The following is a 56,895-nucleotide window of genomic DNA, read 5'->3' as shown; positions in this document are numbered from 1 at the left end:
CGGGTTGCCGCAAAGGCCGCCCTGCCCTAACTAGAGCGGATCATGAAATTCCTCGATGAAGCCAAGGTCTATATTCGCTCGGGCGACGGCGGCAACGGCTGCGTCGCGTTCCGGCGCGAGAAGTTCATCGAGTTCGGCGGCCCCTCCGGCGGCAATGGCGGCCGCGGCGGCGACGTCATCATCGAGTCCGTCGACGGGCTGAACACGCTGATCGACTACCGCTACCAGCAGCACTTCAAGGCGCAGAAGGGCACCAATGGCATGGGCAAGGACCGCCATGGCGCCAACGGCAAGTCGATCGTGCTGAAAGTGCCTGTTGGCACCCAGGTGTTCGACGAGGACCGCGAGACCCTGCTGCACGACTTCACCGAGCTCGGCGAAAAATTCGTGCTGGCGACCGGCGGCAATGGCGGCTTCGGCAATGCGCATTTCAAATCCTCGACCAATCGCGCGCCGCGCAATGCCAATCCCGGCGCGCCGGGCGAAGAGCGCTGGATCTGGCTGCGGCTGAAGCTGATCGCCGATGCCGGCCTGGTCGGCCTGCCCAACGCCGGCAAATCGACCTTCCTCTCGGTGGTCAGCGCGGCGCGGCCGAAGATCGCCGACTATCCCTTCACCACGCTGCATCCGCAGCTCGGCGTCGTGAACTACGGCGGCCGTGAATTCGTGCTCGCCGACATCCCCGGCCTGATCGAAGGCGCGCATGAAGGCGCCGGCCTCGGCGATCGTTTCTTGGGCCATGTCGAGCGCTGCCGCGTGCTGCTGCATCTGATTGATGCAACCTGCGAGCATGCCGGCAAGGCCTACAAGACCGTGCGCACCGAGCTCGAGGCCTATGCAGGCCAGCTCGCCGACAAGATCGAGATCGTCGCGCTCAACAAGATCGACGCGGTTGCGCCCGACGAGTTGAAGAAGCAGAAGGACCGCCTCAAGCGGGCGGCGAAGAAGACGCCGCTGCTGCTGTCAGGCGCGACCGGCGAAGGCGTACAGGATGCGCTGCGTGCGCTGGTTGATGTGATCGGCGAGGCGCCGGTGTCCAACAAGGCCAAGGGCGGCCAGGCGGAGCCGTGGGCGACGCCGCTGCCGCAGGGTTGAGCGGCAACCAGACTTCCCATGCCACCAAGTGGCGCCTCTTGCTTCCACCTTCCTGCCAGACCGAACCCATGAAACGCCCCGCGCTCAAGAACTTTCGCCGCATCGTCGTCAAGGTCGGCTCGTCGCTGCTGGTCGATTCGCAGGCCGGCGAATTGCGCGCATCGTGGCTCGCCGCCTTGGTCGAGGACATCGCAAAGCTCCACAAGCGCGGCTGCGAGGTCATGGTGGTGTCGTCGGGCTCGATCGCGCTCGGCCGCAGCCGCCTGAAGCTGCCGCGCGGCCCGCTGAAGCTCGAGGAGAGCCAGGCTGCAGCTGCGGTCGGCCAGATCGCGCTGGCGCGGATCTGGTCGGAGGTGCTCGGCCATCACGGCATCGGCGCCGGGCAGATCCTGGTGACCTTGCAGGACACCGAGGAGCGCCGCCGCTATCTCAACGCGCGCTCGACCATCGCCAAGCTTTTGGAATGGGGCGCGGTGCCCGTGATCAACGAGAACGACACCGTCGCCACCACAGAGATCCGCTACGGCGACAATGATCGCCTCGCCGCCCGCGTCGCCACCATGGCGAGCGCGGATCTGCTGATCCTGCTGTCCGATATCGACGGCCTCTACACCGCTCCGCCCGCGGTCGATCCCGACGCCAAGCTGATTCCGGTGGTCGAGAGCATCACCTCGGAGATCGAGGGCATGGCGGGCTCGGCCGGCTCCGAACTGTCGCGCGGCGGCATGACCACCAAGATCGAGGCCGCCAAGATCGCGACCACCGCCGGCACCCACATGCTGATCGCCTCCGGCAAGATCGAGCATCCCCTTCAGGCGATCGCCGACGGCGGCCGCTGTACATGGTTCCTGACCCCGGCCAATCCGGTCACCGCACGCAAGCGCTGGATCGCCGGCTCGCTCGAGCCGAAGGGCACGCTGACCATCGATGCCGGCGCGGTCGCGGCATTGCGCGCCGGCAAGAGCCTGCTGCCGGCCGGCGTCGTCAGGGTCGACGGCCAGTTCGCCCGCGGCGATGCCGTGGTGGTCCGCGGACCGGACACCCATGAGATCGGCCGCGGCCTCGTCGCCTACGACGCCGAGAATGCCGAGAAGATCAAGGGCCGCTCCTCGCCCGACGTGATGACCATTCTGGGCATCAGCGGCCGCTCCGAGATGATCCACCGCGACGACCTCGTGATCGGCCCGGCCGGGGCGATCCCGGCCAAGTAGGCCCAACTGGGCCATTGGCCGAGCGGGGCGGGCCGCCGCCCACCTGCCATGCCGGTTCCGCGCCTCGCCACCCCCCAATTGCCATGCTAGAACATGGCCTTATTCCAAAGCTGGGACTTCCATGAGCGCCCCCCTGAAGGCGATCGACGGCAACGCCGATCTCACCGCCCTGATGACCGACCTCGCCGCCAAGGCGCGCGCCGCCGCGCGCGTGCTGGCGCTGGCGCCGCCGGAGCAGAAGAACCGGGCGCTCACCGCGATCGAACGCGCCATCCGCGCCAATGCGCCGGCGATTCTCGCCGCCAATGCCGAGGATGTCGCCGAGGCGCGCGCGGGCGGCATGAGCTCGGCCTTCATCGACCGCCTGACCCTGACACAGGCGCGCGTCGACGGCATGGCCGACGGCGTTGCGACCGTGCGCGAGATCGTCGATCCGGTCGGCGCCGTCACCGAAAGCTGGCAGCGCCCGAACGGCATGAGCATCGAGCGCGTGCGCGTGCCGCTCGGCGTGATCGGCGTGATCTTCGAAAGCCGCCCCAACGTCGCCGCCGACGCCGGCGTGCTGTGCCTGAAGTCGGGCAACGCCGTGATCCTGCGCGGCGGCTCCGACAGCTTCCGCTCCTGCCGCGCGATCCATCAATGCCTGGTGCAGGGCCTGCGCGAAGCCGGCCTGCCCGAGGCTGCGATCACCCTGGTGCCGACCCGCGACCGCGCGGCCGTCGGCCTGATGCTGACCGGACTGAACGGCGGCATCGACGTGATCGTGCCGCGCGGCGGCAAGAGCCTGGTTGGGCGCGTCGAGGCCGAGGCGCGCGTTCCGGTGTTCGCGCATCTCGAGGGCGTCAACCACATCTATGTCGATGCCAGCGCGAAGCTCGACATGGCCAAGGCGGTCGTGCTGAACGCCAAGATGCGCCGTCCCGGCGTCTGCGGCGCCGTCGAGACCCTGCTGATCGATCGCAACGCGGCCGCGACCAAGCTGAAACCGCTGGTCGAGCTGCTGATCGACGCCGGCTGCGAGGTGCGCGGCGACGACACCGTGCAAGGCGTCGACGCCAGGGTGAAGCCCGCGTCCGACGAAGATTGGGACACCGAATATGAGGACGCGATCATCTCGGCAAGGATCGTCGACGGTCTCGACGAAGCGATTGCGCATATCCAGAATCACGGCTCGCATCACACCGATGCGATCGTGACCGAGGATGCCGCTGCCGCGCAGCGATTCCTCAACGAGGTCGATTCGGCGATCGTGCTGCACAACGCCTCGACCCAGTTCGCCGATGGCGGCGAGTTCGGCTTCGGCGCGGAGATCGGCATTGCCACCGGCAAATTCCACGCCCGCGGCCCTGTCGGCGCCGAGCAGCTGACGAGCTTCAAGTACCGCGTCCACGGCACCGGGCAGACACGGCCGTGATCATTGTCGCACGCACACGGTAGATCCTTGCAGCAAGCTTCCACCGTGCCGTTGTCCGCAGCCCAGGCGCTTCCGTTCTACACCAACGGCATGCGCATCGGGCTGCTTGGCGGCTCGTTCAATCCGCCGCACGCCGCGCATCGCGCGATCAGCCTGTTCGCGCTCAAGCGCTTGCAGTTGGATCGCGTGTGGTGGCTGCTGACGCCGGGCAATCCGCTGAAGAACCATGACGGCCTGCATGCGCTCAACGAGCGCGCCGCCGCGGCGCGCCGCGTTGCCGACGATCCGCGCATCGACATCAGCTGTCTCGAAGCTGTCATTGGCACGCGCTACACTGTGGACACGATCATCCACTTGCGCCGCCGCGTCTCCGGCGTGCACTTCGTCTGGATCATGGGCGCTGACAATCTCGCGCAATTTCATCGCTGGAAAGATTGGCGGCGCATCGCGTCCGATGTGCCGATTGCCGTGATCGACCGACCGCCCCAGAGCTTCCGCGCCCTTGCCGCACCAGCGGCGCAGGCGCTATCGCGCTATCGTATGCCCGAAAATCAGGCGACCCGGCTGGCCGACCAACAGGCGCCGGCCTGGGTTTTCCTGACAGGAATGAAATCCAATCTGTCTTCGACCGGACTCCGGAACCCGGACGGGAGCTGGAGAACGGCGTGAAGCGCAAAAGGGTTACTGGAATATTGAAACCATTAACCCCACATGCGTAGTATGGTGCGTGGGGCCGAGGATTCGGCACCCGCGATACAGTGAAAGGAATGGTCCCTGGCCACATCTGTATTGTCAAAGTCTGTTTTACCCAAGGTTCCAAAGACTGCGCGTAAAACATCGACGAAAACCGCGGCCTTGCAGGCGCAACCGGACGCCGACAAACCGGATGCCAACAAGACGCTGAGCCTGATCCTCTCCCGCCTCGAGGACATGAAGGCGGAAGAGACGGTCACCATCGACCTTCGGGGCAAATCCGCATACTCCGACTACATGATCGTCACCACCGGCCGGGTGAACCGGCACGTTGGCGCGATCGCGGAGAATGTGACGAAGAGCCTCAAGGAAAACGGGGTCAAGAACATCCATGTCGAGGGCTTGCCCAATTGCGACTGGGTGCTGATCGATTCCGGCGACGTGATCGTGCACGTGTTCAGGCCTGAGGTGCGCGAGTTCTACAACCTCGAACGGTTGTGGACTCAGAACCCGGCGGTCGCGGCGGTCTAAGGGGTATCGAAGCCGGTGCGAATCGGCTGCAGCGCAGCTAGGCTGCGTTGATGCGCCTCGTCGTCATCTGCATCGGCCGTCTGAAACAGGGCCCTGAACGGGAGCTTGCGGAGCGCTACCGCGAGCGCTTCGAGGATATCGGCCGCAAGCTCGGCTTTCGCGGCCTCGAGATTCATGAAATTGCGGAGAGCCGCGCGCGCGACACCGCTGCGCGCATCGCGGAAGAAGCTGCGGCGATCGCGGCGCTGCTGCCTGACAAGCACGTGCTGGTCGCCCTCGACGAACGCGGCAAGAGCATCGACAGCGCAAGCTTTGCCCAGCAGCTCGGCCGCTGGCGCGACGAGGGGTTGGCGCAGACTGTCTTCGTGATCGGCGGTGCGGACGGACTTTCGCCCGAATTGCAGCGCAAGGCTTCGTTGCGTATTGCATTCGGCTCCGCGACCTGGCCGCATCAAATGGTCCGCGTCATGCTTCTGGAACAGATTTATCGGGCCGCGACCATTCTGGCCGGCCATCCCTATCATCGCGCATGACGTGATGAGGGACAGACAAAAGCGCTGAACAGCTCGGATGCAGCACAAGCGGGACCAGCATTCTGTTTTCGAAAGCGCGCGCCGCCATTGGCTGACCGCATCCCTGCCGTTGTCGATCGCCATGTTGGCCGCTGCTCCGCTGGCTCCGGCGCATGCGCAGGCAGCACCACCGGCACAACAATCCGCACCGCCGGCACAGCAGGCCGCGACGGCGGAGACCTCGCCCGACGCCATCAAGCAACGCGAGCAGGAGCTGGAGGCCGCGCGCGAGCAGCAGCGCAAGGCGACCGAGTTGCAGGAGAAGCTGAAGGCCGACATCGCCGCGATCGGTCAGGACCGCAGCAAGCTCAACCAGCAGCTGATCGACATTGCTGGTCAGGTGCGCGGCGTCGAGACGCGGATCGCCGACGCCGAAGCCCGCCTGCAACCGCTCGACGGCCGCGAGCGCGAAATCCGCGGCTCGCTGGATTCACGCCGCTCCGAGGTGATCGAGGTGCTGGCGGCACTGCAGCGCGCCGGGCGGCGGACCCCGCCGGCGCTGCTGGTCCGGCCCGAGGACGCGCTGCAATCGCTGCGCACCGCGATGCTGCTCGGCGCCGTGGTGCCGGAATTGCGTGTCCGCGCCGAGAAGCTTGCCGCCGACCTCGGCGAACTGGTCGCGCTGCGCAAGACCATCTCGACCGAGCGCGACGCGCTGGCGGCCGACCGCGACAAGCTCAGGGAAGACCAGACCCGCCTGGCGGCGCTGGTCGACGAACGGCAGCGGCAGCAGAGCGCGGCCGAAAAGGACATGGAGACCGAAGGCGCCCGCGCCATCGCGCTGTCGAAGCAGGCCGACAATCTGCAGAGCCTGATCGCCAAGATGGAGCAGGATCTGAAGAGCGCGGCCAAGGCGGCCGCCACGGCCAGCCTCCAGGGGGCGCCGGCGACCGTTAATGGTAAACCCAATCTCGGGGCGCTCAAGGACCCGGCGCGCATGAGCCCGGCGGTCGCCTTCGCCTCGGCCAAAGGCCTGTTCGCCTATCCGGTGAATGGCACCAAGATTCGCGAATTTGGCGGTTCCGACGGCGCGGGGGGCGTACAAAAAGGCATTTCTTTGGCAGCCAAACCGGGCGCGCAGGTCACAACCCCGTGTGACGGCTGGGTTGTTTACGCGGGTCCTTTCCGCAGCTATGGACAACTCTTGATCCTCAATGCCGGGGGCGGGTATCATGTCCTGATCGCCGGGATGGAGCGTATTTCGGTAAACATCGGCCAGTTTGTACTTACGGGGGAGCCGGTTGCGACCATGGGGTCGACGTCCCAGGTTGCATCCATTCTCGCGACCAATGCGAGCCAGCCAGTGCTCTATGTCGAGTTCCGGAAAGACGGCACTCCAATCGATCCAGGTCCATGGTGGGCCACAAATGAAGGCGAAAAGGTTCGCGGATGATGCGCAAGACTTCGGTAATTCTCCTTAGCGCCGCCACCGGCGCGGCCCTGACGCTTTTCGTCACGCAGCCCCGCGCTGTGCTGATGGGATCGAGCGCGCGGGCCGCGACGTCGGACACCTACCGCCAGCTCAATCTGTTCGGCGATGTCTTTGAACGTGTGCGCAGCGACTATGTCGAGAAGCCGGATGATTCGAAGCTGGTCGAATCCGCGATCTCCGGCATGCTGTCCGGCCTCGATCCGCATTCGAGCTACATGGACGCCAAGAGCTTCCGCGACATGCAGGTGCAGACCCGCGGCGAGTTCGGCGGCCTCGGCATCGAAGTCACGATGGAAGACGGACTGATCAAGGTCGTCTCGCCGATCGACGACACCCCGGCCTCGAAGGCCGGCATCATGGCCAACGACATCATCACCACGCTCGACGACGAGGCGGTGCAGGGCCTGACGCTGAACCAGGCCGTCGAGAAGATGCGCGGTCCGGTCAACACCAAGATCAAGCTCAAGATCATCCGCAAGGGCCAGGACAATCCGATCGACGTCACGCTGGTGCGCGACAACATCCGCGTCCGCTCGGTGCGCGCGCGCGTCGAGGCCGACGACATCGCCTATATCCGCATCACCACCTTCAACGAGCAGACGACCGAAGGCCTGAAGAAGGAGGTTGCCAATCTGCAGGGCCAGATCGGCGACAAGCTGAAGGGCTACATCATCGACCTCAGAAACAATCCCGGCGGCTTGCTGGAAGAAGCGGTCACGGTGTCCGATTCGTTCCTCGAGCGCGGCGAGATCGTCTCGACCCGCGGCCGCAATGCCGAGGAAACCCAGCGCCGCGCGGCGCATCCGGGCGACCTGACCAAGGGCAAGCCGGTCATCGTGCTGATCAACGGCGGCTCGGCCTCGGCCTCGGAAATCGTCGCCGGCGCGTTGCAGGACCACAAGCGGGCGACGCTGGTCGGCACCCGCTCGTTCGGCAAGGGCTCGGTGCAGACCATCATCCCGCTCGGTTCGGGCAACGGCGCGCTGCGCCTGACCACCGCGCGCTACTACACGCCATCGGGCAAATCGATCCAGGCCAAGGGCATCGTGCCCGACATCGAGGTGCTGCAGGACGTGCCGGAAGAGCTGAAGGCGCGCACCGACACCAAGGGCGAAGCCTCGCTGCGCGGCCATCTGAAGAACGACGGCGACGAGAAGACCGGTTCGCAGTCCTACGTCCCACCGGACGCCAAGGACGACAAGGCGCTGAAGATGGCCGACGATCTGCTGCATGGCATCAAGTCGACCGCGAACACCACGCCGGCGCCCGCCGCCCCGTCCGGTGACAAGGCGCCCGGCGACAAGGCCGCCGCTGACAAGCCGGCCAACAAGTCCTCGAACTGATCCGATCCCAATCGATCTGGCGAAAAGGGCGGCCCTCGGGCCGCCCTTTCTGCTTTCGGCATCCACCACCGTCCGTGCTTTGCCGGGGAGGCCGGCGCGCGGGAATGCACCGCATCGTGCTATCGTTCGCACTGTTGATTCGGGGAGGGTCATGGCAGAGGCGGCCGACGAACTGAGCACGCCGCTTGGGCAGAAGACCGTGGGCAGGACGCGCCGTTTCCGCCTGCCATTCACGGCGATGCAGGCGCTCGCCGTGCTGCTGGGACTCGTGCTGGTCGGTTTCGTTGGCGTTGCGCTGTTCAACGACAACCCGCTCGGCGGCGAGCCGATGGCCCGCATCACCCTCCGTAATCCTCCACCCGCGGCCGCCGACGACAAGCACGCCCCGGCCGAGCCGGCCGTCAAATCCGCCGCCAAGGCACCGGCCGTGGCCGGCGACGCCAAGAATGACGCCAGGACGGTCACCATCATCGACGGCTCCAGCGGCAAGCGTCAGGACGTCGTGATCGGCGCCGGCGATCCGGCCGAAAAGTCGATGGAAGGCGATGCGGCCCCGCTCGCGATGACCGGAATCGACCCGCGCCTGCTGGAAAAGTCGCGCTATGGCATGATCCCGGTGGTCGCCGACGGCCTGAAGCCGTTCACCGTCTATGCGGCCGAGGCCGACCGCGCCAAGGCGGCCCGCATGCCGGTGGTCGCCATCGTGGTCGCCGGGCTCGGCGTCGGCGCCGCCAAGACCGCTGATGCCATCATGAAGCTGCCGCCGGCCGTGACGCTGGCCTTCACGCCCTACGGCGCCGACCCCGGCAAGCTCGCTGAACGCGCCCGCTCGCAGCGCCATGAGATCCTGCTGCAGATCCCGATGGAGCCGTTCGACTATCCCGACAATGATCCGGGCCCACAGACCCTGCTGACCACGCTGAGCGGCGAACAGAATCTCGACCGGCTCTATTGGCATCTCAGCCGCCTGCAGGGCTATGCCGGGATCGCCAATTTCATGGGGGCCCGGTTCGTTGCGACCGATCCCGTGATGCAGCCGATCCTGCGCGAAGCGGCCAAGCGCGGCCTGAGCTGGTTCGACGACGGTTCCACCCCGCGCAGCGTGGCGCAAAACCTCTCCGCCGGCCAGTCGCTGCCGTTCGCCAAGGCCGATTTCGCCATCGACGCCGTTCCGACGTCGGCAGAAATCGACCGCGCGCTGGTCAAGCTGGAAACCATCGCCAAGGAACGCGGCTTGGCCGTGGGCGTCGCCTCGGCGCTGCCGGTCTCCATCGAGCGGCTCGGCGCCTGGCTGAAAACACTGGACTCCAAGGGCATCATGCTTGTGCCATTGACAACGGCGATGCTGAAATCAAAATCGAGCTAGAGATCAATCTGTTGGTGCCGCCTTCGACCTTGCCGGGGGGCCGGGTCTGGCGGCGCCGGGAACTGTGCGAGGTAGCGGCAGCATGGCACGTTATGAGGACCTGCCCTATCGAACCTGCGTCGGCATCATGCTGCTGAATACGGCCGGGCTGGTCTTCATCGGACGCCGCGCCGGCGGCATCGAGCATGTCGACGACGCGCATGTCTGGCAGATGCCGCAAGGCGGCGTCGATCCCGGCGAGGATACGTTTCAGGCCGCGCGACGCGAACTCTATGAGGAGACCAGCGTCAAGTCGGTGGAGAAGCTCGGCGAGGTCTCGGACTGGCTGATCTACGACATCCCGCGCACCGTCGCGGGCCGTGCCTGGAAGGGCCGCTATCGCGGCCAGCGGCAGAAGTGGTTCGCGTTGCGCTTCACCGGCGACGAAAACGAGATCAACGTTGCCAACCCCGGCGGCGGCCACAAGGCCGAGTTCATCACCTGGCGCTGGGAGCCGATGAAGAATTTGCCGGAGCTGATTGTGCCGTTCAAGCGCCCGGTCTATGAGCGCGTCGTGAAGGAATTCGCCGGCCTGGCGGCGAAGTAGGTGGCCGGGCGATCGGCCCAATCAACGCGCGACGCAGCTATCGAGATGTCATCGGATAAGCCTTATCGCCCCAATGTGGGTATCGCGCTGTTCAACGCGGCTGGACGCGTGCTGATCGGCCACCGGATCAAGGACGATGGTCCGGAGATCGTGCTGCCCGGCCTCGAATGGCAGATGCCGCAGGGTGGCATCGACGCGGGCGAGGATCCGCGCCAGGCCGTGATGCGCGAATTGTGGGAAGAGACCGGGGCGGTCAGCGCCGACTATCTCGGCGAGACCGACTGGATGACCTACGAATTCCCTGCCTATGACGGGCCGGCATCGCATCGGCTCGCCAAATTCCGCGGCCAGCGGCAGAAATGGTTTGCGTTGCGTTTCACCGGACGCGACGAGGAGATCGATCCCCTGACGCCGCGCAACGGCCAGCCTGCGGAATTCGATCAATGGCGCTGGGAGCGCCTCGACCGCGTCGCCGACCTCGTGGTGCCGTTCCGCCGCGACGTCTACCGCGCGGTCGCGATCCGGTTCGCTGAATTCGCCGGCTGAACTGAGCATGGTCGGGAAAAGCGTGTAGCGGTTTTCCCCCGCGACAGACGCAAGGCGTTTGCGCGGAGACCATGCTCGAATCAGAGAGCCAGGGCGGGGTGACGATTCGAAGAAACGTCATCCCGATCTGGCGGCGGTGCGCGCCGCGCATCACCCGGCGTCATGCCGTAGGTTGCGCGGAAGGTGCGATAGAACGTCGCGATGCTGTCGAAGCCGCACGCGAATGCGATCTCGTCGATGCCGCGTTCCTGCATGACGTAGAGCAGCCGCCTCGCCTCCTGCAGCCTCGCCGCCGTCAGCGTTCGCGCCAATGACAGGCCGGTCGGCTCGAACAGCGCATGCAATTGCCGCAGCGAAATGCCGAGCTCGGTGGCGACCGCAGCCGGCGTGAGCGAGGCGCGATGCAGGTCGCGCAGCAGGATTTCGCGCGCGGCATGGAGGTAGCCGGCATGTAGCGCGGCACGGATTTCATCCTGTCGCGGCCGCAGGCGCCCGCGTGCGAGCAGCGCCAGGCGAACCATGTGCGTGACTTCGTCGGCGAACTGCCCGGTTCGCGCAGGATCGCGGGTCATGGCGCGGAACATGGCGCCGACCAGCCGGGTCAGGCTCGCATCGCGCGCCAGCGCGACGGGCGGCGCATCCTCAACTCGCGCACCGAGCACGAGCTCTTCGGAGACCGGGATCTTGAGGCTGAAGAAATGAAACCCATCGGTCCGTTCGGGCGTCGAGAAATACGGCAGATTGGAGTGGCCGAACACCAGATCGCCGTTGTGCACGAAGTGAACCCGATCGCGGCCGATGTTCAGATGGCCGGGGCCGCGCACCTGCCACGCCAGTTGTAGGCTGTTGCTCGGGACGCGCGCGATGTCGGTTGAGGTCCGGCTGACCCGATAGGAGGACGCCGACATTTCCGCCAGCACGGCGCCGCCCACCGGCGTCGCGGAAAAGTGCCCGCGGAAATCAGGCCGCTTGTCGCGCTCGAGCTCGATCGTGACCCCGAACAGGCTCTTGCCGCGTACATCGCACCAGTGCTCGAAACGGTCCTGCGGGCGGAGCCCATCGGTGGAGAAGGTCAGCACGGAATCCTGTCCATTACGTCCAAAGTGGAAGCGCGCCCCGATCGAGTCGGTTCGTCGTTTTGCGGCAGCTTGTCATGTGCGCGCACTCCCAGCTGTAAGCTGCTTCACATTTTCCGGTTCGGCTCACCGCTTTGCATTTTCGGGACCATTTCAGTTCGGGCCGACCGCTGGGAAGTTCGGCGAGCACCGCATCGCCTGCGGTGTTGAAGATGCGGCCGCCGCCCTTTGCAATGAAGTCGTCGGTGACCCGTCGATAGGGAGCCGCCGCAGCGTCCCTTCCTCATCTTCGGCAACCAATCGACTATAGCCTGCAATATCGGCCGCGAAGATCGCCGCGATCTTGCGCTTCATGAGTGCCAGCCCCGGAACCCGAATATGCCGGGGAGAATGCTGCCAGGCGCGTCCACGCGCAATAAGCATTGATCGCCGGCCGGGGTGCAGCGAGCGTTGCTTGGCTCAAGTCCTGACGGACGATGACTTGAAAAGTGAGCGATTTCACAAGGGGGCCGGCTCACCCGGCGCAATGGCGCGATCGCTGGTCGGCAACCGCGCCTCAGTGCATAGCCGTCGCGTTGAGCTCGTGCTGGATGCCCTTGAAGTGGTCGAGTCGCTCGATTGCATTGTCGAGCTCGGAGCCCTCGTGCTCGGAGAGCTTTTCCTGCATCTCGGCGATGGTCTCGGCAAACTTCGCGCGATCGAGATCTGCCAGCGCCGTCGCGACGTCGGCGAGCACGGTGAGGCCCTTGTCCGACACCTCGGCGAGACCGCCGAGCACGATGACCTTCTCCTTCTTGCCGGCGGCCGTGATCGTCAGGATACCCGGACGCACGGTGGCGACGACGGGAGCGTGGCCGGCGAGCACGCCGAAATCACCCTCCACGCCGGGAACGTCAACCTGATCAACCTCGCCGGAGAAGGCGAGCTTTTCGGGAGAGACGAGATCGAAGTGGAAGGTGGCCATGGTCTTTCCGTTCTTTGCGCTGTCACCCGCGGGCTCGACCCGCGGGTCCATCAGTCAAACTACTTCTCGTGCGATGGATCGCCGGATCAAATCCGGCGATGACGACATCTCGAAGCTTAGGCCGCCTCGGCGGCGAGCTTCTTGCCCTTCTCGACGGCTTCTTCGATGGTGCCGACCATGTAGAACGCCGCTTCCGGCAGGTGGTCGTACTTGCCCTGGCAGAGATCGCGGAAGCCCTTGATGGTGTCGGCGAGGTCGACGAACTTGCCCGGCGAGCCGGTGAAGATTTCGGCGACGTGGAACGGCTGCGACAGGAAGCGCTCGACCTTGCGGGCGCGGGCGACCGTCAGCTTGTCCTCTTCCGACAGTTCGTCCATGCCGAGAATGGCGATGATGTCCTGCAGCGACTTGTAGCGCTGGAGGATCTGCTGGACGAGACGCGCGGTGTTGTAGTGCTCTTCACCGACCACCAGCGCCGACAGCATGCGCGAGGTCGAGTCGAGCGGGTCCACCGCCGGATAGATGCCCTTTTCCGAGATCGCGCGCGACAGCACCGTGGTGGCGTCCAAGTGCGCGAACGAGGTGGCGGGCGCCGGGTCGGTCAAGTCGTCGGCCGGCACGTAGATCGCCTGCACCGAAGTGATCGAGCCCTTCTGGGTAGTGGTGATGCGCTCCTGCAGCGCGCCCATGTCGGTCGCGAGCGTCGGCTGGTAACCCACCGCCGAAGGAATACGGCCGAGCAGCGCCGACACTTCCGAACCCGCCTGGGTAAAGCGGAAGATGTTGTCGACGAAGAACAGCACGTCCTGGCCCTGGTCGCGGAAGTGCTCGGCGACGGTCAGACCGGTCAGGCCGACGCGGGCGCGGGCGCCCGGCGGCTCGTTCATCTGGCCGAACACCAGCGCGCACTTCGACTTCACGCTCGGATCCGGATTGTGCGGATCGGCGTTGACCTTGGATTCGATGAACTCGTGATAGAGGTCGTTGCCCTCACGGGTACGCTCGCCGACGCCGGCGAACACGGAGTAACCGCCGTGCGCCTTCGCGACGTTGTTGATCAGCTCCTGAATCAGCACGGTCTTGCCGACGCCGGCGCCGCCGAACAGGCCGATCTTGCCGCCCTTGGCGTACGGCGCGAGAAGGTCGACGACCTTGATGCCGGTGACGAGGATTTCCGCTTCGGTCGACTGATCGGTGTAGGTCGGCGCTTCCTGGTGGATGGCGCGCACGCCGTCGGCCTTGATCGGGCCGGCTTCGTCGATCGGCTCGCCGATGACGTTGATGATGCGGCCGAGCGTGCCTTCGCCGACCGGCACCCGGATCGGTTCGCCGGTGTCGGTGACTTCCTGGCCGCGCACCAGACCTTCGGTGATGTCCATCGCGATGGTGCGGACGGTCGATTCACCGAGATGCTGAGCGACTTCGAGCACCAGGCGGTTGCCGCCGTTCTTGGTCTCGAGCGCATTCAGAATCGCCGGAAGGTGGCCTTCGAACTGCACGTCGACCACGGCGCCCGTGACCTGGGTAACGCGACCGATCTGGTTGGCTGCTGTAGCCATGGACTGTTCTCCTTCGAAAATCTGCCTTAGACCGCCTCAGCGCCGGAGATGATCTCGATCAGCTCCTTCGTGATCTGGGCCTGACGGGTTCGGTTGTAAATCAGGGTTTGCTTGCGAATCATCTCGCCGGCATTGCGGGTCGCGCTGTCCATCGCGCTCATCTGCGCGCCATAGAACGAGGCGTTGTTCTCGAGCAGCGCGCGGAACACCTGCACCGCGAGGTTGCGCGGCAGCAGGCTGCTGAGGATCTGATCCTCTTCCGGCTCGTATTCGTAGGACGTGGCGGGTGCCGTGCCCGCGGCGGGCTCAGCCACCTCGAGCGGGATGATCTGCTGCGCGGTCGGGATCTGCGCGATCACCGACTGGAAGCGCGAATAGAACAGCGTGCAGACATCGAACTCGCCGGCTTCGAACCGCGCCAGCACCTTGTTGGCGATGTCTTCGGCGTTGGCGAAGCCGATCTGCCGCACCGAACGCAGGTCGAGATGCTCGACGATGCGCTTCTCAAAGGTCCGACGCAGCTGCTCGTAACCCTTGCGGCCGACGCAGAAGAATTTCACGTCCTTGCCCTGCGCGAGCAGCGTGTTCGCCCGCTCGCGCGCCAGGCGCACGATGGCCGAGTTGAACGCGCCGGACAGGCCGCGCTCGCCGGTGCAGACCAGCAGCAGGTGAACCTGGTCGTTGCCGGTGCCGGCGAGCAGCGCCGGCGCGCCGGGCGAGCCGTTGGCCGCGGCGGCGATGTTGGAAATCACCGCATCCATCTTGGTGGCATAGGGCCGCGCCGCTTCGGCGGCGTTCTGCGCGCGGCGCAGCTTGGAGGCCGCGACCATCTGCATGGCCTTGGTGATCTTCTGCGTCGCCTTGGTCGAGGCGATGCGGACCCGCATGTCTTTTAGTGACGCCATTCTTCGTTCACCCCGGCGATCCGACCATAATGGTCAGATCGCAAGCCTCCGTTCGTCACGCCCGGCAGCGAGCCGGGCGACGCCCCATTCGTTATGCAAACGTCTTGGCGAAGCCGTCGACCGCCGCCTTCAGCTTGGCGGCGCTGTCGTCGGACAGGTCACGGCTGTCGCGGATCGCATTGAGGATGTCGACATGCTTGCCGCGCAGCAGCGACAGCAGGCCATCCTCGAACGCCTTCACCTTGTTGAGCGGCAGCGCGTCGAGATAGCCGTTGGTGCCGGCCCAGATCACGCAAACCTGCTCTTCCATCTTCAGCGGCGAGAACTGCGGCTGCTTCAGGAGCTCGGTCAGGCGCGCACCGCGGTTAAGCAGGCGCTGCGTGGACGCGTCGAGGTCGGAGCCGAACTGCGCGAACGCCGCCATTTCGCGGTACTGCGCGAGCTCGCCCTTGATCTTGCCGGCGACCTTCTTGGTGGCCTTGGTCTGTGCCGAGGAGCCGACGCGCGACACCGACAGACCGACGTTCACCGCAGGACGGATGCCCTGGAAGAACAGGTCGGTTTCCAGGAAGATCTGACCGTCGGTGATCGAAATCACGTTGGTCGGGATGTAGGCCGACACGTCGTTGGCCTGGGTTTCGATGACCGGCAGCGCCGTCAGCGAGCCCAACCCATGGTCCTTGCCCAGCTTCGCGGCGCGCTCGAGCAGGCGGGAGTGCAGGTAGAACACGTCGCCCGGATAGGCTTCGCGGCCCGGCGGGCGGCGCAGCAGCAGCGACATCTGGCGGTAGGCGACGGCCTGCTTGGAGAGGTCGTCATAGATGATCACGGCATGCATGCCGTTGTCACGGAAGTATTCGCCCATGGTGCAGCCGGTGAACGGCGCGATGTACTGCATCGGAGCCGGATCGGACGCGGTCGCCGCAACGACGATCGAGTATTCCAGCGCGCCCTGCTCTTCGAGCACCTTGACGAACTGCGCAACCGTGGAGCGCTTCTGACCGACCGCGACGTAGACGCAGTACAGCTTCTGGCTCTCGTCCGGCTGGGCGTTGAGCGGCTTCTGGTTCAGGATGGTGTCGAGCGCGATCGCGGTCTTGCCGGTCTGACGGTCACCGATGATCAGCTCGCGCTGGCCGCGGCCGATCGGGATCAGCGCGTCGATTGCCTTCAGGCCGGTGGCCATCGGCTCGTTGACCGACTTGCGCGGAATGATGCCGGGCGCCTTGACGTCGACGCGCATGCGCTTGTCGGCCTGGATCGGGCCCTTGCCGTCGATCGGGTTGCCGAGCGCGTCAACGACGCGGCCGAGCAGGCCCTTGCCGACGGGCGCGTCCACGATCGCGCGGGTGCGCTTGACGGTCTGGCCTTCCTTGATCTCACGGTCGGCGCCGAAGATCACGATACCGACGTTGTCGGTTTCGAGATTCAGCGCCATGCCACGCGTGCCGTTCTCGAACTCGACCATTTCACCGGCCTGAACGTTGTCGAGACCGTAGACGCGGGCGATACCGTCACCGACCGACAGCACCTGGCCAACTTCGGTGACCTCGGCTTCCTGGCCGAAATTCTTGATCTGGTCCTTGAGGATCGCAGAAATTTCTGCGGCGCGGATGTCCATCAGCCTGCCTCTTTCATCGCGTTCTTGATCGAATTGAGTTTGGTGCGAAGCGAACTATCCACCATCCGGCTGCCGAGCTTGACCACCAGGCCACCAATAATGGAGGGATCGACCTTCACGTTGAGCGCGACGTCCTTGCCCGTCACTGACTTCAGTGCGGTCTTCAGGGCGTCGAGATTCTTGTCACTGAGCTGCTCGGCGACGGTGACTTCCGCAGTCGCCTCGCCCTTGAATTTCGCCACCAGCGCGCGATAGGCGCGGATCACATCGGCGACGGCAAACAGCCGGCGATTGGCGGTGAGCACCTTGAGGAATTTTGCCGACGTGCCGGCGATGCCAGCCTTGTCGAGCACCGCGGTCATCGCCTTCAGCTGGGCGTCGGCGGCAAACACCGGGCTACGAACGAGGCGCTTCAGATCAGCGCTGTCGTTGAGCATGGCTTCGAATTTGTCGAGGTCGGCCCGGACTTGATCGACGGAATTCTCGTCGCGCGCCAACTCGAACAGGGCCGTTGCATAACGACCGGAAACTCCCGAAACGGACGGATCTTCAGCAGCCACGAGCTCGCTCTTTTTTGCTGTCAAATTCGCAAGGGAAAAACCGTCGCCACCAAAGCAGCGCCTAGCGATCCAAGCCCTTGGAATTCAAGCGGGACTTCGATTTTCGACCGGCACAGGACATGCCGGGACCGTTAAAATCGCGGCTTTGCTAACATAGCAATCGCGCAGGTGCAACATGACGGCATCGTGCGAGCCGCCTTGTCGCATGCGGTTTTTCGCGACCGCGGCCGGTACTCGAATCGGAGAAATTCGGCGCGCGGAAATCTGGCGCGGCCGGCTCCGATTCGCATCTCCCGATTTTGTTCCATCGGAATTTGCATGGGCCTATGGGCTGACGCGCAGGGAACCCAAAGCGGCCCGCCGCTTCATTTCGCGATTACTTACCGAAACCTTACAACCAGGCCGATAATCAGTATTCGTAAGTATTAATATCGTTAAAAATCAGTTAGCGACCAAGGTTACGGAACCTCGATTGAATACCCCAAAGCGGTAACAAGATATTTCAGCCCGAGACAATCGGGATTTACTGCCCAATTCGTGCCTCATTGCGAAATCAAACGGCCTTGGTCAACGAAGGGACGGGGGTTCCACTTGCCGCGTTAGCGGCAATACTGTCTGAGGGTCTTATCAATGTCGAATATCAAGAAGGCGGCGGGCAACGTAACCCGCTCGCGTACGGCGCTTGCGTTTGTCGCCGCAACTATCCTGGTCGGGGGCAGCGTGACGGAGGCGTCCGCGAAGTCCAGGCACCACCATCATCGCCACCACCATCATCACCACGCCCGCGCCGAAGGCTCGTCCTGGCGCGACGCCAATGCATCGATCCAGCCGTCGGGCGGCCACACGTTCTCGGGGATGGCCTCCTTCTACGGCAATGAATCGGGCAGCCGCACCGCTTCCGGCCAGCGCTTCAACCAGAACGCCATGACCGCGGCCCATCGCTCGCTGCCGTTCGGCACCAAGCTCCGTGTCACCCATGGCGGCCGCAGCGTCGTCGTCACCATCAACGATCGCGGCCCGTTCGTCCGCGGCCGCGTGCTTGACCTCTCGACCGGCGCAGCCCGCGCCATCGGTCTGACCGGCGCCGGCGTCGGCCGCGTCACCGCCGAGGTCGTGTCCTAGAGCTCTTCGTTTGAGCATAATCTTTTCGGAAAACCGCTTCGCACTTTTCCGGATCATGCTCCAACGGGTTCAGTAAGCGTTGCGTTGCGTAACGGCCGCGAGGCCTGCTTCGCGCCAAAAGGCCTGCCGTCGCGAATGACGGCAGGCTTTTTCTTTGGCAGGCACCCTCACAAAAAGCTCTGCGGATCGACGTCGACCTCGAGCTTCAGATTGCCCTTGGTCTTGGGGCCAGCTTCGAGCCATTCGCGCAGATATTGCGACAGGTCGACATTGCGCAGCGACTTCACCAGCAGGCGGAAGCGGTAGCGGCCCTTGATCACGGCCAGCGGCGCCTCGGCGGGACCGAGCACCTGGATCCGCTCATCGAGCGGCGCGACCGCGGCGAGCTTGCGGGCAAAGCCTTCCGCGGTCGGGCGATCGCCGGCGGAGACGATCAGGCTCGCCAGCCGGCCGAACGGCGGATAGCCGGTGCGTTCGCGGATCTCGATCTCGCTGGCGTAGAACGCTTCGCGGTCGTTCGCGATCAGGGCCTTGATGACCGGATGCTCGGGCTGGTGGGTCTGCAGATAGCCGACGCCGCGGCCCTGCTCGCGGCCGGCGCGCCCGACCACCTGGTTCAACAGCTGGAACGTGCGCTCGGCGGCGCGCGGATCGCCGTTGCTCAGGCCGAGATCGGCGTCGATGACGCCGACCAGATTGAGCCGCGGGAAATTGTGCCCCTTCGCCACCAGTTGCGTGCCGATGATGATATCGACGCGCCCCTCGGCGATCTCGTTGAGCTCGCTGCGCATCGTCTCGATCGAGGTGATGAGGTCGCTCGACAGCACCATGGTGCGGGCCTCGGGGAAGATGCTGGCCGCCTCCTCCTGCAGGCGCTCGACGCCGGGGCCGACCGCGACCAGCGATTCCTCGGCCGCGCAATGCGGACAGATGTTCGGGCGCGGCATCGAGAAGCCGCAGTGATGACAGACCAGCCGCTGCCGGAAGCGATGGTCGACCAGCCATGCGTCGCAGATAGTGCAGGCGAAGCGGTGGCCGCAGCCGCGACACAGCGTCAGCGGCGCATAGCCGCGGCGGTTGAGGAACAGCAGCGCCTGCTCGCGGCGCTCGATCGCGTGGCGAATCTGTTCGGCCAGCACCGGCGAGATGAATCGCCCGCGCGGCGGCGGCGCGCGCCGCATGTCGATCGCCTCGATATGCGGCATGTGCTGGCCGCCGAACCGCGACGGCAGTGCGACGCGCTGGTAGCGCCCCTTGCGCGCATTGACCTCGCTCTCGACCGACGGCGTCGCCGACGCCAGCACGATCGGGATCTTTGCGATATGGGCGCGGACCACCGCCATGTCGCGCGCGTGGTAATGCGCGCCGTCGTCCTGCTTGTAGGCCTGGTCGTGCTCCTCATCGACGATGATCAGGCCGAGATCGGCATAGGGCAGGAACAGCGCCGAGCGGGCGCCGACCACGACCGGCGCCTTGCCCTCCGATATCGCTGCCCAGTTGCGCGCCCGGGTGCGCGGCGTCAGCTCGGAATGCCATTCCAGCGGCCTTACGCCGAAGCGCTGCGCGAAGCGGTCGAGGAACTGGCCGGTCAGCGCGATCTCCGGCATCAGGATCAGAGTCTGCTTGCCGCGGCGGATATTCTCGGCGATCGCCTCGAAATAGACCTCGGTCTTGCCCGAACCGGTGACGCCGTCGAGCAGCGCGACATGAAAGCTGCCGCTCGCCGCCAGCGTCCGCATCACGTCGACCGCGCTGCGCTGCTCGCGCGAGAAATCCGGCTGCGCATAGGAGGGATCGGGGATCGGTGGCGGTGCCGGCGGCGGCATCGCCTCGACCGTCAGCGTGCCCTCGTCGACCAGGCCGTCAACCACGCCCGAGCTGACCCCGGCCTCGCGTGCCGCCTCCGACTTGCCGTGCAGCAGGCGGTCCGACAGCACCTCGATCAGCCGCCGGCGCGCCGGCGTCAGCCGCCGCGGCGGCTCGCCGACCAGTCGGACGCCGAGCCGCGTCCGCTCCGGCCCGAGGTTTTCGCCCATCCGCAGCGTCATCCGAAGCACCATGCCGCGCGCCGACAGCGTGTAGGTGGAGACCCAGTCGACCAGCTGGCGCAGCTCCGCCCTGAGCGGCGGAACATCGAGCTTCTCGCTAACGTCCTTGAGCCGGTTGTGCAGCCGCGGATCCGGCTTGGCATTCTCGGCCCACACCACCGCGACAACCTCGCGCGGCCCGAGCGGAACAGAGATCACGTCGCCGGGCGCAAGCTCCATGCCGCGCGGCACGCGGTAGGAATAGGTCTGGTTCAGCGCGACAGGCACCAGCACGTCGACGACTCGTGTCGTCGACGCGGCGGCTGAGCTGGGGCGTGTGGTGTGGTCCATTAAACCAGAGCTTTGGAATCCGAACTTTGCACCGGGCTAGAGATTTGGTTCTGAATGAATCAGAACCAAATCTCCAGCTTCTTGTTTTGACGCGTTTTCTTCACGCAAACCGGCCTCCACTTGGCTCGAAAACGCTCTGTCACCGCCATGCGGTCTTAGCGATCGGTAAACGAAGGCAGTGCGATATAATCAGGAGAATCGCAGCGCCAATAGCCCTTACCAGATGGCCCGGACCGATCAGCCCATGCAACCGCTCGAGCTCGACTGCGCTGACGCGTCGGTCACGCAGGAGATGACGCGCTGGCTGTCGCATCTGCGCGCGGAGCGGCGGTTGTCGCCAAAGACGCTCGAGGCCTACGCCCGCGACGTGCGGCAATGCCTGGCCTTCCTCGCCGAACACTGGGGCGCGCGCGTGACGCTTGCGGCCTTCGCCGCACTCGAGGCGAGCGATGTCAGAGCCTTCATGGCGATGCGCCGCGCGGACGAGATCGGCGGGCGATCGCTGATGCGAGCGCTGGCGGGCCTACGCTCGTTCGGACGCTTCCTGGAACGCGAAGGCAACGGCAAGGTCGGCGCCCTTTCGGCGATCCGCGCGCCCAAGGTTGCGAAGAGCCTGCCGAAGCCGATCCACATGGAAGCAGCGAAGCGCTTCGCCGACGCAGACGAGCGTGCCGGCGAGGAACGCGAGACCTGGATCCTGGTGCGCGACGCCGCCGTGATGGCGCTGCTCTACGGCTCGGGCCTGCGCATCTCCGAGGCGCTCGGCCTGAAGCGCCGCGACGTGCCGAAGCCGGGCGAAGGCGACGTACTGGTCGTGACCGGCAAGGGCAACAAGACCCGCATGGTGCCGGTGCTGCACAACGTGCTGCAATTGATCGCGGACTATGCGGCGATCTGCCCGCATCAGCTCAGCCCCACCGGACCGATGTTCGTCGGCGCGCGCGGCGGTCCCCTGAGCCCGCGCATCATCCAGCTCACCATGGAGCGGCTGCGCGGCGCGCTCGGCCTGCCGGACAGCGCAACGCCGCACGCGTTGCGGCACTCCTTCGCGACTCATCTGCTGAGCCGCGGCGGCGACCTGCGCGCGATCCAGGAATTACTCGGCCACGCCTCGCTGTCGACCACGCAGATCTATACCGGCATCGATAGCGAGCGCCTGCTCGAAGTCTATCGCTCCGCGCATCCGCGCGGCTGAACGGCGGACCCCGGTCCAGACCAGACACCGGATTCGGCGCGCCGTCATGCTGCGTTCATCTTCATACGGCTAACCACAAACTGCCGGCCCTTGCCTTGTGCACCGCATTCGGCAATCGTGGCACAGTCTCATCGGAGGGGAATCATGAGCGCACATGAAAGTATGGAGCACGCGGAGCATGCCGAGCATGCGTCGGGCGAGAACAAGAAGATCGCGCTCCTGATCGCCGTGATCGCGCTGTGCCTGGCACTGTCGGAGACCCTCGGCAAGGGCGCCCAGACCGAATCGATCAGCAAGAATGTCGAGGCCTCGAACCTCTGGGCCTTCTTCCAGGCCAAGAGCATCCGCCGCACCGCGGTGCAGACCGCGGCCGAACAGGGCAAGCTGAACCTCGCGACCACCACCGACGAGGCGGCCAAGGCCGCACTGCAGAAGCAGATCGACGACTGGCAGAAGACCGCGGCGCGCTATCGCTCGGAGCCGGAGACCGGCGAGGGCTCGGAGCAACTCTCCGAACGCGCCAAGCACGCCGAGCACGAGCGCGACGAGGCGACCGCGAAATACCACCACTTCGAGCTCGCTTCCGCGGCCTTCCAGATCGCGATCGTGCTGGCGTCCGCGACCATCATCACCGGCATCGCCGCGCTGGCCTGGGTGTCCGGCCTGGTGACGCTCGCCGGCGTCGCGATGACCTTGCTCGGCCTGTTCCAGCCGCATCTGCTGCATCTGCATTGAGAGAGCTGGCGGGCGCCTCACTAATCCCGTCATTGCGAGCGAAGCGAAGCAATCCATCCATCAGCATACGCGGAAGCATGGATTGCTTCGTCGCTATCGCTACTCGCAATGGCGGAATATACAGCCCCGATTAAAGCACCTTGCTGGTCTGGTGCACGCTCTTACGGAAGCGCGCGATCAGGCGCAGCGTGCGGGCGGTCCAGCCCTCCCCGTCGCCAGCGATCATCTCGCGGATGCGCCGCTTGATCGGGTCGACCAGCGCGTTGGCCTTGGCCCGTAGCGCCATCACGTAATTATAGAGCGCCTCGAACCAGGGCATCTCCAAGAGCTTCGACCGCGTCACGTCGAACAGGAAGGCCGTGACGCCGACGCCGAGGAATTTGGCGAACAGGATCAGCGAGACTGCGCTGAACCAATATTGGTTCGCCAGCAGCCAGAGCCCGACCAGCTTGAGCGGAAACAGCGGGATCAACGGCACGACGAAGACGATCAGCGTCATCGCCGGCGACAGCGAATCGACCCGGTCGGCAAGCCATTGCTTGAGCGCCCGCAGGGGAATCCACGCCACCGCCCGGGCCACGATCGGCTCGAGGTGGTCCCACAGCCAGGCCTCGATCAGGAAGATGATCGCAAGCAGGACCCAGAACGGCTGAAGCAGTCGGCGCAACATCGCTATGATCTCAACCGGCTCACGCCGGATATTCGATCATCACATATGGATGGCGCGTTTGCCTACCGCAAGCGCGGCTTCCTTGATCGCCTCGGAGCGGGTCGGATGGGCGTGGCAGGTGCGGGCCAGATCCTCGGCCGAACCGCCGAATTCCATCAGAACGCAGGCTTCGTGGATCATTTCGCCGGCCTCGATGCCGACAATGTGGACGCCGAGCACCCGATCGGTCTTCGCATCTGCGAGAACCTTCACGAAGCCGTCGGTGGTCTGATTGACCTTGGAGCGGCCGTTCGCGGTGAACGGGAATTTGCCGACGGTATAAGCGACGCCGGCCTGCTTGAGGTCTTCCTCGGTCTTGCCGACCGACGACACTTCCGGCGTGGTATACACAACACCTGGAATGACGTCGTAGTTCACGTGGCCGGCCTGGCCCGCGATGATTTCGGCGCAGGCAACGCCCTCGTCTTCCGCCTTGTGCGCCAGCATCGGCCCGGCCACGACGTCGCCGATCGCGTAGATGCCCTTCACATTGGTCGAGAAGTGCGAATCGATCTCGACACGGCCGCGATTGTCGAGCGCAACGCCGGCTTCCTTCAGCCCGAGGCCCTCGGTGTAGGGCACGCGGCCGATGCAGACGAGCACGACGTCGGCCTCGATGGTCTCGGCGGCGCCGCCGGCGGCCGGCTCGACCTTGGCCTGCAGCGTCTTGCCCGAGGTGTCGACCGAGGTGACCTTGGCGCCGAGCCTGAAGGCAAAGCCCTGCTTTTCGAGGATGCGCTGGAATTGCTTCGCCACCTCACCGTCCATGCCGGGCAGGATGCGGTCGAGGAATTCCACCACGGTGACCTTGGCGCCGAGACGATGCCAGACCGAACCGAGCTCGAGGCCGATCACGCCGGCGCCGACGATCAGCAGGCTGCCGGGCACCTTCTCCAGCGACAGTGCGCCGGTCGACGACACGATGCGCTTCTCGTCGATCTCGATGCCCTTCAGCCGCGCGATGTCCGAGCCGGTGGCGATCACGATGTTCTTGGCCTCGACGGTCTCGGACTTGCCGTCACCGGAGACCTCGACCTTGCCGGCACCGAGGATCTTGCCGGTGCCCTTGAGCACGTCGATCTTGTTCTTCTTCATCAGGAACTCGACGCCCTTGACGTTGCCGTCGATGCCCTGCTGCTTGAAGTTCATCATCGCCGGCAGATCGAGCTTCGGCGCCGGGACGCTGACGCCCATCTTGGCGAAGGAGTGCCCGGCTTCCTCGAACATCTCGGAGGCGTGCAGCAGCGCCTTCGACGGCATGCAGCCGACATTGAGGCAGGTGCCGCCCAGCGTCGCATTCTTCTCGACGACGGCGACCTTCATGCCGAGCTGCGCCGCGCGGATCGCGCAGACGTAACCGCCGGGGCCGGTGCCGATGACGACGAGATCGTAAGAAGCCATGATTGAGGTCCTGTAGCTAAGCTCTGTGACAGTTGGGCGGGCACAATCGGATCGGAAGACCGCTTCCCGCTGCTTGATCGTGTTCTAGCGACCGCCCGATACGTCGAGGATCGCGCTGGTGACGTAGGACGCCTCGTCCGAGATCAGCCAGACGATGGCGTTGGCGATCTCATCCGCGGTACCGACGCGCTTCATCGGCACCATATGGGCGAGCCGGTGCGCGCGATCGGGCTCGCCGCCGGCGGCATGGATGTCGGTGTCGATCAGCCCGGGCCGGATGCCGGCGACGCGGATGCCTTCGCCCGCGACCTCGTAGCCGAGGCCGACCGTGAAGGAATCGATCGCGCCCTTGGAGGCGGCGTAATCGACATAGGTGTTGGGCGCGCCGAGCTTCGCCGCGACCGAGGACAGGTTGACGATGACGCCGCCCTTGCCGCCGTGCTTGGTCGACATCCGCTTCACCGCCTCGCGCGCGCACAGGATGCTGCCGGTGACGTTGACCGCCATCATCTGCTGGATGCGCTCGGCCGACATTTCGTCGACGCGCACACCACTTTTGCCGACGATGCCGGCATTGTTGACCAGCGCACCGAGCGTGCCGAAGCCATCGGCGGCCTTGAACAGGGCAAGGATGTCCTGTTCGCTGCCGACGTCACATTTCACCGCGATCGCCTTGCCGTTGCTGGCCTCGATCGCGTCGACGACTTCATTGGCCGCAGCCTGGTTCGTGGCGTAGCCGACGACAACGCGATAGCCGCGCGCGGCAGCAGCAAGCGCGGTGGCGCGGCCGATGCCGCGGCTACCGCCGGTGACGATCACAACCTTGTCCATCACATCATTCCCCACAAGTTCATCCGATGAAGGCCCGTTCGAGCCCGCCGCACTACGAAGACTTACCCTCAAGTGCGGCCAACCGATCCAATACAGACTTGTCCGTCAGACTCACCAGATAGAACAGAATGAAGGGCGTGAAGATTGGAATCAGACACCAAAAGGCAAAGCCTGTACCCTTACCCTTCCTGCGACTGATCGGAATCGCGAAGAGGAAGAAAATAAAGGTGGTCAGCAGGAATGGCACAAAGGAAATCAGCGCCTCTGCAAGCGACGGCTCCACCAACCCCTCCCTTACAGGTCCAGCACCAGGCGGGCCGGATCCTCCAGGCTCTCCTTGACGCGCACCAGGAAGGTGACCGCTTCCTTGCCGTCGATCACGCGGTGATCGTAGGACAGCGCCAGATACATCATCGGCCGCACTTCGATCTTGCCGCCGACCACCATCGGCCGCTCCTGGATCTTGTGCATGCCGAGGATGCCGGATTGCGGCGCGTTGAGGATCGGCGTCGACATCAGCGAGCCGTAGATGCCGCCATTGGTGATGGTGAAGGTGCCGCCCTGCATCTCGTCGATCTTGAGCTGGCCGTCGCGGGCACGGCGGCCGTAATCGGCGATCGACTTCTCGATCTCGGCAATCGACTTGTGATCGCAGTCGCGCACCACGGGCACCACCAGGCCGCGGTCGGTGCCGACGGCAACGCCGATGTGGTAGTAGTTCTTGTAGATCAGGTCGGAACCGTCGATCTCGGCGTTGACGGCCGGAATGTCCTTCAGGCCCTGCACGACCGCCTTGGTGAAGAAGCCCATGAAGCCGAGCTTCGAGCCGTGCTTCTTCTCGAACGTATCCTTGTAGAGCGCGCGCAGCTTCATCACCTCGGTCATGTCGACCTCGTTGAAGGTGGTCAGCATCGCGGCGGTGTTCTGCACGTCCTTGAGGCGGCGCGCGATGGTCTGGCGCAGCCGGGTCATCTTCACGCGCTCCTCGCGCGCGGCGTCGTCCGCCGGCGACGGCGCACGCACCTGCACCGCGGCGGCCGGCTGGTTGACCGGAGTCGGCGCCGAGGCGGCCTTCTCGATCGCGGCCAGCATGTCGCCCTTGGTGACGCGGCCGTCCTTGCCCGAGCCCGGAACGGTCGAGGCGTCGACGCCGCTCTCGGCGGACAGCTTGCGCACCGAGGGCGCGAGCGGCGCATCCGCCGGCGGCACTTTGGGGGCAGCCGGGGCCGCTGCGGGAGCGGCGGCAGGCGCCGGCGCTGCGGCCTTGGCGGGAGCGGCAGCCGCGGCAGCGGGCTTGGCGGCGACGGCGCCGTCATTGATCTGGCCGAGCAGCGCGCCGACGGCGACGGTCTCGCCGTCCTTGGCGATGATCTCGCCGAGCGTGCCGGCGACCGGCGCGGGCACCTCGATGGTGACCTTGTCGGTTTCCAGCTCCACCAACGGCTCGTCCACCGCAACGGCCTCACCAGCTTTCTTGAACCAGCGGCCGATCGTGGCCTCGGTTACGGATTCGCCGAGCGTTGGAACGCGAATTTCAGTCATGGTCTTTTCCTCGATAACCTTGCGGTCGAAAAATTTTTCCGGCCACCATCCGCCAAAGCGGACGACCCGGTATTCCGTGACGACAGCCATTTCGCTGAATGACGCGGGATACCGGATGCCCCGCGCAAGGCGGGGCATGGCTTCAGTGAAGATTGCTAGTTCAGTGCGTCGTCGAGCAGCGCCTTGAGCTGCGCGAGATGTTTCGACATCAACCCGGTGGCGGTCGCCGCCGATGCCGGACGGCCGGCATAGCGCGGACGCTTGTTGGCTGCGTTGGTCTGGTTCAGCACCCACTCCAGATAGGGCTCGATGAAGTGCCAGGAGCCCATGTTACGGGGCTCTTCCTGGCACCAGACCATCTCGGCATTCTTGAAGCGGCCGAACTCCTGCACCAGCGCCTTCAGCGGCACCGGATAGAGCTGCTCGATGCGCATCAGATAGATGTCGTCGATGCCGCGCTTCTCGCGCTCCTCGTACAGGTCGTAATAGACCTTGCCGGAGCACAGCACGACGCGACGGATCTTGTCGTCCGGCAGCAGCTTGATCTTCTCGTCCGGCAGCATCTGCGCGTCATCGTACAGGATGCGGTGGAACGTCGCGTTCTTGCCGAGCTCGTCGAGCCGCGACACCGCGCGCTTGTGGCGCAGCAGCGACTTCGGCGTCATCAGGATCAGCGGCTTGCGGATCTCGCGATGCAGCTGGCGCCGCAGCACGTGGAAGTAGTTCGCCGGCGTGGTCGGGTTGACCACCTGCATGTTGTCCTCGGCGCACATCTGCAGATAGCGTTCGAGGCGCGCGGAGGAATGCTCCGGTCCCTGCCCTTCATAGCCGTGCGGCAGCAGGCAGACGAGGCCCGACATGCGCAGCCATTTGCGTTCGCCCGAGGAGATGAACTGGTCGAACACCACCTGGGCGCCGTTGGCGAAGTCGCCGAACTGGGCTTCCCAGAGCGCCAGCGCATTCGGCTCGGCCAGCGAGTAGCCGTACTCGAAGCCGAGCACCGCCTCTTCCGACAGCAGCGAGTTGATGACCTCGTAGTGGCCGGTGTCTTCGCCGCCGAGATGGTTGAACGGCGTGTAGCGGCTCTCGTCCTCCTGGTCGATCAGCACCGAATGGCGCTGCGAGAAGGTGCCGCGCTCGGAATCCTGGCCGGACAGACGCACGTGATGGCCTTCCTGCAGCAGCGTGCAGAATGCCAGCGCCTCGCCAGTCGCCCAGTCGATCCCGATCCCGCTGTCGATCGCCTTGGCGCGATTGTCGAGGAAGCGCTGGATGGTGCGGTGGACGCGGAAACCGTCCGGCACCTTGGTGATCTTGCGACCGATATCCTTGAGCACCGCGACATCGACGCCGGTGACGCCACGGCGGGCATCCTCTTCCTGATCGGCGATCTTGAAGCCCGCCCACTTGCCGTCGAGCCAGTCGGCCTTGTTCGGCTTGTAGCCGGCGCCGGCCTCGAACTCGGCATCGAGGCGCGCGCGCCAGTCGGCCTTGGCCTTCTCGACCTCACCCTCCGTGAGCACGCCTTCGGCGACCAGCCGCTTGGCGTAGATCTCCAACGTGGTCGGGTGCGAGGCGATGCGCTTGTACATCACCGGCTGGGTGAACGCCGGCTCGTCGCCCTCATTGTGGCCGTGACGCCGGTAGCAGAACATGTCGATGACGACCGGCTTGTGGAATTTCTGCCGGAACTCGATCGCGACCTTGGCCGCGAACACCACGGCCTCGGGATCGTCGCCATTCACGTGGAAGATCGGCGCGTCGATCATCTTCGCGACGTCGGACGGATAGGGCGACGAGCGCGAGTAGCGCGGATAGGTGGTGAAGCCGATCTGGTTGTTGACGATGAAGTGCAGCGAGCCGCCGGTACGATAGCCCTTGAGGTCGGACAGGCTGAAGCATTCCGCCACCACGCCCTGGCCCGCGAACGCCGCGTCGCCGTGCATCAGGAGCGGCAGCACTGAGATGCGCATGTCGGGCGGATCGCCGTGCTGATCCTGCTTGGCGCGCACCTTGCCCATCACGACGGGATCGACGATCTCGAGATGCGACGGGTTTGCGGTCAGCGACAGATGGATGTTATTGCCGTCGAACTCGCGGTCCGAGGACGCACCGAGGTGATACTTGACGTCCCCGGAGCCCTCGACCGAGTCCGGGTTGGCCGAACCGCCCTTGAATTCGTGGAACAGCGCGCGATGCGGCTTGCCCATCACCTGGGTCAGCACGTTGAGGCGGCCGCGATGCGGCATGCCGACCACGATCTCCTTCACGCCGAGATTGCCGCCGCGCTTGATGATCTGCTCGAGCGCCGGGATCAGCGATTCGCCGCCGTCGAGGCCGAAGCGCTTGGTGCCGGTGAACTTGGTGTCACAGAATTTCTCGAAGCCGTCGGCCTCGATCAGCTTGTTGAGGATCGCGCGGCGGCCTTCCGGCGTGAAGCTGATCTCCTTGTCCGGACCTTCGATGCGTTCCTGGATCCACGCCTTCTGCGCGGCGTTGGAGATGTGCATGAACTCGACGCCGAGCGTCTGGCAGTAGGTGCGTTCGCAGATCTGCACGATCTCGCGCAGCGTGCCGTATTCGAGGCCGAGCACGTGGTCGAGGAAGATCTTGCGGTCGAAGTCGGCCTCGGTGAAACCGTAGGAGCGCGGATCGAGCTCCTCGCGGTCGCGCGGCGCCTCGATGCCGAGCGGATCGAGCTTGGCGTGGAAATGGCCGCGCATCCGGTAGGCGCGGATCAGCATCAGCGCGCGAACCGAATCACGGGTGGCCTGATGGACGTCGGCGTCGGACAGTTCGGCGCCCTTGGCCTGCGCCTTGGCCGCCAGCTTGCTGCCGACCGCCTTCTCGACCTGGGCCCAGTTGCCGTCGAGCGCCGAGGTCAGTTCGTCGCGCGGTGTCACCGGCCAGTTGGCGCGGCCCCAGGAGGCGCCCTCGGCGTTCTTCTGGACGTCGGCCGGGGCGTCCTTCAGGCTCTTGAAGAAATCCTGCCACTCGGCGTCGACCGACGACGGGTCCTGCTCGTAGCGGGCGTAGAGGTCGTCGATATAGGCGGCGTTGGTGCCCTGCAGGAATGAGGAGAGTGCAAAAGCGGCGTTCGCGTCTTGGCGAGACATGGGGCAGTCCTGGTGATTTTTTTCGGTTCGCGCGTAGGAGACGGCGCAAGTGCCGGTCTGGGAAGAGCGCCGGCTGGATGGATATCCTTTACCCTATCTAGGTCGGATATTCCTGCCTAAAAGAACCAAGAAATGAATATATTTTCAATACTTATTGATCCGCCCGTTGGGCGGTAACGAAACAAAATGGCGGTGTTTCCGGGGCGGAACCCGCCCGGAAACACCGCCATAACCCCTTAAGGGAACTCGGCCGACAATTACTTCAGCATCTCGGCGAGCGTGTGCCCGAGCCGCGCCGGGGACGGCGACACCTTGATGCCGGCAGCTTCCATCGCCGCGGTCTTGGAACCGGCATCGCCCTTGCCGCCGGAGATGATCGCGCCGGCATGACCCATGCGGCGGCCGGGAGGTGCGGTGACACCGGCGATGAAGCCGACCATCGGCTTCTTGCGGCCGCGCTTGGCCTCGTCCTTGAGGAACTGGGCCGCATCTTCCTCGGCCGAGCCGCCGATCTCGCCGATCATGACGATCGACTTGGTCTTCTCGTCGGCCAGGAACATCTCGAGCATGTCGATGAACTCGGTGCCCTTGACCGGGTCGCCGCCGATGCCGACCGCGGTGGTCTGGCCGAGGCCTTCCTGGGTGGTCTGGAACACGGCTTCATAGGTCAGGGTGCCGGAGCGGGAGACGATGCCGACCGAGCCGGGCTTGAAGATGTTCGCCGGCATGATGCCGATCTTGCATTCGCCGGCGGTCATCACGCCGGGGCAGTTCGGCCCGATCAGGCGCGACTTCGAACCGGACAGCGAGCGCTTGACGCGCACCATGTCGAGGACCGGAATGCCCTCGGTGATGCAGACGATCAGCGGGATCTCCGCATCGATCGCCTCGCAGATCGCATCCGCCGCGCCCGGCGGCGGGACATAGACCACGCTGGCGTCGGCGCCGGTCTTCTCGCGCGCCTCGGCGACCGTGTCGAACACCGGCAGGTTGAGATGGGTCGAGCCGCCTTTGCCCGGCGCCACGCCGCCGACCATCTTGGTGCCGTAAGCGATCGCCGCTTCCGAATGGAACGTGCCGTTCTTGCCGGTGAAGCCCTGGCAGATGACCTTGGTGTTCTTGTCGATCAGAATGGACATGGTTCGAGATGCTTTCGCGAGACGAAGGGTTTAGTGGATACGCCGGTACACGCCGGTGAGCACGTCGGCCCACCCTTCCGCGTCAGGCGAGAACTGGATCTTCATGTTGTAGGTGTTGTCGTCGACGACCTCGTAGACGTGACGGGCATTGCCGCGCAGCGAGCCGCGCACCAGGATCAGCGACTTGCCCGCCCAGCCGCCGGAAGCCGGCGACGGCGGGTAGTAGCCGAGTGAATCGTGCCAGAACAATTTGTAGGCCCGATCGTCGCGGTCGTAGGTGAAGACGCCGTGGGTGGCGAAGCTTTCCTTGCCGTCGCGGGTCTGCACGCTGTCCTGGATCAGATAGAAGCCGTTGAGCGCGATGCGCGCAACGACATGCGAGGTGGCTGGACCGCCGGCGGCCCAGCGCGACGGAAAGACCATCTCTTCGCCGTTCCACTCGCCCGCGAAAGCCGCGAGCTTGCGGTGTTCGTCCAGCGGGGTCGGAGCGTCGAGATGATCGGCCATCGTTAGCCTCCCTTGACGGCTTTCACGATCTTCTGTGCGGCGTCATCGAGATTGTCGGCAGGCAGAACGTTGAGACCGCTGTCGCGGATGATCTTCTTGCCCTGCTCGACATTGGTGCCTTCGAGGCGCACCACCAGCGGCACCTTGAGGCCGACCTGCTTAACCGCGGCGACCACGCCCTCGGCGATCACGTCGCACTTCATGATGCCACCGAAGATGTTGACCAGGATGCCCTTCACGTTCGGATCGGCAGTGATGATCTTGAACGCGGCCGCGACCTTCTCGACGCTGGCGCCGCCGCCGACATCGAGGAAGTTCGCCGGCTCCATGCCGTACAGCTTGATGATGTCCATCGTCGCCATGGCGAGGCCAGCGCCGTTGACCATGCAGCCGATCGTGCCGTCGAGCGCGACATAGTTGAGATCGTATTTCGACGCCTCGATCTCCTTGGCGTCTTCCTCGGTCTCGTCGCGCAGCGCGACCACGTCAGGGTGACGGTAGAGCGCGTTGCTGTCGAACGACACCTTGGCGTCGAGCACGCGGAGCTGGCCCTGCTTGGTGACGACCAGCGGGTTGATCTCGAGCATCGCCATGTCCTTGGCGGCGAACGCCGTGTAGAGCTGGCCGGTCAGCTTCTCGGCCTGCTTGGCGAGATCGCCGGTCAGCTTCAGCGCCTTGGCGACGGTACGGCCGTGATGCGGCATGATGCCGGTGGCGGGATCGACCGAGAAGGAGACGATCTTCTCCGGGGTCGAATGCGCGACGTCCTCGATATTCACGCCGCCTTCGGTCGACACCACGAAGGAGATTTCCGAGGTCTCGCGATTGACCAGGAGCGAGAGGTAGAACTCCTTGTCGATGTCGGAGCCTTCCTCGATGTAGAGGCGGTTGACCTGCTTGCCGTGCGGGCCGGTCTGCACCGTGACCAGCGTCGCGCCGAGCATCTGCTTGGCGAACTCGTCGACCTCGGCGACCGACTTGGCGATGCGGACGCCGCCCTTGTCGCCGGCGGAGGCTTCCTTGAACTTGCCCTTGCCGCGGCCGCCGGCATGGATCTGGCTCTTCACCACCCAGATCGGACCCGGAAGCTGCTTGGCCGCCGCGTCGGCTTCTTCCGGCTTCAGCACCGGAACGCCGCGCGAGATCGGCACGCCGAATTCATGCAGCAATGCCTTGGCCTGGTATTCATGGATATTCATGGAACGACGCTCCCAAACCCTCGTACGGCGAACTTCTCGTCAGCCCTGACGCTGGCATACCATATACCAAGGCTCGCGCAACTACAAAATCCGCCAGAATTTCATCATCTTGCACCCGACAGGCGATTGGTATCGCCTATCGGGTCATTGCCGATTGAGATTACTTGCCGAGCAAATCGGGCGCGATCTTCTTGCAAGCATCGACCAGGCCCTGCACCGCGCCGACCGACTTGTCGAAGGCTTCGCGGTCCTTGCCGGCCAGCTCGATCTCGACCACGCGTTCGACACCCTTGGAGCCGATCACGGTGGGTACGCCGACATACATGTCCTTCACGCCGTACTCGCCGTTGAGATAGGCGGCGCAGGGCAGCACGCGCTTCTTGTCCTTCAGATAGCTCTCGGCCATCGCGATCGCCGACGCGGCCGGCGCGTAGAACGCCGAGCCGGTCTTGAGCAGGTTGACGATCTCGGCGCCGCCGTTGCGGGTGCGATCGACGATCTCGTCGATGCGCGCCTGCGAGGTCCAGCCCATCTTGACGAGGTCGGGCAGCGGAATGCCGGCAACGGTCGAGTAGCGGGTCAGCGGCACCATGGTGTCGCCGTGGCCGCCGAGCACGAAGGCGGTGACGTCTTCGACCGAGACGTTGAATTCGTCGGCCAGGAAATAGCGGAAGCGCGCGGAGTCGAGCACGCCGGCCATGCCGACCACCTTCTTGTGCGGCAGGCCGGAGGCCTTCTGCAGCGCCCACACCATCGCATCGAGCGGGTTGGTGATGCAGATGACGAAGGCGTCGGGCGCGTACTTCTTGATGCCGGCGCCGACTTGCTCCATGACCTTGAGGTTGATCGACAGGAGATCGTCGCGGCTCATGCCGGGCTTGCGCGGCACGCCCGCGGTGACGATGCAGACCTTGGCGCCGTCGAGCGCTTCATAGGAATTTGCGCCGACCAGATTGGAGTCGAAGCCGTCGACCGGCGACGACTGTGCGATGTCGAGCGCCTTGCCCTGCGGCACGCCCTCGGCGATGTCGAACAGCACGACGTCTCCGAGCTCCTTGAGGCCAACGAGGTGCGCCAGCGTTCCGCCGATCTGTCCGGAGCCAATCAGTGCAATCTTGTCGCGTGCCATGGGAAATCAGTCCTTTGAACTGGTGCAGGAGGGAGAGGGAAGTCGGTTGCAAGGGTGGTTATCCCTTTCGAATGATCCATTCAAGTCAGGGCCTGCCCGATTGCAGGCCGTGCCTGCAATTCGGTCAGGCATGCCAGCAACATCCACCCGGAGACACGAAAAGTTGCGCCGAACCGGGCCACCCGCAAGACCGAACATCAAGACCGAATTTCAAGCCTGGAGTTCAGGTCTCGACCAGGCCGGTCGAGGAGCCGCTGGCCGAGGAGTCCTTCCGGCCGTGCGGTAGCGCCAGATAGGATTCCGAGCTCATCTCGATCAGGCGCGAGGACGTGCGCTTGAACTCCATCGCCTCAACGCCTTCGTCCGCAAGGTACAGCGACACCGGATCGGCCTCGGCCGAGGCCATCAGCTTCACGGCATTGTCATAGAGCGTGTCGATCAGCGAGATGAAGCGCTTGGCGGCATTGCGCTCGGCGTAATCCATCACCGGAATGTGGTCGACCAGGATCGTATGGTAGTCGTGCGCGAGCCTCAAATAGTCCGACGCGGCAAACGGCTTCTCGCAGAGTTCGGCAAAGCTGAAGCGCGCGACGCCATGCGAGGAGCACGGCACGTGCAGCACGCGCCCCTTGATCGCGATGTCGCGCGACTTGCACGGCGCGTTGCCGGTCATCTTGCGCCAGGCCGCATCGAGCTCGGCATCGGCCGCTGCATCCGCCGGCACCAGCCACATCTTGACGCCGAACAATTTCTCCAGCCGGAAGTCGGTGCGCGCATCGAGCCGCAGCACGTCCATGTGGTCTGAGATCTGCGCGATGAACGGCAGGAACAGCGCGCGATTGAGACCCCCCTTGTAGAGATCGTCAGGCGCAACGTTCGAGGTCGCGACCACGACGGTGCCGAGATCGAACAGCTTTGCGAACAGCCGTCCAAGGATCATCGCATCGGCGATGTCGGTGACGTGGAATTCGTCGAAGCAGAGCAGCCAGGCTTCGTCGAAGATCGCCTGCGCGGTGAGCGCGATCACGTCGCCGTCGGCGATCTCGCCGCGCGCGATCTGCTGGCGATAACCGTAGATGCGCTCATGCGCCTCGGCCATGAACTCGTGGAAATGCGCGCGGCGCTTGTGCTCGACCGGGCTCTGCTGGAAGAACAGATCCATCAGCATGGTCTTGCCGCGGCCGACCTCGCCATGGACATAGAGGCCGCGCGGCGGCTTGTCGTCCTTGTCGCCGCCGAACAGCCGCCCGAACAGGCCCTGCTTGCGCTGCGGCTTGTAGCTCGCGAGCCGCTCCTCCAGCGCGCCGAACGCTCCGGCGGCGGCGGCCTGTGCGGGATCGGCCTCGATCGCACCGGAGGCGACCAGGGCGTTGTAGTGTTCGAGAAAGGAACTCGGCGAGGTGGACAGCATGAGCCCACCTTACGGCCCTACTGCGCGGCAAATTGCAAGCCGTGAATTGTGCCAACGGGGTATGCAAGGACGAACTCTTGCATGCCACAGCCGACCGCACGGCCTTGCCGGGCGCCTTTGGACGCGATCCGCGGAAACCCTACGCGCAGAGCTCGTAGGAATCCTCGACCACGTAGGGACCGCCGCCTGTCGACGCACGCGACGAGAACAGCACGAAGCGATCCGCCGTGAAGGTGCGGCTCGGAAAATAGCCGCGCACGGACAGATAATCCGCGACGTCCTGGCTCGACGCGTCATGCAGACGCGCGAGCGTGACATGTGGCGTGAATTTCCTGCCCTCGGGATCGAGCCCCATCCGCTGCATCATCCGCTCGAGCTCGGCCTGCAGTTCGATCAACGGCCGGCTCGGCTCGACGGCGGCAACCACCGCACGCGGCTTGCGTCCGCCGAAGCTCGACAGGCCCTGCAATTTGACCTCGAACGGTTTGCGGTTCACCCGAAACAGCATCGTCGCGATCTCGTTGGCCCAGAGGCCGTCGATATCGCCGATGAAGCGCAGGGTGACGTGATAATTTTCGGGATCGATCCAGCGTGCGCCGGGAAGGCCACCACGCAAGCTGGAGAGGGTTTGGCCGATATCGGCCGGAATTTCCAGACCAGTGAACAGACGCGGCATCGCTATAATCCTCGATGCTTGGCGCGGGTTTTGGGAGCCCGCACCCTGTAACAAGCCCGGCGACGAATCACCGACGCCTATTTGTACCCGAGATATGTGACTCTGCGAAGCACGAGGCGTTAACAGCTCGTAAACCTACGGACGCAACGCGCCGCACTGCCTGTGTTTCAGCTGCGTTGCCCTGATAATGCGCCGAGAAATGCCTCCACTGTGGGCAGGATATTCTTCACGACGATGTCCACACCTTCCGCCGTCGGATGCATGCCGTCGGCCTGATTGATCTTCGGATTAGCAGCAACGCCATCGAGGAAGAACGGATAGAGCGGCACGCCGAAGGATTTCGCCAGATCCGGATAGATCGCGTTGAACTTCGCCGCATACTCACTGCCATAGTTCGGTGGCGCGAGCATGCCGCACAAGAGCACCGCGATCTTGCGCGCCTGCAACTTTGTGATGATGTCCGAGAGCGCCTTGCGCGTCACCGCGGGATCGATGCCGCGCAGGGCGTCGTTGGCACCGAGCTCGACGATCACGACATCGGTTCCATCGGCCACCGACCAGTCGAGCCGCTCGCGGCCGCCCGAGGCGGTGTCGCCCGACACCCCGGCATTGGTCATATCGACCTTTATCCCCTTGGCTTCCAAGGCTTTTTGTAGCCGGACCGGAAATGCCGCCTCGGCCGGAAGGCCGTAACCGGCGCTCAGGGAATCGCCCAGAACCACCATTTTGATCGGCTTCGCGGAAGCTTTCCCCTGATCAGGCGTCTGCGCGCTGGCCGCCGTCATCAAGCCCATAAGCAACACGAGTATGTGCACGAAGATTCGCAACCGGGCCTCGACCGCAGCGGCGGAAGTGCCATATGACCGAACCATGGACAGTCTCATCGAATCCTCTTCACTGACCGACGTCGAGCCGGACACCATTGCCGTCAGGAACGTCAATCTCTCGCTCGGCACCGGCGCGGCACGGGTTCATATCCTCAAAGATATCAGCCTTCGTGTGGCAGCGGGTGAGGCCATCGGCCTGATCGGCCCGTCGGGCTCGGGCAAGTCGACCTTGCTGATGGTGATGGCGGGTCTTGAACGTCCTGACAGTGGAGAGGTGGTCGTCGACGGCACCTCGTTCAATGCCCTCGACGAAGATGCGCTGGCGCGCTTTCGCGGCCGCCAGGTCGGCATCGTCTTCCAGTCGTTCCATCTGATCCCGACCATGACGGCGCTGGAGAACGTCGCGGTGCCGCTCGAACTCGCCGGCAATCCCGATGCCGCCGCACGCGCCGCGCAGGAGCTGCAATCGGTCGGGCTCGGCGAACGACTGCATCACTATCCGACGCAATTGTCCGGCGGCGAGCAGCAACGCGTCGCGATCGCACGCGCGCTCGCGCCCGATCCGGCGATCTTGGTCGCCGACGAGCCGACCGGAAATCTCGATGAGACGACGGGAAAGCAGATCGTCGATCTGCTATTCACCAAGCACGCCGAGCGCGGCATGACCCTGGTGCTGGTGACGCACGACCTCGCGCTCGCGCAACGCTGCGACCGCGTAGTGCGGCTGCGCTCCGGCCGCATCGACGGGCAATCAACTCCATGAGCTTTGCGTCCGAAGTCGCGGGGCAGAGCCGCGCGTCGTCGCTTGCCTTTCGCTACGCGCTGCGCGAACTGCGCGGCGGGCTGCGCGGCTTCTACGTGTTCATCGCCTGCATCGCGCTCGGCGTGATGGCGATTGCCGGCGTCGGCTCGGTCGCCGCATCTCTCGGTGACGGCCTGTCGCGCGAGGGCCGCACGCTGCTCGGCGGCGATGTCGCGTTCTCGCTGATCTCGCGCGAGGCCAAGCCCGACGAGGTCGCCTATCTGCGCACCCGCGGCGAGGTCTCCGTCGCGGCTACGCTCCGCGCGATGGCGCGCAGCAGCGACGGCAAGCTGGCGCTGGTCGAGCTCAAGGCGGTCGACGGCAGATATCCGATGCTCGGCGAGCTGACGCTCGAGCCGAACATGCCGGTCGCCGATCTGCTCGCTGAGCGCGACGGCGTTTTTGGCGCGGCTGCCGATTCAACACTGCTCGCGCGGCTCGACCTGAAGCTCGGCGACCGCGTCACCATCGGCAGCGCGACCTATCAGATCCGCAGCGTGGTCGTGGCCGAGCCCGACAAGCTTGCCGGCGGCGTCGGCCTCGGCCCGCGCTTCCTGGTCAGTGAAGCCAGCCTGCGCGCCACCGACCTGTTGCAGCCGGGCAGCCTGGTGCGCTGGATCTACCGGGTGAAGCTGCCCGACGGCGCTAACGACGACCGCGCCACCACGGCGTTGATCGACGGTGCGCGCAGCGCAGCGCCGGAGGCCGGCTGGGAGGTCCGCAGCCGCAACAACGCCTCGCCGCAGCTCGAGCGCACCATCAACCGCTTCACCCAGTTCCTGACCCTCGTCGGCCTTGCTGCGCTGCTGGTCGGCGGCGTCGGCGTCGCCAACGCGGTGAAGAGCCACATCGACCGGCGCCGCGACGTCATCGCCTCGTTCAAGGCGCTCGGCGCCACCGGCCGCGACGTCTTCACGATCTACTGCACCCAGGTGGTGGTGCTGGCGGGCATCGGCTCGGTGATCGGCCTCGTGCTCGGCGCCGCGCTGCCGTTCGTCATCGTCGGCCTGTTCGGCAAGCTGCTGCCGCTACCGGTGGTCCCTGCCCTGCATCCCGACGAGCTCGCGCTGTCCTTCATCTACGGCCAGCTCACCGCGCTGGCGTTCGGGCTGTGGCCGCTCGGCCGGGTCCACGACGTGCCGGTCGCGGCGCTGTTCCGCGAGACCGTCGCCAGCGAGTGGCACCGCCCGCGCTGGAGCTATCTTGCGCTGATGGCCGTTGTGGTCGCGCTCTTGATCGGCGTCGCGATCGGGCTCGCCTATGACAAGCGGGTCGCCACCGTGTTCGTCGTCGCCTCGATCGCGGTGTTCCTGCTGCTGCGCGGGATCGCCGAGATCCTGATGGCGGTGGCGCGGCGGCTGCCGCGCAGCCGCATGACCATGCTGCGGCTCGCCATCGCCAACATCCACCGGCCGGGCGCGCTGACGCCGTCGGTCGTGCTGTCACTCGGCCTTGGGCTCGCCGTGCTCGTCACCATCACCCAGATCGACGGCAATCTGCGCCGGCAATTCCTGGCCGCGCTGCCGGAGCGGGCGCCGTCGTTCTTCTTCATCGACATCCCCTCCACCGAAGCCGACCGCTTCAATGCCTTCCTGGCCCAGGCCGCGCCCGGCTCGACCGTCGAGGACGTGCCGATGCTGCGCGGGCGCATCGTCGCCGCGCGCGGCGTCAAGGCCGACCAGCTGAAGCCGTCGGTCGATTCGGAATGGGTGTTGCAGAGCGACCGCGGCCTGACCTATACCGGCGAAATTCCCAAGGGCTCGAAGATCGTCGAGGGCGAATGGTGGGGGCCGGACTACAGCGGACCCCCGCTGGTCTCGATGGAGAAGAAGATCGCCGACGGCCTGTCCCTGAAGATCGGCGACGAGATCGTGGTCAACGTGCTCGGCCGCGACGTGCCGGCGAAGATCGCCAATCTGCGCAACATCGACTGGCAGGGCCTCGGCATCAACTTCGTGCTGGTGTTCTCGCCGAACGCCTTCAGGGGCGCGCCGCACAGCCACGTCGCGACCCTGACGGAACAACACGCCAGCGCGACCCAAGCAGGCGCTAACGACGACGCGCGCATCATCAAGCAGGTCGCCGACGCATTCCCGATGGTGACCAGCGTGCGGGTCCGCGAGGCGCTGGAGACCATCGGCAGCGTCGTCAGCAACCTGGTGCTGGCGATCCGCGGCGCCAGCGCCGTGACGCTGATCTCGGCGATCCTGGTGCTGGGCGGCGCGCTCGCCGCCGGACACCGTCACCGCGTCTATGACGCCGTGATCCTCAAGACGCTCGGCGCCACGCGGGTGCGATTGCTCGGCGCTTACGCGCTGGAGTATCTAATGATCGGTTTTGCAACCGCGATTTTCGGGGTGATAGCCGGCTCGATCGCGGCCTGGCTGATCGTGACGCGGCTGATGACGCTGAGTTTCATCTGGCAGGCCGGCAGCGCCGCGCTGGTCGTGGTCGCCGCGCTGGTCGTCACGGTCGGATTGGGGCTGGCAGGAACGCTGCTCGCGCTGAACCAGAAACCGGCCTCGGTGTTGCGGAATTTGTGACAATTTGTAGCGGCGAAAGCGCCGTTTTTGCCTATCATGCTAGGCCAGAGCGACATTCGGCCGCGCGTGGAAGCTTGCGTCGGATGTGTTAATTTCCCACATACCAATCGGGTCGGATAGTCGGTTTGAATGACACGGAATTAATGCTCCGCAAACCGCGCCATCTGAGATAGATTTATAACCGGCGCCGCAAATCCCTTGCGCTCCACCGGGACCAACCACGGGAATTCGACCATGTCGGACCTAGACCGCAATTACGCTTCTCCTTTCGGCCGGGCCGCCGGGCGCATTGACGCTGCGGCCGTCGACGCCGGTCTGCGCGCCTACATGCTGCGCATCTACAACTACATGAGCATCGGCCTCGCCATCACCGGCTTGGCCGCGCTCGGCGTCTACATGGGCGCGGTGACCACCGACCAGTCGGCCGCCGTCGCCAAGTTTGGCAATGCCTATCTGACGCAGTTCGGCTACGCGATGTTCGTGAGCCCGCTGAAATGGCTGTTCATCCTCGCCCCTCTGGCGATGGTGTTCGTCATCTCGGCCGGCATCAACCGCCTGCAGCCTGCGACCGCCCAGCTGTTGTTCTGGGTGTTCTCGGCGCTGATGGGCCTGTCGCTGTCGTCGATCTTCCTGGTGTACACGCACACCTCGATCGTGCGCGTGTTCTTCATCACCGCGGCGACGTTCGGTGCGCTCAGCCTCTACGGCTACACCACCAAGCGTGACATGAGCGGCATGGGCTCGTTCCTGTTCATGGGCCTGATCGGCATCATCATCGCGAGCCTGGTCAACCTGTTCCTGGCGAGCTCGGCGCTGCAGTTCATCGTCTCGGTGGTCGGCGTGCTGGTGTTCGCGGGCCTCACCGCCTGGGACACCCAGCGGCTGAAGAACGACTACATCTACGGCTACGCCTCGCAGGGCGGCGTGATGGCAGAGCGTGCGGCAATCACTGGTGCGCTGTCGCTCTACCTGAACTTCATCAACTTGTTCACGCTGCTGCTGCAGCTGCTCGGCCAGCGCGACTAAGCGCCGCGAGCAAGGCAATCGATCTGAGCCCCGGCCACCCGGCCGGGGCTTTTGTTTTGCGCCGGCTTTTGCGGGATGCGAACCCGTAGCCCGGATCGAGCCAACGGGTCGCGCGAACGCGCACCCGATGACAGGCTCCACGAAATCCGGGACAAGGCCATTCGCGTCGCAAAACCGCGATTACGCTCCGCTCCATCCGGGCTACAGGCGTCGAATTCGCCTCGCTACACCAGCGACAGCTTGCGGTCGATCACGAACAGCACGCGCTCGAGTTCGTGGCCACGACGCAGGATCAGGCCGGTCGCCGAAATCACGCTGTACATGCCCTGCTTGCGCGCCAGACGGGGATCCTTCTCGATCCGGTAGATCGGCATTTCGGACGCGCGCCGGAACACCGAGAACACGGCGCGGTCCTTCAGGAAGTCGATCGCATAGTCTCGCCACTCGCCGTCGGCGACCATGCGGCCGTAGAGATTGAGAATGCGGTTGAGCTCAAGTCGATTGAATGTCACGCGGTTGGGTTGAGGGGTCGCGGCGGCGGGGCGCGCCGCGGCACGACTCCCGCTCGGATCGGTGTCCTCCGAGATCAAACTCATCGAGCGCCTCCTGTCATCCCGGTGACGATCGGGATCCGAAGGCCGGTGCCCCCTGCTTCGGGATCGTCACGAGAGTGACATGATTGCGCTAAGCGAGGAGGCCTGCAAGGGGCCATTCGCAACGCAACCAGGCCTTAACCACGCTCAGGCGCGGCGGATTGTCCGGAAAACCGAAGACTCACGGGAACGTTAGCGGAATCATATTGCTGCCCCACTTCCGCCCATCGCCTGCCCCGCTGCCCTGCGAAAAGATAATCCTGCGTTGGCCCGGTCCTTTCGGTTCCGGATTCCTCAGCCCCCAGCCCCCCGGGGCCGTCGGGATCGGGCCTGTTCGCAGGGGAGTTAAATCCCAACACTGGGCCAACGAAAGTTGGTCCTTTTTGTTTTTGGGGCCTGCCCATCTCCGCGTGACCGAGCGGCGCGCGCAAAGCTTCAACGCTTTCGCTTCACCAAATCACAGTGTGCATGTTTGCCGCCGCGCAAGGCTGCGCGACGATGCGCGCGGCCGAACGACGCGTCTGCCGGCAGCTAGCGCAGCAACGCGCTAGTGAAGCGAGGTGAATGCGGCGCCGAGCATCGGGCCCGGCTTGTCGCGATTGCCGTCCTGGACGTACACCGCCGCGGCATCGACGCCATCGCGCGTGATGTTCTCCAGCGGCACGGTCCAGCTGCCGGACGAGCCGTTCCAGTCACCGACCTTCAGGAGATTGCGCACCACGTTGTGGTAGGTGATCTCGTGGCCGCGGTTCTCGCCGCGCGAGATCGAGATCGGCACCGACTTCGAGATCGAGCAGATCCAGACTTCGCCACGCGACACCGCGGGCGACTTCGACGCAGCAACCGACACGTTGATCTGCTTGCCGGTCAGCGTCATCGTCACCGGCACCGACATCACGGTGCCGCTCTTCTCGGTGCTCTTGATGGCGTCCTCGATGCCGGCGCGATCGCTGCCGATCACATGCGCGGAGCCGTTGATCACGGCCTGCGGCGTGTAGACGTCGCGATCGCCGCGCATGTGGGAATAGGCTTTCTGGCGCGCGCTGAAGCGGGAATCGGCCAGCGTGTCCTTCCAGCCGAGATAGTCCCAATAGTCGATCGGCATGCTCAGCGCGATGACGTTGGGGTCCTTTGCGAGATCACCGATGATCTTGTCCGCGGGCGGACAGGATGAGCATCCCTGCGAGGTGAAGAGTTCGACGACTGCACGCGGATCGGCGTGAGCGGGGCGGATGATTGCGACGATCGCGCAGATACCGAGCGCGCTGGACCATCGCGAAATCGAGTTATAGGCCATCATCGCTGTCATACTGCGAACCAGTCGTGATGATTTCCATCCGTAATTGTACGGAGCATGAAGTCTGTCCCTGAACTTGCGTGCCCCAAAACGCGAGAAAGCGGCCTTTTTCATAGGCCGCCTTCTTTTTAGCCGCTACTCACTAAGCAGTGAGGCACCGATCACAAATCCGCGTTGGAGCATGGCTCGAATGGACCATGCTCCATCAAAAGACCCTTTAGGCCGCGAGTTTGCGCAGCACGTAGTGCAGGATGCCGCCGTTGCGATAGTAGTCGAGCTCGTCCAGCGTATCGATGCGGCAGAGCAGCGGGACATCCCGCTTGCCGCCGTCGGCGGAGACGATCTCGGCGGTCAGCGTCTGGCGCGGCTTCAAATCGCCCTGCAGCCCGCGGATCGTGACCTTCTCGTCGCCCTTCAGGCCGAGCGATGACCACGACGTGCCTTCATGGAAGGTGAGCGGAAGCACGCCCATGCCGACCAGGTTGGAGCGATGGATGCGCTCGAAGCTCTGGCAGATCACCGCACGCACGCCGAGCAGACGCGTGCCCTTCGCGGCCCAGTCGCGCGACGAGCCGTTGCCGTATTCGGCGCCGGCGAACACCACCAACGGCACGCCTTCCGCCTGATACTTCATCGCGGCATCGTAGATCGACATCTGCTCGCCGTCGGGCCAGTGCTTGGTCAAACCGCCTTCCGGAATATTGCCGTCGGCGCCCTTCAGCATGAAGTTCTTGATGCGGATGTTGGCGAAGGTGCCGCGCATCATGACTTCATGGTTGCCGCGCCGCGTGCCGTACTGGTTGAAGTCGGCGGGGCGCACCTGGTGCTCGCTGAGGAACTTGCCGGCGGGCGAGGTCAGCTTGATCGAACCGGCCGGCGAGATGTGGTCGGTGGTGATCTTGTCGCCGAACATCGCGAGGATGCGCGCGTCGACCACGTCGGTGACCGGGTCGGGCTGCTTCTTCATGCCTTCGAAATAGGGCGGGTTCTGCACATAGGTCGAGCTCATGTTCCAGCGATAGGTCTCGCTTTCCGTGGTCTTGATCTTGCGCCAGTTGGTATCGCCCTTGAACACGTCGGCGTACTTCTTCTTGAAGATCGTCGCGGTGACGTACTTCTTCATGAAGGTGTTGATCTCCTTGGCGGTCGGCCAGATATCCTTGAGGAACACCGGCTTGCCGTCCTTGCCGATGCCGAGCGGCTCGACTGCGAGATCCTTGGTCACGGTGCCGGCAAGCGCATGCGCGACGACCAGCGGCGGCGAGGCGAGGTAGTTCGCCTGCACGTCGGGCGAGACGCGGCCTTCGAAGTTGCGGTTGCCGGAGAGCACCGCGGCGGCAACGATGCCGTTCTCGTTGATCGACTTCGAGATCTCTTCCGGCAGCGGGCCGGAGTTGCCGATGCAGGTCGTGCAGCCGAAGCCGACCAGATTGAAGCCGACCTTGTCGAGATCGGCCTGCAGGCCGGAATTGGCGAGATATTCCGCCACCACCTGGCTGCCGGGGGCGAGCGAGGTCTTCACCCACGGCTTGGCCTTCAGGCCCTTGGCGGCTGCCTTGCGCGCCAGCAGGCCGGCGCCGATCAGCACGCTCGGGTTCGAGGTGTTGGTGCAGGAGGTGATCGCCGCGATCACGACGTCGCCATGGCCGAGATCGAAGTCGCGGCCCTCGACCGCGAAGCGCTTCTGCTCACCTTCAGGCTTCTTGTATTCGCCGACCAGCGCGGTCGCGAAACCGGTCGACACCGCGGGCAGCGCGATGCGGCCTTCAGGGCGCTTCGGTCCGGCCATCGACGGCACGACGTCGCCGAGGTCGAGCGTCAGCGTGGTGGTGAACACCGGGTCGGCCGACTTGGCGGTGCGGAACAAGCCCTGCGCCTTGGCATAGGCCTGCACCAGCTTGACGCGATCGGCCTTGCGGCCGGAGGTCTTCAAATAATCGATGGTCGCGGCGTCGACCGGGAAGAAGCCGCAGGTCGCACCATATTCGGGCGCCATGTTGCCGATCGTCGCCTTGTCCGCGACCGACAGGAAGTCGAGGCCGGGGCCGAAGAACTCGACGAACTTGCCGACCACGCCGAGCTTGCGCAGCATCTGGGTGACGGTGAGCACGAGGTCGGTCGCCGTGACGCCTTCCTTGAGCTGGCCCTTGAGCTTGAAGCCCACGACCTCAGGCAGCAGCATCGACAGCGGCTGGCCGAGCATGCAGGCCTCGGCCTCGATGCCGCCGACGCCCCAGCCGAGCACGGCGAGGCCGTTGACCATCGTGGTGTGCGAGTCGGTGCCGACGAGCGAGTCGGGATAGGCGACCTCGAAGGTGCCGGTCTTCTTGCCGACCGTCATCTTCTCCTTCTTGGTCCACACCGTCTGCGCGAGATATTCCAGATTGACCTGGTGGCAGATGCCGGTGCCGGGCGGCACCACCGAGAAGTTCGAGAACGCCTTCTGGCCCCACTTCAGGAACTCGTAGCGTTCCTGGTTCTGCTTGTATTCCTCGGTGACGTTCTTGCCGAACGCCTTGTTGTCACCGAAGAAGTTGACGATCACCGAATGGTCGATGACGAGATCGACGGGCACCAGCGGGTTGATCTTCTCGGCATCGCCGCCGAGGTTCTGCATCGCGTTGCGCATCGCCGCGAGATCGACCACCGCCGGAACGCCGGTGAAATCCTGCATCAGGACGCGCGCCGGGCGGAAGGCGATTTCATGCTCGAGCTGGCGCTTCTTCAGCCACTTCGACACCGCGACGATGTCTTCCTTCTTGACCGTGCGGCCGTCCTCGTTGCGCAGCAGGTTCTCGAGCAGAACCTTCATCGAGTACGGCAGCTTCGAAATACCCTTCAGTCCGTTCTTCTCTGCCAAGGGCAGGCTGTAATAGACGTAGGACTTGGCGCCGACCTTCATGGTCTTGCGGCATTTGAAGCTGTCGAGTGAGGTCATACGAGGAATCCCAATTCTCAGTTATACCCGGCAAGGGTAACTAAACACCGGCGAACGACACTGGCCGAGGGATGGCCCGGAGGGTGGGTTGCGGCCGCCGATTGTGTGTGCTGCATCAAGTTCCGGGCTTATAGAACCTTTCTAGAAGCACCGCCACACCGACAAGCGTGCGGCGGCAGTGCGCGACCCAAAAATTCTCACGCGGTAGCGAAAGATTTCAGAGGGCTGTGACAAGACGAACCATGCGGCTCTCAGGACGAAATCTGAAATGCGTGCGCGGCGGGCGCGAGGTGTTTTCCGACCTCGATCTGGCGGCCACAGCCGGTGAGGCGCTTGCCGTCACCGGCCCCAATGGTGCGGGCAAGACCTCACTGCTCCGCGTCCTCGCCGGGCTCTTGGTTCCAGCCGAAGGGACGGTCGCGCTCGAAGGCGGCGACGCCGAGCTCAGCCTGCCCGAGCAGGCCCACTATCTCGGCCACCGCGACGCGCTGAAGCCGGCGCTGAGCGTTATGGAAAATCTTTCCTTCTGGCGGGAATTCCTCGGCGGCGAGACGCAGGATGCCGGCCGCTGCCTTGCAGCCGTAGGGCTCGACCACGCCGCACACCTGCCGGCGGCCTACCTCTCGGCCGGCCAGCGCCGCCGCCTCTCGATCGCGCGCCTGCTCTCGGTGCGGCGGCCGGTCTGGCTGCTGGACGAGCCGACATCGGCGCTCGATACGGCCGGACAGGCGCTGTTCGTCGCCCTGATGCGCGATCATCTCGCCGGCGGCGGCCTGATCGTCGCCGCAACCCATCTACCGCTCGGCATCGAAGCGCGCGATTTGCGGATGGGAGCGCCGGCATGAGCGCTCTCTCCGCATTGATCCGCCGCGACATCCGCATCGCGCTCCGCGTCGGCGGCGGCGCGCTGATCGGGGTGCTGTTCTTCCTCACCGTCACGGTGCTGATGCCGTTTGCGGTCGGTCCCGATCTGGCGCTGCTGTCGCGGCTCGGCCCCGCCATCCTCTGGCTCGGCGCGTTGCTGGCGAGCCTGCTCACACTCGACCGGCTGTTCACAGCCGATCACGAGGACGGCTCGCTCGACCTGATCGTGATGAGCCGAACGCCGCTGGAACTCGCTTGCGCGGCCAAGGCGCTGGCGCACTGGATCGCCGCCGGCCTGCCGCTGATCATCGCCACACCCGTGCTCGGCCTGCTGCTCAATCTCGACGGCACGGCGACATTGGCGGTCGCGGCGACCCTCTTGGCGGGAACACCGGCGCTGACCTTCACCGGCATGATCGGCGCCGCATTGGCGGTGACGCTGCATCGCGGCGGGCTGTTGCTGGCGGTGCTGGTGCTGCCGCTGTCGATCCCGGTGCTGATCTTCGGCGTTGCGGCCTCGCAGGCGGCGATCTCGGGCCCGCTGCCGTTTGGAACACCGTTCTCGATCCTCTGCGCGCTGTCGCTCGCCAGCCTGGTGATCGGCCCGTTTGCCGCCGCCGCGAGCCTGCGGCACGGGCTGGATTGATATGAGCCAGATCAATTCTTGCCGAGGGGAATTCCGCCAATTGCTTGTGACACATCGGACGACTATCAGGGTGCCATGAAGCTGACCGAGACGCTGACCGACCTCGCCAACCCGACCAGGTTTCTGGCGCTGACCGCGCGGATCCTGCCGTGGCTCGCGGGCGCGACCGCGATCCTGCTCGCGATCGGACTCTACCAGTCGGCAACGGCGCCCGACGACTACCAGCAGGGCGCCACGGTGAAGATCATGTTCATCCACGTCCCGAATGCGTGGCTGTCGATGTTCGTCTGGGGCGTGATGAGCGTGGCCGCGCTCGGCACGCTGGTGTGGCGGCATCCGCTGGCCGACGTCGCGGCGAAGGCCGCGGCGCCGATCGGGGCCGCCTTCACCTTCCTGGCGCTGGTCACCGGCTCGCTGTGGGGCCGGCCGATGTGGGGCACTTACTGGGAGTGGGATGCGCGGCTGACCTCGGTCCTGATCCTGTTCCTGATGTATCTCGGCCTGATCGCGCTGTGGCGCGCGGTCGAGGACCCCTCGCGCGCGGCACGGGCGGCGGCGGTCCTCACGCTGGTCGGCGCGATCAACATTCCGATCATCAAGTTCTCGGTCGACTGGTGGAACACGCTGCATCAACCGGCTTCCGTGCTGCGCATGGGCGGCTCGACGCTCGACAAGGCGTTCCTGTGGCCGCTCTTGGTGATGGCGATCGCGTTTTCGCTGCTCTTCATCACCCTGCACCTCGCGGCAATGCGCAACGAGATCCTGCGCCGGCGCGTGCGCAGCCTGCAGATGATGCAGGCCAGCCGCGTCTCGTTCACGAGCGAGGCGGGTGCCGGCTCGCGTGAAGCAGGCGCATCGAAAGAAATTGGAGCGGCGTGACGATGTCGCTTGGTCCCTACGCTTCCTTCATCGTGACGTCCTATGCGCTGGTCGCCGCAGTCGTGCTGCTCCTGATCGTGTGGATCATCGCCGACTACCGCCGTCAGCAGGGGCGCCTCAAGGAAATCGAGGCCAGCGGCGTCACGCGCCGCTCCGGTCGCAGCGCGGCGGATATCAGATGAGCGAGCAGGCGACCAACAACCCGCCGCAAGCCCGCCGCCTGCTGGTGGTGTTGCCGCTCGTGATCTTCCTCGGCCTCGCCGGGCTGTTCCTGCTGCGGCTCTATGGCGGCGATCCCTCGAAAATCCCGTCGGCGCTGATCGGACGGCCGGCGCCGCAGACCACACTGCCGGCGCTCGACGGCCTGATACGGGACGGCGCGCCCGTCCCCGGCCTCGATCCCGCTGCGTTCAAGGGCAAGGTCTCGGTCGTCAACGTCTGGGCGTCCTGGTGCGTGCCCTGCCATGACGAGGCGCCGCTGCTGACCGAGCTCGGCAAGGACAAGCGTTTCCAGATCATCGGCATCAACTACAAGGACTCGCCCGACAATGCGCGACGCTTCCTCGGCCGCTACGGCAATCCGTTCGGCATCGTCGGCGTCGACGGCAACGGCCGCGCCTCGATCGAATGGGGCGTCTACGGCGTGCCCGAGACCTTTCTGGTCGGACGCGAGGGCAAGATCGTCTACAAGCTGGTCGGCCCGGTGACGCCCGACAACGTCAACAGCGTGCTGAAGGCCGAGATCGAGAAGGCGCTGCTCGCCGGACAGTAAGCGCTTCGTCATTCAGCGGTGCCGTGAACCGCTGCTGAACGGCGAGCGAAAATGCCTGCGGCAAAATACTTCGACAGGTTTATCTGCGGTTCATTTCGCGGCCACGGCAACGCCATGAACGCAACCCCAACTCAGCGGCGTTGACATCAACGTTCCTCTGGAGGGGATATATGCGCAAGACCACGCTCGCTTCACTTCTCGCCACCGCGCTTACGCTCGGCATGCTGACGGTCACGCCGTCGATGGCCCAGGGCGTTCAGCCGACTACGCCCGCCGCCAAATCGGAAGTCAACAAGATGGCTCCCGCGCCGAAGGCCGTGACGCCCGACGCGAAGACGACGGGGATGGCGAAGGACGACCTGCTCGACGTCAACAGCGCCAGCGCCGACCAGCTCGACGCGCTGCCCGGCGTCGGCAAGGCCTACTCGGCCGCGATCATCAAGGGCCGCCCCTACAAGGGCAAGGATGAACTGGTGCAGAAGAACATCCTGCCGCAGGCGACCTACGACAAGATCAAGGACAAGATCATCGCCAAGCAGAAGAGCTGACGGCGATCGACTTCACCTCTCCCCGTTTTCTCACGGGGAGAGGTCGAAGCTCTCGCGTCTCGTCATTGCGAGCGCAGCGACGGTCAAATAACGACTCGTTACTTCCGCAAATCGCCGGCGTCCGCCTCGCTGGTTTCCAGCGAGACCGGCTCAAGGTGATAGCGCTTGGTCAGCGGCATCTGGGCGATGGCGAAGATCATGGTCAGCGGCGTCACGCCGAACACCTTGAAGTTCACCCAGAAATCCGTGGTCTGCGTCCGCCAGACGATCTCGTTGAGGATGGCCATGCCGGCGAAGAACAGCGCCCAGCGCATGGTGAGGATGCGCCAGCCCTGCGGCGTCAGATTGAACATCTGGTCGAACATCACGGCGATGAAGGAGCGGCCGAACAGCAGCCCGCCGCCGAGCACGGCCGCGAACAGGCCGTAGATGATGGTCGGCTTGACCTTGATGAAGGTCTCGTCGTGCAGCACCAGCGTCAGGGTGCCGAACACCAGCACGATCGCGCCGGTCACCAGCGCCATGATGGGCACGTGTTTCGTTACCACATAGGACGCGATCATCGCCGCGACGATTGCCACCATGAACGCAGCCGTGGCGACGAACAGGTGGTACTTGGCGTTCGCGACGAAGAACACGAGCAGCGGCCCGAGCTCGGTCGCAAGCTTGAACAGCGGATGTGGCTGGGTCTTGTCCATTAACCCTCGGTGTTGGTTTGAGGCATGATATTCGGGATCATGCCTCGATCCCGGCAATCGCCTTGGCAAAATCCTTTGCGGTGAAGGGCGCGAGGTCCTCGACGCCTTCGCCGACGCCGATGAAATGCACCGGCAGCTTGTGCTTCTCCGACAGCGCAACAAGGATGCCGCCGCGCGCCGTGCCGTCAAGCTTGGTCATCACAAGGCCGGTGACGCCTGCCGTACGATGAAACGCCTCGACCTGCGACAGCGCATTTTGTCCCACCGTGGCGTCGAGCACGAGCAGCACCGCGTGCGGCGCCGATGCATCGACCTTCTTGATGACGCGCACGACCTTTTCGAGCTCGTTCATCAGCTCGGACTTGTTCTGCAACCGGCCGGCGGTGTCGATCAGCAGCACGTCGCGCGCCTGCTCCTTGGCCGCGGTCAGCGCGCTGAAGGCGAGGCTTGCCGAATCCGAGCCTTGCGCGCCCGCAATGACCGGCGATTTGGTGCGCTCGCCCCAGACCTTGAGCTGCTCGATCGCCGCGGCGCGGAAGGTGTCGCCGGCAGCCAGCATAACCTTGCGGCCCTCGGCGGCAAACTTGGCGGAGAGTTTGCCGATCGTCGTGGTCTTGCCGGAGCCGTTGACGCCGACGACCAGGATGACGAACGGCTGCTTCGAGCCATCGATCTCGAGCGGCTTCGCCACCGGCGCCAGCACCTTCTCGACCTCGGTCGCAACCACGTCCTTGACCTCGTCGGCGGAGATCGCCTTGTCGTAGCGGCCCTTGCCGACCGCCTCCGCAATGCGAACCGCGACGTCGGTCCCGAGATCGGCGCGCAGCAGCACATCCTCGATATCGTCGAGCATGGCGGAATCGAGCTTGCGCTTGGTGACGAGGTCCGCGACCGCGGTCCCGATCGAACTCGAGGTCCGCTTTAGGCCGCCTTTCAGGCGCTGCCACCAGCTCTGTTTTGGAGTTCCTGCAGTGGTATCGTTCATGGCGCGGACGTGTTAGCCGTTTCGGCTCACAAACGAAAGTCTCGACGAATTGATCGATGTTCCCCAATTGACCGCGGAAGAAATCCTGGGCCGGGTGCTCCACCGCGACGGGTTGATGCTGGTGATCGACAAGCCGGCCGGCATGCCGGTGCATCGCGGCCCCAAGGGCGGCCCCAATCTGGAGGCCTCCTTCGACGCGTTGCGGTTCGGCCTGCCGCGGCCGCCGGTGCTGGCGCATCGGCTGGACAAGGACACCTCCGGCTGCCTCGTCCTGGGACGCCACCGCAAGGCGACCGCCTCGCTCGGGCTGCTGTTCAAGCACAGCAAGATCTCGAAGACGTATTGGACCGTGGTCGAGGGCGGCCCGGCCGAGGATGAAGGCACCATCGACATGCCGCTCGGCCGGCTCAACGCCGAGCGCGGCTGGTGGCAGAAGCCGGATCCGGACGGGCAGAAGGCGATCACCAACTGGAAGGTGCTGGGGCGCGGCGAGGGCCTCGCCTGGCTGGCGATGGAGCCGGTCACCGGCCGCACCCATCAGCTGCGGGTGCATTCATCAGCGATGGGCTGGCCGATCGTCGGCGACAATATCTATGGCAACGGTCCGCGCTTCGGCGAGCCGACCCTGCATCTGCATTCCCGCGAAATCGGCATCCCGATTTCCCGCAACAAGGACCCGGTCCATGTGGTTGCGCCGGCACCGGAGCATATGTGGCAGCGGCTCAGGGCCTGCGGCTGGACCGGCCAGTGATCTCCGGGGTTTTACGGACCATTATCCTTTACGGAACTTTCAGCCTCGTCCGGTAGTCCTGCAGGCGGCTTAGAAAAGCGCATCACGACGGGCTCAGGACGAGCAATGCTGACTGCCGGGCAGGCAATTGTCGACGAGGTCGAGGCGGCGATACGTGCCGGCTCCGCCGAAAAATGCATCGCGACCGCCAAGCGCGTCACCGACCTCTTCCTCGCCTCCGCCGGCAGCTTCAACAGCGAACAGGTCGAGCTGTTCGACAACGTGCTTGATCGTCTGGTCAAGACCATCGAGCTCCGGGCGCTTGCCGACATCAGCGCCCGGATAGCGCTCACCGACATCAGCGAGCAGCTCGCACCGGTGACCCAGGCGCCGCCCGCGATCATTCGCCGTCTCGCCGGCAATGACGAGATCAGGATCGCGCGGCCGGTCCTGCAGGAGTCGTCGCGGCTCAGCGCGGACGATCTGATCGAGATCGCGCGGACCAAGAGCGAGCAGCATCTGCTCGCCGTCGCCGGTCGCTGGTGGCTGAAGGAAGTCGTCACCGACGCATTGCTGGCGCGTCGCTTTGCCAGTGTGAGCCACCGCCTGGTCAACAATCCCGGCGCCAAGGTATCGCCGGACGGATTTGCGGTCATCCTCGCGCAGGCCGAGCACGATCCGGTCCTCGCCGTCGAGACCGGCATCCGCGCCGACCTGCCGTCGGAGCTCCGCCTTCAGCTGCTGCGCCGCGCAACGGAAGAGGTTCGCGGCCGTCTGCTGGAGCGCGCCCCGCCGTATTTGTTCGAGGAGATCCGGCACGCGGTCGCCGCGGTCGCTGCCGGCGTCGAACGCGACATGTCGCAGGTCCGAGATTTCACCGCAGCCAGGCGCCATGTCGCGAAGCTCAGGGATAGCGGCGAGCTCGACGAGGCCGCTTTGCTCGGCTTCGCCAGGCAGCGGAAATATGAAGAGACCGTCGTGGCGCTGGCGGATCTCGCGCAGTCGAGCATTGAGGTGATCCGCTCGCTGATGCAAAGCCTGCGCAGCGAGGGCCTGCTGGTGCCGTGCCGCGCGGCCGGCCTGAGCTGGGAGACCACCGCCGCGGTGATGGAATGCCGCTACACGACCGGCTCCATGGGACCCGTCGAGCTCGCCCATGCGAAAGGCCAGTTCACGAAAATGACGCGCGAAAACGCCGATCGCCTGCTGCGCTTCTGGCAGGTTCGCGCGGCGCAGCCTGCAAGGCCCGGCGGACGCATACACTGAGCGCGTCATGTGCGGGACTGGTTCTCCTTTAGCCTGTCAAACAGCTCGTTCCGTGTCATCACCCGCGTGCGGGTGATCAGCGTGAGTCCACGGCTCTCCCCACGCGTCGTCCTGGCGAAAGCCAGGACCCATAACCACCGCATTGGATCATGAACGGGATCGTGGCCCGAGCGTCGCACAACAATGACCGATTGGGGTAATGGGTCCTGGCTTTCGCCAGGACGACGGAGATGAAGTCTCAGCGGTCCGATGCAACGAGGCGCGCGCCGTCATGTCCTGTCACGGTGAGCCGCCGCACCGCGCCCGGCACATCGCCATCGATCGCGACCGGCAGGAAATGTTCGGTGCGGCCTTGCCGCTCGCTCTCGATCAGCACTTCGCGCGTCGCGCCGGCTTCGGCTGCGAGCCGACGCACCAGCGCGGCTTCGCCGGCCGCGCGCAACCGTTTCGCGCGCTCCCTGATCGCCCCGCCTTCGACCTGCGGCATCCGCGCCGCCGGCGTGCCGGGGCGCTTCGAATAAGGAAACACATGCAGGAAGGTGAGATCGCATTGTTCAACCAGATCGAGCGAACGCGCGAACATCGCCCCGGTCTCGGTCGGAAAGCCGGCGATGATGTCGGCGCCGAAGGCGATATCCGGCCGCAGCCGGCGCACCTGCGCACAGAAATCGATCGCGTCCTGGCGGGAATGCCGGCGCTTCATCCGCTTCAGGATCATGTCGTCGCCGGACTGCAGCGACAGGTGCAGATGCGGCATCAGCCGCGCATCGTCGGCGATGACATCGAGCAGGTCGCGATCGGCCTCGATCGAATCGATCGACGAGATGCGCAGCCGCTTCAGCTCGGGCACATGACGCAGGATCTGCCGGGTCAACTGACCGAGCTTCGGCGCGCCCGGCAGGTCGGCGCCATAGCTCGTGAGATCGACGCCGGTCAGCACGATCTCGGCATGGCCGCGCTCGACCAGCGCGCGGACCTGATCGACCACCGCGCCCATCGGCACCGAGCGCGAATTGCCGCGGCCATAGGGGATGATGCAGAAGGTGCAGCGATGGTCGCAACCGTTCTGCACCTGCACGAACACCCGCGGCAGGCCGCGCTCGAATCCGTCGAGCAGATGCGGCGCCATCTCGGTCACCGCCATGATGTCGGCGACCGCGACCTTCTCGCTTGCGCCGATATCGAATGCTGAACGTGTCGCGCGCCAGGCGTCGCCGCGCATCTTCTCGTCATTGCCGACGACGCGATCGACCTCGGCCATCTCGGCGAACATTTCGGCCTGCGTCTGCGCCGCGCAGCCGGTGACCACGATGCGCGCCTCGGGGCGCTCGCGTTTCAATTTGCGGATCGACTGCCGGGCCTGCGCCACCGCCTCGTTGGTGACGGCGCAACTGTTGATGACGATGGTGTCGGTAACCCCCGCCTGCTCGGCCTCGCGGCGGATCACTTCGGATTCGAATGCGTTGAGGCGACAGCCAAAGGTGACGACGTCGACGCCCATAGCTCCTTGTTCGAGCATGATCTCGTCGGAAAACCGGTTTCCACTTTTCCGGATCATGCTCTAAGCGACGCTGGCGAACAGCGCCGGATCGAAGCGGCCCTCATATTCGAAATCGGCGGTGCCGGTCATCAGCACGTGATCGTCGCGCTCGCGCCACTCGATGCCGAGCTTGCCGCCTGGCAGCGTAATCTCGACAATCCGGTTGGCGCGCTTCAGCCGCGCCGCCGCCACCGCCGTCGCGCAGGCCGCCGAGCCGCAGGCCCGGGTTAGGCCGGCGCCGCGCTCCCAGGTGCGGATCGTGATGTGGTCGCGATCGACGATATGGGCCAGCGTGATGTTGGCGCGCTCCGGGAAGATCGGATGGTTTTCCAGCAGCGGCCCGAAGCGTTCGAGGTCGTAGGCGTTGACGTCATCGACCCAGAACACCGCATGCGGGTTGCCCATCGAGACCACCGAGGGCGAATGCAGCAACGGATTGTCGATCGGCCCGACCTGCAGCTCGATGTAGCGGGTGTCGCGAAATTCCTCAGCCAGCGGAATGTCCTGCCAGCCGAACTTCGGCGCGCCCATGTCGACGGTGTAGAGATCGGGCGCCGGCCCCTGCCAGCAATTGAGCAGGCCGGCGCGGGTCTGGAACGTCGCCGTGGTCTGGCCGGTCTTCTCGAAGATCCGCCGCACCACGCAGCGCATGCCGTTGCCGCAGGCCCCGGCCTCCGAGCCGTCATTGTTGTAGATCGTGATGTACGCTTCGGTGCCGTCGAGCCGCGGCGGCTGCAACACCATCAGTTGGTCATAGGGCGCTCCGGCCGGCGAGGCCACGGCGCGTGCTTCCTCAGCCGAAACCTGTGCCTTGGAATCGCGCAGGTCGACGACGACGATCTCGTTGCCGATGCCGTTCATCTTGGCGAATGCGTGATTGGCGAGCGCGCTCATCGATTTTCCCAAATTCTGCCCGGTTATATGGCGAGTGGTGGCCGGAAGGCCAGTCTGAATGGCCCTATGACACATCTGTCATGGGACGAATGCAGAACTCGCGTGTTAGGAATATCGCACCTCGCGGACCGCGCGCGCCGGGACAGATCGAGCGGCCGTCCGAGGAAGGGGATGGAGAACTACCAATGAACCGTATCAACACGCTCCGCGCGGCCCTGGTCGCGCTGCTCCCTTTGGCGGCGATCGCACTGGCAAGCCCGGCGCCTGCCCAGTCGCCGTCAGCCTCGCCCGCTCCCGCGGCGAGCCCGCGCGGCCCCGCTACCCGAAGGGGAAAAAGCGCGAAGACGCCAGCAAGTTGTGCGAGGCGATCTGCCCGGCGCAGGCGATCACGATCGAGGCCGGTCCGCGCCGCAACGACGGCACCCGCCGCACGGTGCGCTACGACATCGACATGGTGAAGTGCATCTATTGCGGCCTGTGCCA

52 protein-coding genes and 2 pseudogenes are annotated in these 56,895 nt (G+C 65.1%); 26 read left to right on the top strand and 28 right to left on the bottom strand.

What is annotated here, in order from left to right; all coding sequences use genetic code 11:
* The first annotated feature begins 42 nt into the window (after positions 1–42).
* From obgE to CK489_RS09810, 11 genes are all read left to right on the top strand, one after another.
* Entirely contained in the window at positions 43–1,095 is a 1,053-nt protein-coding gene (gene obgE, locus CK489_RS09860; protein ID WP_095732170.1) for a GTPase ObgE, read from the top strand.
* A 68-nt stretch (positions 1,096–1,163) separates the two neighbouring features.
* On the top strand, positions 1,164–2,306 hold the full coding sequence (proB, locus tag CK489_RS09855; RefSeq protein ID WP_050630465.1) for a glutamate 5-kinase: 1,143 nt from the start codon (positions 1,164–1,166) through the stop codon (positions 2,304–2,306).
* Between the two features lie 121 nt (positions 2,307–2,427).
* The gene (locus CK489_RS09850) at positions 2,428–3,720 is read left to right on the top strand and encodes a glutamate-5-semialdehyde dehydrogenase (protein WP_095732169.1); all 1,293 of its coding nucleotides are present in this window, start codon (positions 2,428–2,430) and stop codon (positions 3,718–3,720) included.
* A gap of 45 nt (positions 3,721–3,765) precedes the next feature.
* Positions 3,766–4,389: a nicotinate-nucleotide adenylyltransferase gene (locus CK489_RS09845; protein ID WP_050630499.1), complete on the top strand. Its 624-nt coding sequence runs from the start codon at positions 3,766–3,768 to the stop codon at positions 4,387–4,389.
* A 186-nt stretch (positions 4,390–4,575) separates the two neighbouring features.
* Complete coding sequence (gene rsfS, locus CK489_RS09840; RefSeq protein ID WP_050630463.1) at positions 4,576–4,944, top strand: ribosome silencing factor; 369 nt, start codon at positions 4,576–4,578, stop codon at positions 4,942–4,944.
* Between the two features lie 50 nt (positions 4,945–4,994).
* Positions 4,995–5,477 (top strand): 23S rRNA (pseudouridine(1915)-N(3))-methyltransferase RlmH, encoded by a 483-nt coding sequence (rlmH, locus tag CK489_RS09835; protein WP_095732168.1) that lies wholly within the window; start codon positions 4,995–4,997, stop codon positions 5,475–5,477.
* A gap of 37 nt (positions 5,478–5,514) precedes the next feature.
* Entirely contained in the window at positions 5,515–6,909 is a 1,395-nt protein-coding gene (locus tag CK489_RS09830) for a murein hydrolase activator EnvC family protein (RefSeq protein WP_050630461.1), read from the top strand.
* Positions 6,906–8,291, top strand: coding sequence for a S41 family peptidase (locus CK489_RS09825; protein ID WP_050630460.1), 1,386 nt, complete (start codon positions 6,906–6,908; stop codon positions 8,289–8,291). Before CK489_RS09830 ends, CK489_RS09825 begins: the two co-directional genes overlap by 4 nt.
* A 151-nt stretch (positions 8,292–8,442) precedes the next feature.
* Positions 8,443–9,657, top strand: coding sequence for a divergent polysaccharide deacetylase family protein (locus CK489_RS09820; protein ID WP_095732167.1), 1,215 nt, complete (start codon positions 8,443–8,445; stop codon positions 9,655–9,657).
* 82 nt (positions 9,658–9,739) lie between these two features.
* Positions 9,740–10,243 (top strand): RNA pyrophosphohydrolase, encoded by a 504-nt coding sequence (locus CK489_RS09815; protein WP_050424263.1) that lies wholly within the window; start codon positions 9,740–9,742, stop codon positions 10,241–10,243.
* Between the two features lie 45 nt (positions 10,244–10,288).
* Positions 10,289–10,789: an RNA pyrophosphohydrolase gene (locus CK489_RS09810; RefSeq protein ID WP_095732166.1), complete on the top strand. Its 501-nt coding sequence runs from the start codon at positions 10,289–10,291 to the stop codon at positions 10,787–10,789.
* Between the two features lie 80 nt (positions 10,790–10,869).
* Here CK489_RS09810 and CK489_RS09805 read toward each other — a convergent pair whose 3' ends face one another.
* The 7 genes and pseudogenes from CK489_RS09805 to CK489_RS09775 form a co-directional block, all read right to left on the bottom strand.
* Positions 10,870–11,868, bottom strand: a complete 999-nt coding sequence (locus CK489_RS09805; protein ID WP_095732165.1) for a helix-turn-helix transcriptional regulator — start codon at positions 11,866–11,868, stop codon at positions 10,870–10,872.
* A 166-nt stretch (positions 11,869–12,034) separates the two neighbouring features.
* Positions 12,035–12,219 (bottom strand): annotated as a pseudogene (locus CK489_RS09800) (adenylate/guanylate cyclase domain-containing protein); the annotation flags it as partial.
* Between the two features lie 202 nt (positions 12,220–12,421).
* Positions 12,422–12,829: a F0F1 ATP synthase subunit epsilon gene (locus CK489_RS09795; protein ID WP_050630498.1), complete on the bottom strand. Its 408-nt coding sequence runs from the start codon at positions 12,827–12,829 to the stop codon at positions 12,422–12,424.
* Between the two features lie 116 nt (positions 12,830–12,945).
* Positions 12,946–14,388 (bottom strand): F0F1 ATP synthase subunit beta, encoded by a 1,443-nt coding sequence (gene atpD, locus CK489_RS09790; protein ID WP_050630456.1) that lies wholly within the window; start codon positions 14,386–14,388, stop codon positions 12,946–12,948.
* A gap of 26 nt (positions 14,389–14,414) precedes the next feature.
* Positions 14,415–15,293: a F0F1 ATP synthase subunit gamma gene (locus CK489_RS09785; RefSeq protein ID WP_050630455.1), complete on the bottom strand. Its 879-nt coding sequence runs from the start codon at positions 15,291–15,293 to the stop codon at positions 14,415–14,417.
* A gap of 91 nt (positions 15,294–15,384) precedes the next feature.
* Positions 15,385–16,914 carry a F0F1 ATP synthase subunit alpha gene (gene atpA / locus CK489_RS09780; protein ID WP_095732164.1) on the bottom strand — a complete coding sequence of 510 codons (1,530 nt, stop codon included), beginning with the start codon at positions 16,912–16,914 and terminating at the stop codon, positions 15,385–15,387.
* Positions 16,914–17,474, bottom strand: coding sequence for a F0F1 ATP synthase subunit delta (locus CK489_RS09775; RefSeq protein WP_050630453.1), 561 nt, complete (start codon positions 17,472–17,474; stop codon positions 16,914–16,916). Before CK489_RS09775 ends, atpA begins: the two co-directional genes overlap by 1 nt.
* Before the next feature lie 630 nt (positions 17,475–18,104).
* Between CK489_RS09775 and CK489_RS09770 the strand changes: the two genes are divergently transcribed.
* The gene (locus CK489_RS09770) at positions 18,105–18,596 is read left to right on the top strand and encodes a septal ring lytic transglycosylase RlpA family protein (RefSeq protein WP_095732163.1); all 492 of its coding nucleotides are present in this window, start codon (positions 18,105–18,107) and stop codon (positions 18,594–18,596) included.
* Positions 18,597–18,763: 167 nt separating this feature from the next.
* On the opposite strand, the gene CK489_RS09765 is transcribed toward CK489_RS09770, so the two are convergent.
* On the bottom strand, positions 18,764–20,974 hold the full coding sequence (locus tag CK489_RS09765) for a primosomal protein N' (RefSeq protein ID WP_095732162.1): 2,211 nt from the start codon (positions 20,972–20,974) through the stop codon (positions 18,764–18,766).
* A 244-nt stretch (positions 20,975–21,218) separates the two neighbouring features.
* Between CK489_RS09765 and CK489_RS09760 the strand changes: the two genes are divergently transcribed.
* Positions 21,219–22,169 (top strand): tyrosine recombinase XerC, encoded by a 951-nt coding sequence (locus CK489_RS09760; RefSeq protein ID WP_502694111.1) that lies wholly within the window; start codon positions 21,219–21,221, stop codon positions 22,167–22,169.
* Between the two features lie 144 nt (positions 22,170–22,313).
* On the top strand, positions 22,314–22,904 hold the full coding sequence (locus CK489_RS09755) for a DUF4337 domain-containing protein (protein ID WP_050630451.1): 591 nt from the start codon (positions 22,314–22,316) through the stop codon (positions 22,902–22,904).
* A gap of 130 nt (positions 22,905–23,034) precedes the next feature.
* On the opposite strand, the gene CK489_RS09750 is transcribed toward CK489_RS09755, so the two are convergent.
* The 13 genes from CK489_RS09750 to CK489_RS09690 all read right to left on the bottom strand — a co-directional run bounded on the left by CK489_RS09750 (position 23,035) and on the right by CK489_RS09690 (position 37,379).
* The gene (locus CK489_RS09750) at positions 23,035–23,574 is read right to left on the bottom strand and encodes a hypothetical protein (protein ID WP_095732160.1); all 540 of its coding nucleotides are present in this window, start codon (positions 23,572–23,574) and stop codon (positions 23,035–23,037) included.
* Positions 23,575–23,613: 39 nt separating this feature from the next.
* The gene (lpdA, locus tag CK489_RS09745; protein WP_095732159.1) at positions 23,614–25,014 is read right to left on the bottom strand and encodes a dihydrolipoyl dehydrogenase; all 1,401 of its coding nucleotides are present in this window, start codon (positions 25,012–25,014) and stop codon (positions 23,614–23,616) included.
* 84 nt (positions 25,015–25,098) lie between these two features.
* The gene (locus tag CK489_RS09740) at positions 25,099–25,845 is read right to left on the bottom strand and encodes an SDR family oxidoreductase (RefSeq protein WP_095732158.1); all 747 of its coding nucleotides are present in this window, start codon (positions 25,843–25,845) and stop codon (positions 25,099–25,101) included.
* A 52-nt stretch (positions 25,846–25,897) separates the two neighbouring features.
* Positions 25,898–26,128, bottom strand: coding sequence for a hypothetical protein (locus CK489_RS09735; protein WP_143278114.1), 231 nt, complete (start codon positions 26,126–26,128; stop codon positions 25,898–25,900).
* A gap of 11 nt (positions 26,129–26,139) precedes the next feature.
* Positions 26,140–27,387 (bottom strand): 2-oxoglutarate dehydrogenase complex dihydrolipoyllysine-residue succinyltransferase, encoded by a 1,248-nt coding sequence (gene odhB, locus CK489_RS09730; protein WP_095732211.1) that lies wholly within the window; start codon positions 27,385–27,387, stop codon positions 26,140–26,142.
* A 155-nt stretch (positions 27,388–27,542) separates the two neighbouring features.
* Entirely contained in the window at positions 27,543–30,503 is a 2,961-nt protein-coding gene (locus tag CK489_RS09725) for a 2-oxoglutarate dehydrogenase E1 component (RefSeq protein ID WP_050630448.1), read from the bottom strand.
* A 257-nt stretch (positions 30,504–30,760) separates the two neighbouring features.
* Entirely contained in the window at positions 30,761–31,642 is an 882-nt protein-coding gene (gene sucD, locus CK489_RS09720) for a succinate--CoA ligase subunit alpha (protein ID WP_074125622.1), read from the bottom strand.
* Positions 31,643–31,672: 30 nt separating this feature from the next.
* Entirely contained in the window at positions 31,673–32,149 is a 477-nt protein-coding gene (locus tag CK489_RS09715; RefSeq protein WP_095732156.1) for a DUF1579 family protein, read from the bottom strand.
* Between the two features lie 2 nt (positions 32,150–32,151).
* Positions 32,152–33,348: an ADP-forming succinate--CoA ligase subunit beta gene (gene sucC, locus CK489_RS09710; RefSeq protein ID WP_095732155.1), complete on the bottom strand. Its 1,197-nt coding sequence runs from the start codon at positions 33,346–33,348 to the stop codon at positions 32,152–32,154.
* 160 nt (positions 33,349–33,508) lie between these two features.
* The gene (gene mdh / locus CK489_RS09705) at positions 33,509–34,477 is read right to left on the bottom strand and encodes a malate dehydrogenase (protein ID WP_021078790.1); all 969 of its coding nucleotides are present in this window, start codon (positions 34,475–34,477) and stop codon (positions 33,509–33,511) included.
* Between the two features lie 223 nt (positions 34,478–34,700).
* On the bottom strand, positions 34,701–35,888 hold the full coding sequence (zapE, locus tag CK489_RS09700) for a cell division protein ZapE (RefSeq protein WP_095732154.1): 1,188 nt from the start codon (positions 35,886–35,888) through the stop codon (positions 34,701–34,703).
* A gap of 139 nt (positions 35,889–36,027) precedes the next feature.
* Positions 36,028–36,564 (bottom strand): RNA 2',3'-cyclic phosphodiesterase, encoded by a 537-nt coding sequence (thpR, locus tag CK489_RS09695; protein ID WP_050630444.1) that lies wholly within the window; start codon positions 36,562–36,564, stop codon positions 36,028–36,030.
* 167 nt (positions 36,565–36,731) lie between these two features.
* Entirely contained in the window at positions 36,732–37,379 is a 648-nt protein-coding gene (locus CK489_RS09690; RefSeq protein WP_095732153.1) for an arylesterase, read from the bottom strand.
* A gap of 55 nt (positions 37,380–37,434) precedes the next feature.
* On the opposite strand from CK489_RS09690, the gene CK489_RS09685 reads away from it, so the two are divergent.
* The 3 genes from CK489_RS09685 to CK489_RS09675 all read left to right on the top strand — a co-directional run bounded on the left by CK489_RS09685 (position 37,435) and on the right by CK489_RS09675 (position 41,762).
* On the top strand, positions 37,435–38,154 hold the full coding sequence (locus CK489_RS09685; RefSeq protein WP_050630497.1) for an ABC transporter ATP-binding protein: 720 nt from the start codon (positions 37,435–37,437) through the stop codon (positions 38,152–38,154).
* Positions 38,151–40,736, top strand: coding sequence for an ABC transporter permease (locus CK489_RS09680; RefSeq protein WP_095732152.1), 2,586 nt, complete (start codon positions 38,151–38,153; stop codon positions 40,734–40,736). Before CK489_RS09685 ends, CK489_RS09680 begins: the two co-directional genes overlap by 4 nt.
* A 234-nt stretch (positions 40,737–40,970) precedes the next feature.
* A complete protein-coding gene (locus CK489_RS09675) occupies positions 40,971–41,762 on the top strand; it encodes a Bax inhibitor-1/YccA family protein (RefSeq protein WP_021078796.1) in 792 nt (263 codons plus the stop codon).
* A 224-nt stretch (positions 41,763–41,986) separates the two neighbouring features.
* Here the strand turns inward: CK489_RS09675 and CK489_RS09670 are convergent, their stop codons facing one another.
* The 3 genes from CK489_RS09670 to acnA all read right to left on the bottom strand — a co-directional run bounded on the left by CK489_RS09670 (position 41,987) and on the right by acnA (position 46,590).
* A complete protein-coding gene (locus CK489_RS09670; protein ID WP_050400886.1) occupies positions 41,987–42,358 on the bottom strand; it encodes a DUF2794 domain-containing protein in 372 nt (123 codons plus the stop codon).
* Between the two features lie 544 nt (positions 42,359–42,902).
* Complete coding sequence (locus tag CK489_RS09665) at positions 42,903–43,664, bottom strand: DUF1223 domain-containing protein (protein ID WP_050630442.1); 762 nt, start codon at positions 43,662–43,664, stop codon at positions 42,903–42,905.
* 205 nt (positions 43,665–43,869) lie between these two features.
* Positions 43,870–46,590, bottom strand: coding sequence for an aconitate hydratase AcnA (gene acnA / locus CK489_RS09660; protein ID WP_095732151.1), 2,721 nt, complete (start codon positions 46,588–46,590; stop codon positions 43,870–43,872).
* A 242-nt stretch (positions 46,591–46,832) separates the two neighbouring features.
* On the opposite strand from acnA, the gene ccmA reads away from it, so the two are divergent.
* From ccmA to CK489_RS09630, 6 genes are all read left to right on the top strand, one after another.
* Entirely contained in the window at positions 46,833–47,435 is a 603-nt protein-coding gene (gene ccmA / locus CK489_RS09655) for a heme ABC exporter ATP-binding protein CcmA (RefSeq protein ID WP_050630440.1), read from the top strand.
* Positions 47,432–48,100 carry a heme exporter protein CcmB gene (gene ccmB / locus CK489_RS09650; RefSeq protein WP_095732150.1) on the top strand — a complete coding sequence of 223 codons (669 nt, stop codon included), beginning with the start codon at positions 47,432–47,434 and terminating at the stop codon, positions 48,098–48,100. Before ccmA ends, ccmB begins: the two co-directional genes overlap by 4 nt.
* A 75-nt stretch (positions 48,101–48,175) precedes the next feature.
* Entirely contained in the window at positions 48,176–48,979 is an 804-nt protein-coding gene (locus tag CK489_RS09645; protein ID WP_095732149.1) for a heme ABC transporter permease, read from the top strand.
* A gap of 2 nt (positions 48,980–48,981) precedes the next feature.
* Entirely contained in the window at positions 48,982–49,161 is a 180-nt protein-coding gene (gene ccmD / locus CK489_RS09640) for a heme exporter protein CcmD (RefSeq protein WP_198960887.1), read from the top strand.
* Complete coding sequence (locus tag CK489_RS09635) at positions 49,158–49,751, top strand: DsbE family thiol:disulfide interchange protein (protein WP_095732147.1); 594 nt, start codon at positions 49,158–49,160, stop codon at positions 49,749–49,751. The genes ccmD and CK489_RS09635 overlap by 4 nt, the downstream gene beginning before the upstream one ends.
* A 170-nt stretch (positions 49,752–49,921) precedes the next feature.
* Positions 49,922–50,299, top strand: a complete 378-nt coding sequence (locus tag CK489_RS09630) for a ComEA family DNA-binding protein (protein WP_095732146.1) — start codon at positions 49,922–49,924, stop codon at positions 50,297–50,299.
* Positions 50,300–50,397: 98 nt separating this feature from the next.
* Here the strand turns inward: CK489_RS09630 and CK489_RS09625 are convergent, their stop codons facing one another.
* Both CK489_RS09625 and ftsY read right to left on the bottom strand, forming a co-directional pair.
* Complete coding sequence (locus CK489_RS09625) at positions 50,398–50,997, bottom strand: septation protein A (RefSeq protein WP_021078806.1); 600 nt, start codon at positions 50,995–50,997, stop codon at positions 50,398–50,400.
* A 37-nt stretch (positions 50,998–51,034) separates the two neighbouring features.
* Positions 51,035–51,982 (bottom strand): signal recognition particle-docking protein FtsY, encoded by a 948-nt coding sequence (ftsY, locus tag CK489_RS09620; RefSeq protein WP_050630435.1) that lies wholly within the window; start codon positions 51,980–51,982, stop codon positions 51,035–51,037.
* 49 nt (positions 51,983–52,031) lie between these two features.
* Here ftsY and CK489_RS09615 point away from each other — a divergent pair, with 49 nt between their 5' ends.
* Together CK489_RS09615 and CK489_RS09610 are read left to right on the top strand one after the other, a co-directional pair.
* The gene (locus CK489_RS09615) at positions 52,032–52,733 is read left to right on the top strand and encodes an RluA family pseudouridine synthase (RefSeq protein WP_198960886.1); all 702 of its coding nucleotides are present in this window, start codon (positions 52,032–52,034) and stop codon (positions 52,731–52,733) included.
* A 105-nt stretch (positions 52,734–52,838) separates the two neighbouring features.
* Complete coding sequence (locus tag CK489_RS09610) at positions 52,839–53,978, top strand: DUF2336 domain-containing protein (RefSeq protein ID WP_095732145.1); 1,140 nt, start codon at positions 52,839–52,841, stop codon at positions 53,976–53,978.
* A gap of 238 nt (positions 53,979–54,216) precedes the next feature.
* Here CK489_RS09610 and mtaB read toward each other — a convergent pair whose 3' ends face one another.
* Both mtaB and dapF read right to left on the bottom strand, forming a co-directional pair.
* The gene (mtaB, locus tag CK489_RS09605; RefSeq protein WP_095732144.1) at positions 54,217–55,479 is read right to left on the bottom strand and encodes a tRNA (N(6)-L-threonylcarbamoyladenosine(37)-C(2))-methylthiotransferase MtaB; all 1,263 of its coding nucleotides are present in this window, start codon (positions 55,477–55,479) and stop codon (positions 54,217–54,219) included.
* A gap of 60 nt (positions 55,480–55,539) precedes the next feature.
* Positions 55,540–56,412 carry a diaminopimelate epimerase gene (gene dapF / locus CK489_RS09600; RefSeq protein ID WP_095732143.1) on the bottom strand — a complete coding sequence of 291 codons (873 nt, stop codon included), beginning with the start codon at positions 56,410–56,412 and terminating at the stop codon, positions 55,540–55,542.
* Positions 56,413–56,701: 289 nt separating this feature from the next.
* Here dapF and CK489_RS09590 point away from each other — a divergent pair.
* Positions 56,702–56,895 (top strand): annotated as a pseudogene (locus tag CK489_RS09590) (4Fe-4S dicluster domain-containing protein); the annotation flags it as partial.

The sequence above is a fragment of the Bradyrhizobium sp. UFLA03-84 genome, assembly GCF_002289535.1.
GTDB lineage: Bacteria > Pseudomonadota > Alphaproteobacteria > Rhizobiales > Xanthobacteraceae > Bradyrhizobium > Bradyrhizobium viridifuturi.
Note: the sequence above shows the minus strand (reverse complement) of the source record. Positions and strands in the feature narration are given on the sequence as shown.

Bases quoted from the DNA above. Each gene is read 5' to 3' on its own strand.
- ccmB (WP_095732150.1), top strand. From the start codon at position 47,432: ATGAGCGCTCTCTCCGCATTGATCCGCCGCGACATCCGCATCGCGCTC.
- CK489_RS09725 (WP_050630448.1), bottom strand. From the start codon at position 30,503: ATGTCTCGCCAAGACGCGAACGCCGCTTTTGCACTCTCCTCATTCCTG.
- CK489_RS09765 (WP_095732162.1), bottom strand. From the start codon at position 20,974: ATGGACCACACCACACGCCCCAGCTCAGCCGCCGCGTCGACGACACGA.
- mdh (WP_021078790.1), bottom strand. From the start codon at position 34,477: ATGGCACGCGACAAGATTGCACTGATTGGCTCCGGACAGATCGGCGGA.
- CK489_RS09635 (WP_095732147.1), top strand. From the start codon at position 49,158: ATGAGCGAGCAGGCGACCAACAACCCGCCGCAAGCCCGCCGCCTGCTG.
- ccmD (WP_198960887.1), top strand. From the start codon at position 48,982: ATGTCGCTTGGTCCCTACGCTTCCTTCATCGTGACGTCCTATGCGCTG.
- CK489_RS09830 (WP_050630461.1), top strand. From the start codon at position 5,515: ATGCAGCACAAGCGGGACCAGCATTCTGTTTTCGAAAGCGCGCGCCGC.
- CK489_RS09665 (WP_050630442.1), bottom strand. From the start codon at position 43,664: ATGACAGCGATGATGGCCTATAACTCGATTTCGCGATGGTCCAGCGCG.
- rlmH (WP_095732168.1), top strand. From the start codon at position 4,995: ATGCGCCTCGTCGTCATCTGCATCGGCCGTCTGAAACAGGGCCCTGAA.
- CK489_RS09850 (WP_095732169.1), top strand. From the start codon at position 2,428: ATGAGCGCCCCCCTGAAGGCGATCGACGGCAACGCCGATCTCACCGCC.
- CK489_RS09630 (WP_095732146.1), top strand. From the start codon at position 49,922: ATGCGCAAGACCACGCTCGCTTCACTTCTCGCCACCGCGCTTACGCTC.
- odhB (WP_095732211.1), bottom strand. From the start codon at position 27,387: ATGACTGAAATTCGCGTTCCAACGCTCGGCGAATCCGTAACCGAGGCC.
- CK489_RS09760 (WP_502694111.1), top strand. From the start codon at position 21,219: ATGCAACCGCTCGAGCTCGACTGCGCTGACGCGTCGGTCACGCAGGAG.
- atpA (WP_095732164.1), bottom strand. From the start codon at position 16,914: ATGGACATCCGCGCCGCAGAAATTTCTGCGATCCTCAAGGACCAGATC.
- CK489_RS09645 (WP_095732149.1), top strand. From the start codon at position 48,176: ATGAAGCTGACCGAGACGCTGACCGACCTCGCCAACCCGACCAGGTTT.
- CK489_RS09770 (WP_095732163.1), top strand. From the start codon at position 18,105: ATGTCGAATATCAAGAAGGCGGCGGGCAACGTAACCCGCTCGCGTACG.
- CK489_RS09685 (WP_050630497.1), top strand. From the start codon at position 37,435: ATGGACAGTCTCATCGAATCCTCTTCACTGACCGACGTCGAGCCGGAC.
- obgE (WP_095732170.1), top strand. From the start codon at position 43: ATGAAATTCCTCGATGAAGCCAAGGTCTATATTCGCTCGGGCGACGGC.
- thpR (WP_050630444.1), bottom strand. From the start codon at position 36,564: ATGCCGCGTCTGTTCACTGGTCTGGAAATTCCGGCCGATATCGGCCAA.
- CK489_RS09670 (WP_050400886.1), bottom strand. From the start codon at position 42,358: ATGAGTTTGATCTCGGAGGACACCGATCCGAGCGGGAGTCGTGCCGCG.
- CK489_RS09610 (WP_095732145.1), top strand. From the start codon at position 52,839: ATGCTGACTGCCGGGCAGGCAATTGTCGACGAGGTCGAGGCGGCGATA.
- acnA (WP_095732151.1), bottom strand. From the start codon at position 46,590: ATGACCTCACTCGACAGCTTCAAATGCCGCAAGACCATGAAGGTCGGC.
- dapF (WP_095732143.1), bottom strand. From the start codon at position 56,412: ATGAGCGCGCTCGCCAATCACGCATTCGCCAAGATGAACGGCATCGGC.
- CK489_RS09680 (WP_095732152.1), top strand. From the start codon at position 38,151: ATGAGCTTTGCGTCCGAAGTCGCGGGGCAGAGCCGCGCGTCGTCGCTT.
- mtaB (WP_095732144.1), bottom strand. From the start codon at position 55,479: ATGGGCGTCGACGTCGTCACCTTTGGCTGTCGCCTCAACGCATTCGAA.
- CK489_RS09675 (WP_021078796.1), top strand. From the start codon at position 40,971: ATGTCGGACCTAGACCGCAATTACGCTTCTCCTTTCGGCCGGGCCGCC.
- CK489_RS09795 (WP_050630498.1), bottom strand. From the start codon at position 12,829: ATGGCCACCTTCCACTTCGATCTCGTCTCTCCCGAAAAGCTCGCCTTC.
- ftsY (WP_050630435.1), bottom strand. From the start codon at position 51,982: ATGAACGATACCACTGCAGGAACTCCAAAACAGAGCTGGTGGCAGCGC.
- atpD (WP_050630456.1), bottom strand. From the start codon at position 14,388: ATGGCTACAGCAGCCAACCAGATCGGTCGCGTTACCCAGGTCACGGGC.
- CK489_RS09815 (WP_050424263.1), top strand. From the start codon at position 9,740: ATGGCACGTTATGAGGACCTGCCCTATCGAACCTGCGTCGGCATCATG.
- zapE (WP_095732154.1), bottom strand. From the start codon at position 35,888: ATGCTGTCCACCTCGCCGAGTTCCTTTCTCGAACACTACAACGCCCTG.
- sucC (WP_095732155.1), bottom strand. From the start codon at position 33,348: ATGAATATCCATGAATACCAGGCCAAGGCATTGCTGCATGAATTCGGC.
- CK489_RS09820 (WP_095732167.1), top strand. From the start codon at position 8,443: ATGGCAGAGGCGGCCGACGAACTGAGCACGCCGCTTGGGCAGAAGACC.
- CK489_RS09740 (WP_095732158.1), bottom strand. From the start codon at position 25,845: ATGGACAAGGTTGTGATCGTCACCGGCGGTAGCCGCGGCATCGGCCGC.
- CK489_RS09755 (WP_050630451.1), top strand. From the start codon at position 22,314: ATGAGCGCACATGAAAGTATGGAGCACGCGGAGCATGCCGAGCATGCG.
- lpdA (WP_095732159.1), bottom strand. From the start codon at position 25,014: ATGGCTTCTTACGATCTCGTCGTCATCGGCACCGGCCCCGGCGGTTAC.
- proB (WP_050630465.1), top strand. From the start codon at position 1,164: ATGAAACGCCCCGCGCTCAAGAACTTTCGCCGCATCGTCGTCAAGGTC.
- CK489_RS09715 (WP_095732156.1), bottom strand. From the start codon at position 32,149: ATGGCCGATCATCTCGACGCTCCGACCCCGCTGGACGAACACCGCAAG.
- CK489_RS09750 (WP_095732160.1), bottom strand. From the start codon at position 23,574: ATGTTGCGCCGACTGCTTCAGCCGTTCTGGGTCCTGCTTGCGATCATC.
- CK489_RS09825 (WP_050630460.1), top strand. From the start codon at position 6,906: ATGATGCGCAAGACTTCGGTAATTCTCCTTAGCGCCGCCACCGGCGCG.
- ccmA (WP_050630440.1), top strand. From the start codon at position 46,833: ATGCGGCTCTCAGGACGAAATCTGAAATGCGTGCGCGGCGGGCGCGAG.
- CK489_RS09810 (WP_095732166.1), top strand. From the start codon at position 10,289: ATGTCATCGGATAAGCCTTATCGCCCCAATGTGGGTATCGCGCTGTTC.
- CK489_RS09625 (WP_021078806.1), bottom strand. From the start codon at position 50,997: ATGGACAAGACCCAGCCACATCCGCTGTTCAAGCTTGCGACCGAGCTC.
- CK489_RS09785 (WP_050630455.1), bottom strand. From the start codon at position 15,293: ATGGCGTCACTAAAAGACATGCGGGTCCGCATCGCCTCGACCAAGGCG.
- sucD (WP_074125622.1), bottom strand. From the start codon at position 31,642: ATGTCCATTCTGATCGACAAGAACACCAAGGTCATCTGCCAGGGCTTC.